General features: G+C 44.2%; 44 protein-coding genes (1 of these 44 running past the window's edge). 28 read left to right on the top strand and 16 right to left on the bottom strand.

Translation table 11 applies throughout. The features are described 5' to 3' along the window. Positions 1 to 812: the 5' portion of an NAD(+) kinase gene (gene nadK, locus Q4591_RS04950; RefSeq protein ID WP_102439520.1), read on the bottom strand. It extends 67 nt beyond the left edge of the window; 812 of the gene's 879 nt are visible here — the first part of the coding sequence; it begins with the start codon at positions 810 to 812; its stop codon lies beyond the left edge, outside the window. A 98-nt stretch (positions 813 to 910) separates the two neighbouring features. On the opposite strand from nadK, the gene grpE reads away from it, so the two are divergent. Continuing rightward, a complete protein-coding gene (grpE, locus tag Q4591_RS04945; protein ID WP_076540307.1) occupies positions 911 to 1,528 on the top strand; it encodes a nucleotide exchange factor GrpE in 618 nt (205 codons plus the stop codon). Positions 1,529 to 1,704: 176 nt separating this feature from the next. On the opposite strand, the gene dxs is transcribed toward grpE, so the two are convergent. Genes dxs through xseB form a run of 3 tightly spaced genes read right to left on the bottom strand, consistent with a single transcriptional unit; the run spans position 1,705 to position 4,722 of the window. Continuing rightward, entirely contained in the window at positions 1,705 to 3,582 is a 1,878-nt protein-coding gene (dxs, locus tag Q4591_RS04940) for a 1-deoxy-D-xylulose-5-phosphate synthase (RefSeq protein ID WP_102530943.1), read from the bottom strand. 19 nt (positions 3,583 to 3,601) lie between these two features. Beyond that, a complete protein-coding gene (ispA, locus tag Q4591_RS04935) occupies positions 3,602 to 4,483 on the bottom strand; it encodes a (2E,6E)-farnesyl diphosphate synthase (RefSeq protein ID WP_102439522.1) in 882 nt (293 codons plus the stop codon). A 2-nt stretch (positions 4,484 to 4,485) separates the two neighbouring features. Beyond that, positions 4,486 to 4,722 carry an exodeoxyribonuclease VII small subunit gene (gene xseB / locus Q4591_RS04930; RefSeq protein ID WP_076540313.1) on the bottom strand — a complete coding sequence of 79 codons (237 nt, stop codon included), beginning with the start codon at positions 4,720 to 4,722 and terminating at the stop codon, positions 4,486 to 4,488. Positions 4,723 to 5,120: 398 nt separating this feature from the next. On the opposite strand from xseB, the gene pomA reads away from it, so the two are divergent. From pomA to thiI, 3 genes are all read left to right on the top strand, one after another. Then, positions 5,121 to 5,888: a flagellar motor protein PomA gene (pomA, locus tag Q4591_RS04925; protein WP_102439523.1), complete on the top strand. Its 768-nt coding sequence runs from the start codon at positions 5,121 to 5,123 to the stop codon at positions 5,886 to 5,888. Between the two features lie 3 nt (positions 5,889 to 5,891). Then, positions 5,892 to 6,839, top strand: coding sequence for a flagellar motor protein MotB (locus Q4591_RS04920; RefSeq protein WP_303459695.1), 948 nt, complete (start codon positions 5,892 to 5,894; stop codon positions 6,837 to 6,839). Between the two features lie 365 nt (positions 6,840 to 7,204). Beyond that, positions 7,205 to 8,659 carry a tRNA uracil 4-sulfurtransferase ThiI gene (thiI, locus tag Q4591_RS04915; RefSeq protein ID WP_102519847.1) on the top strand — a complete coding sequence of 485 codons (1,455 nt, stop codon included), beginning with the start codon at positions 7,205 to 7,207 and terminating at the stop codon, positions 8,657 to 8,659. A gap of 161 nt (positions 8,660 to 8,820) precedes the next feature. Here thiI and Q4591_RS04910 read toward each other — a convergent pair whose 3' ends face one another. Next, positions 8,821 to 9,057 carry a hypothetical protein gene (locus Q4591_RS04910; protein ID WP_102519846.1) on the bottom strand — a complete coding sequence of 79 codons (237 nt, stop codon included), beginning with the start codon at positions 9,055 to 9,057 and terminating at the stop codon, positions 8,821 to 8,823. 178 nt (positions 9,058 to 9,235) lie between these two features. Here Q4591_RS04910 and Q4591_RS04905 point away from each other — a divergent pair, with 178 nt between their 5' ends. The 4 genes from Q4591_RS04905 (at position 9,236) to rlmM (ending at position 12,637) form a co-directional block, all read left to right on the top strand. After that, entirely contained in the window at positions 9,236 to 10,147 is a 912-nt protein-coding gene (locus Q4591_RS04905; protein WP_076540323.1) for a transcriptional regulator GcvA, read from the top strand. A gap of 76 nt (positions 10,148 to 10,223) precedes the next feature. Then, positions 10,224 to 10,955 carry an alpha/beta family hydrolase gene (locus Q4591_RS04900; protein ID WP_102475428.1) on the top strand — a complete coding sequence of 244 codons (732 nt, stop codon included), beginning with the start codon at positions 10,224 to 10,226 and terminating at the stop codon, positions 10,953 to 10,955. A gap of 22 nt (positions 10,956 to 10,977) precedes the next feature. Next, positions 10,978 to 11,358, top strand: a complete 381-nt coding sequence (locus tag Q4591_RS04895) for a DUF423 domain-containing protein (protein ID WP_102439527.1) — start codon at positions 10,978 to 10,980, stop codon at positions 11,356 to 11,358. A gap of 187 nt (positions 11,359 to 11,545) precedes the next feature. After that, complete coding sequence (gene rlmM, locus Q4591_RS04890) at positions 11,546 to 12,637, top strand: 23S rRNA (cytidine(2498)-2'-O)-methyltransferase RlmM (protein WP_303459690.1); 1,092 nt, start codon at positions 11,546 to 11,548, stop codon at positions 12,635 to 12,637. A 131-nt stretch (positions 12,638 to 12,768) separates the two neighbouring features. On the opposite strand, the gene Q4591_RS04885 is transcribed toward rlmM, so the two are convergent. Beyond that, positions 12,769 to 13,779, bottom strand: coding sequence for an isocitrate dehydrogenase (locus Q4591_RS04885; RefSeq protein ID WP_102439529.1), 1,011 nt, complete (start codon positions 13,777 to 13,779; stop codon positions 12,769 to 12,771). A gap of 524 nt (positions 13,780 to 14,303) precedes the next feature. On the opposite strand from Q4591_RS04885, the gene Q4591_RS04880 reads away from it, so the two are divergent. After that, the gene (locus tag Q4591_RS04880) at positions 14,304 to 17,066 is read left to right on the top strand and encodes a prolyl oligopeptidase family serine peptidase (RefSeq protein ID WP_102475387.1); all 2,763 of its coding nucleotides are present in this window, start codon (positions 14,304 to 14,306) and stop codon (positions 17,064 to 17,066) included. 84 nt (positions 17,067 to 17,150) lie between these two features. On the opposite strand, the gene Q4591_RS04875 is transcribed toward Q4591_RS04880, so the two are convergent. The 5 genes from Q4591_RS04875 to Q4591_RS04855 all read right to left on the bottom strand — a co-directional run bounded on the left by Q4591_RS04875 (position 17,151) and on the right by Q4591_RS04855 (position 23,867). Next, the gene (locus tag Q4591_RS04875; RefSeq protein WP_102439531.1) at positions 17,151 to 17,630 is read right to left on the bottom strand and encodes a DUF3192 domain-containing protein; all 480 of its coding nucleotides are present in this window, start codon (positions 17,628 to 17,630) and stop codon (positions 17,151 to 17,153) included. A gap of 26 nt (positions 17,631 to 17,656) precedes the next feature. After that, positions 17,657 to 18,415, bottom strand: a complete 759-nt coding sequence (gene xni / locus Q4591_RS04870) for a flap endonuclease Xni (protein ID WP_102439532.1) — start codon at positions 18,413 to 18,415, stop codon at positions 17,657 to 17,659. Positions 18,416 to 18,597: 182 nt separating this feature from the next. Beyond that, complete coding sequence (ppnN, locus tag Q4591_RS04865; protein WP_102439533.1) at positions 18,598 to 19,959, bottom strand: nucleotide 5'-monophosphate nucleosidase PpnN; 1,362 nt, start codon at positions 19,957 to 19,959, stop codon at positions 18,598 to 18,600. A gap of 31 nt (positions 19,960 to 19,990) precedes the next feature. Next, on the bottom strand, positions 19,991 to 21,547 hold the full coding sequence (locus Q4591_RS04860) for a GGDEF domain-containing protein (protein ID WP_102439534.1): 1,557 nt from the start codon (positions 21,545 to 21,547) through the stop codon (positions 19,991 to 19,993). A 163-nt stretch (positions 21,548 to 21,710) separates the two neighbouring features. Continuing rightward, entirely contained in the window at positions 21,711 to 23,867 is a 2,157-nt protein-coding gene (locus Q4591_RS04855) for a tetratricopeptide repeat protein (RefSeq protein ID WP_102439535.1), read from the bottom strand. A 153-nt stretch (positions 23,868 to 24,020) separates the two neighbouring features. Here Q4591_RS04855 and Q4591_RS04850 point away from each other — a divergent pair, with 153 nt between their 5' ends. Beyond that, the gene (locus Q4591_RS04850; protein ID WP_102530932.1) at positions 24,021 to 25,826 is read left to right on the top strand and encodes a M61 family metallopeptidase; all 1,806 of its coding nucleotides are present in this window, start codon (positions 24,021 to 24,023) and stop codon (positions 25,824 to 25,826) included. Between the two features lie 129 nt (positions 25,827 to 25,955). Here the strand turns inward: Q4591_RS04850 and rdgC are convergent, their stop codons facing one another. Next, positions 25,956 to 26,867, bottom strand: a complete 912-nt coding sequence (gene rdgC, locus Q4591_RS04845; RefSeq protein ID WP_303459685.1) for a recombination-associated protein RdgC — start codon at positions 26,865 to 26,867, stop codon at positions 25,956 to 25,958. A 344-nt stretch (positions 26,868 to 27,211) separates the two neighbouring features. Here rdgC and Q4591_RS04840 point away from each other — a divergent pair, with 344 nt between their 5' ends. The 3 genes from Q4591_RS04840 (at position 27,212) to phoR (ending at position 30,595) form a co-directional block, all read left to right on the top strand. After that, positions 27,212 to 28,171 carry a porin gene (locus Q4591_RS04840; RefSeq protein WP_102439537.1) on the top strand — a complete coding sequence of 320 codons (960 nt, stop codon included), beginning with the start codon at positions 27,212 to 27,214 and terminating at the stop codon, positions 28,169 to 28,171. Positions 28,172 to 28,388: 217 nt separating this feature from the next. Beyond that, a complete protein-coding gene (phoB, locus tag Q4591_RS04835) occupies positions 28,389 to 29,078 on the top strand; it encodes a phosphate regulon transcriptional regulator PhoB (protein WP_102439538.1) in 690 nt (229 codons plus the stop codon). Between the two features lie 221 nt (positions 29,079 to 29,299). After that, a complete protein-coding gene (gene phoR / locus Q4591_RS04830) occupies positions 29,300 to 30,595 on the top strand; it encodes a phosphate regulon sensor histidine kinase PhoR (RefSeq protein WP_102439539.1) in 1,296 nt (431 codons plus the stop codon). 168 nt (positions 30,596 to 30,763) lie between these two features. On the opposite strand, the gene Q4591_RS04825 is transcribed toward phoR, so the two are convergent. Continuing rightward, positions 30,764 to 31,555 carry an MBL fold metallo-hydrolase gene (locus tag Q4591_RS04825; RefSeq protein WP_102475385.1) on the bottom strand — a complete coding sequence of 264 codons (792 nt, stop codon included), beginning with the start codon at positions 31,553 to 31,555 and terminating at the stop codon, positions 30,764 to 30,766. Positions 31,556 to 31,669: 114 nt separating this feature from the next. Here Q4591_RS04825 and Q4591_RS04820 point away from each other — a divergent pair, with 114 nt between their 5' ends. From Q4591_RS04820 to Q4591_RS04795, 6 genes are all read left to right on the top strand, one after another. Then, positions 31,670 to 32,635, top strand: coding sequence for a GlxA family transcriptional regulator (locus tag Q4591_RS04820; RefSeq protein WP_102439541.1), 966 nt, complete (start codon positions 31,670 to 31,672; stop codon positions 32,633 to 32,635). Between the two features lie 848 nt (positions 32,636 to 33,483). After that, entirely contained in the window at positions 33,484 to 33,621 is a 138-nt protein-coding gene (locus Q4591_RS04815) for a hypothetical protein (protein ID WP_303459682.1), read from the top strand. 617 nt (positions 33,622 to 34,238) lie between these two features. Then, a complete protein-coding gene (locus Q4591_RS04810; protein ID WP_303459679.1) occupies positions 34,239 to 42,254 on the top strand; it encodes a hypothetical protein in 8,016 nt (2,671 codons plus the stop codon). Further along, the gene (locus tag Q4591_RS04805; protein ID WP_303459676.1) at positions 42,251 to 43,711 is read left to right on the top strand and encodes a MotA/TolQ/ExbB proton channel family protein; all 1,461 of its coding nucleotides are present in this window, start codon (positions 42,251 to 42,253) and stop codon (positions 43,709 to 43,711) included. The genes Q4591_RS04810 and Q4591_RS04805 overlap by 4 nt, the downstream gene beginning before the upstream one ends. Before the next feature lie 7 nt (positions 43,712 to 43,718). Then, positions 43,719 to 44,207, top strand: coding sequence for a hypothetical protein (locus Q4591_RS04800; RefSeq protein WP_303459673.1), 489 nt, complete (start codon positions 43,719 to 43,721; stop codon positions 44,205 to 44,207). Beyond that, positions 44,204 to 44,899 (top strand): hypothetical protein, encoded by a 696-nt coding sequence (locus Q4591_RS04795; protein ID WP_303459670.1) that lies wholly within the window; start codon positions 44,204 to 44,206, stop codon positions 44,897 to 44,899. The genes Q4591_RS04800 and Q4591_RS04795 overlap by 4 nt, the downstream gene beginning before the upstream one ends. 457 nt (positions 44,900 to 45,356) lie before the next feature. On the opposite strand, the gene Q4591_RS04790 is transcribed toward Q4591_RS04795, so the two are convergent. Further along, positions 45,357 to 45,914 (bottom strand): DUF1349 domain-containing protein, encoded by a 558-nt coding sequence (locus Q4591_RS04790; protein ID WP_198589518.1) that lies wholly within the window; start codon positions 45,912 to 45,914, stop codon positions 45,357 to 45,359. 17 nt (positions 45,915 to 45,931) lie between these two features. Then, a complete protein-coding gene (locus Q4591_RS04785; protein ID WP_055023927.1) occupies positions 45,932 to 46,960 on the bottom strand; it encodes a radical SAM protein in 1,029 nt (342 codons plus the stop codon). A 299-nt stretch (positions 46,961 to 47,259) separates the two neighbouring features. On the opposite strand from Q4591_RS04785, the gene Q4591_RS04780 reads away from it, so the two are divergent. The 3 genes from Q4591_RS04780 (at position 47,260) to Q4591_RS04770 (ending at position 49,213) form a co-directional block, all read left to right on the top strand. Continuing rightward, complete coding sequence (locus tag Q4591_RS04780) at positions 47,260 to 47,550, top strand: putative quinol monooxygenase (protein WP_102475384.1); 291 nt, start codon at positions 47,260 to 47,262, stop codon at positions 47,548 to 47,550. Positions 47,551 to 47,648: 98 nt separating this feature from the next. Beyond that, positions 47,649 to 48,389: a sulfite exporter TauE/SafE family protein gene (locus Q4591_RS04775; protein ID WP_055026565.1), complete on the top strand. Its 741-nt coding sequence runs from the start codon at positions 47,649 to 47,651 to the stop codon at positions 48,387 to 48,389. Between the two features lie 44 nt (positions 48,390 to 48,433). Then, on the top strand, positions 48,434 to 49,213 hold the full coding sequence (locus tag Q4591_RS04770) for a glycine betaine ABC transporter substrate-binding protein (RefSeq protein WP_303459667.1): 780 nt from the start codon (positions 48,434 to 48,436) through the stop codon (positions 49,211 to 49,213). Between the two features lie 60 nt (positions 49,214 to 49,273). Here Q4591_RS04770 and Q4591_RS04765 read toward each other — a convergent pair whose 3' ends face one another. Then, complete coding sequence (locus tag Q4591_RS04765) at positions 49,274 to 50,197, bottom strand: LysR family transcriptional regulator (RefSeq protein WP_102526534.1); 924 nt, start codon at positions 50,195 to 50,197, stop codon at positions 49,274 to 49,276. 216 nt (positions 50,198 to 50,413) lie between these two features. On the opposite strand from Q4591_RS04765, the gene Q4591_RS04760 reads away from it, so the two are divergent. The 6 genes from Q4591_RS04760 (at position 50,414) to Q4591_RS04735 (ending at position 57,071) form a co-directional block, all read left to right on the top strand. Then, a complete protein-coding gene (locus Q4591_RS04760; RefSeq protein WP_102322248.1) occupies positions 50,414 to 50,704 on the top strand; it encodes a putative quinol monooxygenase in 291 nt (96 codons plus the stop codon). 256 nt (positions 50,705 to 50,960) lie between these two features. After that, positions 50,961 to 51,251 carry a putative quinol monooxygenase gene (locus Q4591_RS04755; RefSeq protein ID WP_055026561.1) on the top strand — a complete coding sequence of 97 codons (291 nt, stop codon included), beginning with the start codon at positions 50,961 to 50,963 and terminating at the stop codon, positions 51,249 to 51,251. An 82-nt stretch (positions 51,252 to 51,333) separates the two neighbouring features. Further along, entirely contained in the window at positions 51,334 to 52,416 is a 1,083-nt protein-coding gene (locus tag Q4591_RS04750) for an L-dopachrome tautomerase-related protein (RefSeq protein ID WP_102475381.1), read from the top strand. A gap of 194 nt (positions 52,417 to 52,610) precedes the next feature. Then, a complete protein-coding gene (locus Q4591_RS04745) occupies positions 52,611 to 52,796 on the top strand; it encodes a hypothetical protein (protein WP_102530869.1) in 186 nt (61 codons plus the stop codon). 1,365 nt (positions 52,797 to 54,161) lie between these two features. Beyond that, positions 54,162 to 55,133 carry a PstS family phosphate ABC transporter substrate-binding protein gene (locus tag Q4591_RS04740; RefSeq protein WP_303459661.1) on the top strand — a complete coding sequence of 324 codons (972 nt, stop codon included), beginning with the start codon at positions 54,162 to 54,164 and terminating at the stop codon, positions 55,131 to 55,133. 153 nt (positions 55,134 to 55,286) lie between these two features. Further along, on the top strand, positions 55,287 to 57,071 hold the full coding sequence (locus Q4591_RS04735; protein ID WP_303459659.1) for a M1 family metallopeptidase: 1,785 nt from the start codon (positions 55,287 to 55,289) through the stop codon (positions 57,069 to 57,071). Positions 57,072 to 57,671: the final 600 nt, after the last annotated feature.

Raw genomic sequence — 57,671 nt, 5'->3', positions numbered from 1 at the left:
TGGATCATTCTTAAATGATTATTGCTACGGCGAATAAAAATTTCATCCCCAGGCAACACAGCTAAATCAACGTGACCATCACAGCTGACTTCTAAGTTCTCGCCGTTATCCGGTGATACCACTAATTTTATGGTGCTACATGCATCCACCACAATAGGGCGAGACGATAGTGTATGAGGGAACATAGGCACTAAAATTAATGCTTGCAGGTTAGGGGTTAAAATTGAGCCGCCAGCAGACAAGGCATAAGCTGTTGAGCCCGTTGGGGTTGATACAATCATGCCATCGGCGCGTTGGCTATACATGAATTGCTCATCAATATAGACCTCAAACTGGATCATGTGCGCCACTTTACCCGGATGCAATACCGCTTCGTTAACCGCAGAGTTACTGGCTTTTAAAATCCCATGACGATGCACTTCAGCCTCTAGCAAAAAGCGGTTCTCTGTATCGTATTCGCCTTCAAGTACCTTAGAAAGTGATTCTTCAAAGTTATCGGGTGGTAAATCCGTTAAAAAACCAAGGTTGCCACGGTTAACCCCAATAACCCCAATGTCAAAGCGAGACAATACCCGCGCGGCGCCGAGCATATTACCGTCACCACCGACGACAATAGCGAGATCGCAGCGCTCACCTAATTCAGTTAAATCAACAGATTCCACTTCAACTTTTAACTCAGAAGCCACTCGCTCTTCGGCTAATATGTCGAAGCCTTGCATGGAAAGCCAATGATGCAAACGCTTTAAAGTGCGATTGGTACCTTGATGATGTGGCTTGCCAATGAGGCCGATTGTTTGAAACTTTTTAGTCATATTAGTATTTGATTTGCACAAAGGCTTGAAACGAAGAAAATGATCCCCATAATATGCCCATAGTAATCAGAAACAAAGCATTTTTAGCTGGAGTGAAAATGAGCAACGAGTCAAACAAAGTAGATCAAGAGATCATTGATGCAGAAGTCGTCAATGAAACGGAAACTGAAGTCGCAGCAGAAGAGGCCACCGAAGTTGATGCGTTAACTCAAGCTAACCTTAAAATTGAAGCATTAGAGCAACAACTTGCTGAAACTCAAGCAGCCTTAGCTGAGCGTAAAGATGTTGAAATTCGCGCCGCTGCTGAAACGGCAAACATCCGCGCTCGTGCAGCAAAAGATGTTGAAAAAGCCCGTGCCTTCGCATTAGAAAAGTTCGTGAATGAGCTTTTGCCTGTATTAGATAATATGGAACGTGCACTTGCTGGTGTTGATGCTGAAGATGAAGCAACTAAAGCGATTGCTGAAGGTGTTGAATTGACCATGAAAGGGTTAATGGCAGCAGTTGAGAAAAATGGCGTAGTGCTTGTTAATCCATTAGGTGAAGCATTTAATCCAAATCATCATCAAGCTATCGGTATGCAGCCAAGTGCAGAATACCCTAAAGATACCGTGATGCTAGTTATGCAAAAAGGTTACATCTTAAAAGACCGTGTACTTCGCCCTGCGATGGTTATGGTGTCTCAAGGTGGCGCAAGTGTTGATACACAAGCGTAATGCATAACAATTGAAAACTGACTTCTTGGTTTGCCAATCAATAAGCAAAGGGTTGGCAAAGCAATAGTTAGTAATCAAGCGTTAGTAATAAAGAGTTAATAAAAAGGACTGCCAATGCAGTCCTTTTTTGTGATTTTTAGTAGCGCCAATCAAATTGGCTTAACTCCCTGAGGCGGTTAACTTAAATAGTCTTGGATTTGGGCTAAAACACCCGCACCATCTAATTTAAGCTCTTGGATGATTTCATCCGGTCCACCATGCTTGATAAATTCATCAGGTAAGCCAATTTGCAGCACAGGCTTTAAGATTTTCATTTGATGCAGCGCTTCAATGACGCCGCTACCCGCACCGCCCATAATGGCATTTTCTTCAACGGTGACAATCACGTCATGACTATGAGCAAGCTCAGCGAGCAGGGTTAAATCTAATGGCTTAACAAAGCGCATATCGGCAACGGTGGCATCGAGCGTCTCAGCGGCTTCAAGCGCTGCAGCAAGAGTAGTACCAAAGTTAACAATGGCTACACGTTGCGTCTGCTGTTGACTTTGACGTTTAACCAAGCCTTTACCAATCGCAATAGGAGTCATTTCTTCAGTTGGTTCAATACCTGTCGCACAACCACGAGGGTAGCGAACCGCCGTTGGGCCATCTTTATAGCGATAACCGGTATAGAGCATTTGGCGACATTCATCTTCATCAGATGGTGCCATAACGACCATATTGGGAACACAACGCAGGAAGCTTAAATCAAAAGCACCTTGGTGAGTTGGGCCATCAGCGCCAACAATACCACCGCGATCGATAGCAAATAACACAGGTAAGCGCTGTAGAGCTACATCGTGAATTAACTGATCGTAACCACGCTGCAAGAAAGTTGAATAGATAGCGACAACAGCTGAGTAGCCTTCACACGCAAAACCAGCACCTAAGGTGACCGCGTGTTGCTCAGCAATCGCGGCATCAAAATACTGGTTTGGAAAACGCTGTGAAAACTCAACCATGCCCGAGCCTTCACGCATGGCAGGTGTAATGGCGAGTAACTTGTCATCTTTTTCAGCAACATCACATAACCACTTACCGAAAATTTGCGAAAATGTCGGTGAACTTGGTTTTGTTTTCGGCTTTCTAAATTGAGTGTGGTCGAATTTAGGCACTGCATGCCAACCGATAGGATCTTTTTCAGCAGGCTCATATCCACGACCTTTTTTAGTCATGATATGCAGGATTTGCGGGCCCTTTAAATCGCGCATATTACGCAGGGTTTCAACTAATGAATCAACATCATGACCATCAATCGGGCCAATATAGTTAAAACCTAGTTCTTCAAATAAGGTTCCAGGTACGACCATACCTTTAAGGTGTTCTTCAGTACGCTTTGCCATTTCTTTAATGACAGGCATACCTTTGAGCACTTTTTTGCTGCTTTCACGAATGGTGGTGTAGAAGCGGCCTGACATTAGTTGGGCTAAATGGTTATTCAGTGCGCCGACATTTTCTGAGATAGACATTTCATTGTCATTTAACACCACTAACATGTCATTGTGCAGATCGCCTGCATGGTTCATGGCCTCAAACACCATACCGCCGGTCATCGCACCATCACCGATAACGGCCACGACTTTACGATTTTTCTGCTCTTTTTCTGCAGCCACAGCCATGGCTAATGCTGCACTAACAGAGGTACCAGAATGCCCGACACTAAAGGTGTCGTACTCACTTTCTTCACGCCATGGGAAAGGGTGTAAACCGTTCTTTTGACGAATGGTATGCATTCTGTCACGACGACCAGTGAGAATTTTATGGGGGTAAGCTTGGTGGCCTACATCCCATACTACGCGGTCAAAAGGCGTATTATAGACATAATGAAGTGCTACTGTTAATTCAACAGTACCAAGGCCTGAAGCAAAATGGCCACTTGAGTTACTGACTGATTTAAGCAAAAACTGCCTTAATTCATCGGATAACTGTGGCAGCATGCCTTGCGGCAGCTTTTTCAAATCGTCAGGGGTATTAGCTTGAGCTAATACCGGAAATTGAGAATTATCGAAACTCATATGGCGGTAAACTGTCTCTTTATATTCTTCGCGCAATGATATAGCGGGCGAAGTCTGCAATTAACTGGCTATTGTAGGTCAATTTTGCCAGCGCTGATAGTGCATCGTTAATTAGTTGCTCGGCGCATTCATTTGCACCCTTAAGCCCTAATAATTTAGGAAATGTGCTTTTATTGGACTCTTGATCACTGCCTTGGGGTTTACCTAATTCTTCAGTGCTGGCAATGATGTCTAAAATGTCATCTTGTACTTGAAAGGCTAAGCCAATATTGGCGGCAAAGTCTCTGATAATTTGTTGGTCTAGGCTTGATGCTGATGCCGCGATTAAGGCAAGTTCTGCAGCGCAGCTAATTAAGGCACCGGTTTTTTTATTATGTAACAGGGTTAGCTGCTCAAGGTCTATACGCTTATTGGTGGCGCCTAGATCAATAGCTTGTCCGCCGCACATACCACTATAACCCGATGCTTTAGCTAAAGCGGTTACCATAGCAAGTTGCTGAGAGGCGCTAATGCTCTCATTAGGCTCGCAAATAAGTTCAAAGGCTAAGGTTTGCAGGGCATCGCCTGCAAGGATAGCGCTGGCTTCATCAAAAGCAATATGCACCGTTGGCTGGCCGCGGCGCAGGGCATCATCGTCCATGGCAGGTAAATCATCATGGATTAATGAGTAGGCATGAATACATTCGATAGCGGCTGCGGCGTTATCAAGCTGCTTTAAATCAGCACCTAACATTTCACCAATGCTATAAACCATAAAAGGTCGAATGCGTTTGCCGCCCAATAAGGCGCCGTGGGTCATTGCGGCTTTTAATATAGGGGCAGCGTCATCAAGCTGGGCAAGTTTAGTTGCTAAAACTTGGTTCACGCGTTGTTGGTATTGTTCAATTGACTGGGCTAACACACTTATTCGCCTTCAACGGTAAATGGGCTGAGGTTGGTATCGTCTTCATTTAATAAGATGGAAACTTTTTGTTGAGCCTGTTCTAGCTTAGATTGGCTCTGGCGCACCAGCTTAATACCGCGCTCAAATTGTTTAAGGGCATTATCTAAAGTGACTTCACCTTGCTCAAGATCTGCAACAATGTTTTCAAGCTCCGATAAGGATTCTTCAAAACTTAGATTCTCAGGTTTTTTTGCCACAATTCTTATTCCTTCTATTATGCGGGGACAAGGTATATCAGGCCGCGCTAAGGGTCAAATTCAGTCGTTGTTTATTTGCTCAATAGCACGCTTTGTGACTGAATATTTATATAATTCATAAAATATTCCTAAACTTGGGCTAAGTTTGACCGATATAGATAATGAATACCAGTGTCAAGCGGTCGCTTTAAGCGAAGTTTGAAATCCATGGTAGTAATAATGGTAGTCGTAATAGCATTTTTTGATGCTTTTTTGATAAACCAGCCAATTAATCGATGAAAGTGTCACTGTATGAGTTTTTTTTGTTCGTTTGAACATTTGTCCCAATAGCTCAGAGTGTTACATTGGTATTCATAGAAGTAAGGCAGCATTATTAAGACTGCGCTCAAGGAGAAATTGTGGATTTAGCAACCCTAATAGGTTTAATAGGCGCCTTCGCTTTTATTATTGGTTCTATGGTGAACAGTGGTGGGATTTCGATTTTTATTGATGCGCCATCGGTGATGATTGTGCTTATTGGTTCTCTTTTCGTTGTGATGATGAAATATAATCTTAAGCAATTTTTAGGCGCGGTAAAAATTGGCGCTAAAGCTTTCATGTTTAAAATTGATAAGCCTGAGGAGTTAATTGACCAATCAGTGAATATGGCTGATGCAGCCCGTAAAGGGGGCTTTTTAGCATTAGAAGAAGCGCAGATCGGTAACAGTTTTATGCAAAAAGCGGTCGACATGTTAGTGGATGGCCATGATGGTGATGTGGTGCGTGAAGCCTTAGAAAAAGATATTGCCCTGACCGAGGAAAGGCATAAAACCGGCATTGGCATTTTTAAATCCTTAGGTGATGTGGCCCCAGCCATGGGCATGATTGGTACCTTGATTGGTTTAGTGGCCATGCTATCGAATATGGATGACCCTAAATCAATTGGCCCGGCAATGGCGGTGGCATTATTAACCACGCTTTATGGCGCGATTATCGCCAATATGGTGGCGCTCCCGATTGCTGATAAATTGCAATTACGTATGAGTGAAGAGTTACTTAACCGCAATTTGATTATGGATGCGGTCTTGGCGATTCAAGATGGTCAGAACCCACGTGTTATCGAAGGTTTCCTGAAAAATTATCTAGGTGAAAAACAACGTCAAATCGATACCACGGACGGAGAGTAGCTCATGGCTAAAAAAGCCAAGTGTGATTGTCCACCACCCGGCGCGCCGTTATGGCTAGCCACCTTTGCTGATCTTATGTCGTTATTGATGTGCTTTTTTGTTTTGCTGCTGGCGTTCTCTGAAATGGACGTGATGAAGTTTAAGCAAATTGCCGGTTCGATGAAGTATGCCTTCGGGGTGCAAAATAAAGTTGAAGTTAAAGATATTCCTAAAGGCACCTCGGTGATTGCGTTAGAGTTTCGGCCGGGAAAACCGGATCCTACCCCTATTGAAATTATTAATCAGCAAACCAATGAGATGACAGAGCAAACCATTGAGTATCAAGCAGGCGACGATGCTAGTGCGGGCGGCGTGCAAAAACAGCAAGGGGATAATCGCGGCGGTAATGCTCAAGCGACGGCCCAGCAACAAGCACAGGCTCAGCAAGCCCAAGCGAAGTCTGAGCAAGAAAATATTAACGACCAAGTGAAAAAAATGGCCGAAAAACTCAATGAGGAAATTGTTGATGGCGCCATCGAAATTGAATCATTAGGGCAACAGATTATTATCCGGATCCGCGAGAAAGGCTCTTTTGCATCGGGTTCAGGCTTTTTACAGCCAAGATTTAAACCTGTGGTTCGCTCAATTGGTGACTTATTAAAAGATGTTCCCGGCATTATTACAGTATCAGGTCATACCGATGGCATGCACATTAGCAATGAGCTTTACAGTTCTAATTGGGACTTATCCAGTAAACGCGCAGTCTCAGTAGCCCATGAACTGGCCAAAGTGACAGGCTTTGATGACAGCAGAATGCGGGTGGTGGGTATGGCATCTAATGCGCCATTAGTGGCTAACGACTCTGATAAAAACCGTAGCCGTAATCGCCGAGTTGAAATTGCTATTGAACAAGGCAAGGCGAAAGAGTCTGCTGAGATAGAAGTACTCGCGCCACAATCACAGCAGCCATAGAAACGCGCTCTTTATATAAGATGAGATTAGCCGCTTAGTCCTTAAGCGGCTTTTTATCGGCTTTAAATAGCGCTGTATAGCCAGTAATCGCAACGCCGTTTCACTGACGCTGTGTTGCAGTATTGCTTAGACTGCTAATTTTATTTAGATTTAATGACAGCCTTAGCACCTAAGCTCAAAGATTGTGTGTAATAAAATTTATTGTGTTTGGTATATAGACAGTTTTTGCTATAATCCCGCCTTTGTTGGCTGGTTAATTTCCAGCCATTATTATTTTTGACTTTTATGAGTTGATTTTGCGCTGAATATCAACGCAATCCGTAGTCGTAAAAGTGAACATCCAAATCAGTTGCCGCGGAAATCCAATGAAGTTTATTGTAAAGCTATACCCAGAAATCATGATGAAAAGTAAAACTGTTCGTATGCGTTTTACTAAAATTCTTGAGACCAACATTCGAAATGTACTTAAAAAAGTTGATGACGAAGTAAAAGTACAACGTCAATGGGATCGCATTATGATCCACGTCAACAGCGATGAACAAACGCGCATTAACGCCATTGCTGAGCGTTTAGAATGTATTCCTGGTATTGCTCATGTTGTTCAAGTTGATGAATACAGTTTTGAGTCAATGGATGATATCTACCAGCAAGTACTGCCAGTTTATAAAGAGCAATTGGCAGGTAAAACCTTCTGTGTTCGCGTTAAACGTACTGGTAAGCATGACTTTAATTCAATTGAAGTTGAGCGTTACGTTGGTGGCGGTTTAAACCAGCACACAGATGCTGTGGGTGTGAAATTAAAAAATCCAGATATGACGGTTAATTTAGAAATTGACCATGAAAAACTGTATATGGTTGTGCGCCGTATTCCCGGTTTAGGTGGTTTCCCAATGGCGACCCAAGAAGATGTATTATCGCTTATCTCAGGTGGATTTGATTCAGGTGTATCAAGCTATCAATTCATCAAAAAAGGTGCCCGCACTCACTATTGTTTCTTTAACTTAGGTGGCGCGCAGCATGAGATTGGTGTTAAGCAAGTGGCTTATCATTTGTGGCAGAAATATGGCGAGTCACACAAAGTGCGCTTTATGACTGTACCATTTGAGCCAGTGGTTGCTGAGATTCTAGAAAAAATTGATAACGGTCAAATGGGCGTTATTCTTAAGCGTATGATGATGCGCGCCGCCACTAAAATGGCTGAAAAGTACAACATCCAAGCTTTGGTTACAGGTGAGAGTTTAGGTCAAGTTTCAAGCCAAACTCTGACCAACTTAAACGTAATTGACCGCTGTACGGATTTATTGATTTTACGTCCATTAATCACCATGGATAAGCAAGACATTATCAATGAAAGTCGCCAAATTGGTACTGAAGATTTCGCTAAAGCGATTCCTGAATATTGTGGTGTGATTTCGCAAAAGCCAACCGTTAAGGCTGTACTGGCAAAAATTGAAGCAGAAGAGCTTAAATTCAGTGAAGACTTAATTGACCGTATTGTAGAAGATGCCGTGGTTATCGATATTAAGCAAATTGCTGAAAAAGTTGAAACCACAGTAAGTGAAACTGAAACCGTTGATGCAATTGAAGCTGGCAGTGTTGTGATTGATATCAGAGCACAAGATGAAGAAGAGCAAAACCCACTAAGCATTGATGGCACTGAACTCTTAAAAATTCCTTTCTTTAAATTAGCAACGCAATTTGCTGATTTAGATAAAAGTAAAACCTATTTACTCTACTGTGATCGCGGCGTAATGAGTAAATTACAAGCGTTATACCTGACTGAGCAAGGTCACAGCAACGTTAAAGTATACCGTCCTTAATGGCGTAAAAGGAGTATCGCTAGTCGATGCTCCTACTTAAGCTTTGCAGGCTGTGATGTGTATTTCATATTGAAACTGCGACAGTCATTTTAGCCCATAAAAAAACCGCATTACCATTTAAATGGTCAATGCGGTTTTTTTGTTACTGTTTTTACAGTAAATTAATCAGCAGTGCGCGTTTCAGCGGTAGTGATTGGCTGTTGAACTTCTTTGTCTGCAACTAAAGTGCTGTTAACATCAACCTGAACATTACTTTGCATTTCTGTCATGCTTTGTTGAAGCTCTGCGTTTATTGAAGCTTGAAGGTCGCTGATATCAATGCCTTCTTCATTTGCGCTAGCTGTAAAAGCAAAACAAGAAAGTAAAGCTACTGTAGCTAATGATTTTAAATTGAACATAAAGGTCGCCTCCGGGCTGACTTAACACTGGCGGACACACCCTTACACTGCGTAGAAGTTGTCCAACTCACCATAAATCTGATGGTCATAATTTAACCGAACACAGTGTTCTTTACAAACGACAAAATGTAACGCTATTCATTAGAAAAACTAATTAAAAAACGAGAGATGGATCACTATGTCGCGAAGATTGCCACCTTTGAACGCGGTAAAAGCATTTGAAGCAGCAGCAAGGCACTTGAGCTTTACCCGTGCCGCTGAAGAGTTGTTTGTTACTCAGGCTGCTGTTAGTCATCAAATTAAAGCATTAGAAGATTTTCTAGGCCTAAAGCTGTTTCGCCGCAAAAATCGTTCGCTTTTATTGACCGAAGAAGGTCAAAGTTATTTCCTCGATATTAAAGATATTTTTATCCAATTAGGTGAATCAACCGACCGATTATTAGCCCGAAGCGCCATTGGTTCGTTAACGGTAAGTATGTCACCAAGTTTTGCAATTCAATGGCTTGTGCCGCGTTTGGCTAAGTTTAGTGAGCAAAATCCCGATATTGATGTACGCATTAAAGCTGTTGACAGCGAAACGGGCTCATTGACTGATGATGTAGATGTGGCCATCTATTATGGCCAAGGTAATTGGCCTGGCTTAAGAGCGGATAAATTGCGTAATGAAGTGCTCATTCCGGTGTGTTCACCGCTGTTACTTAATGGACCTAAACCATTAGAGAAACCCAGCGACTTAAAAAATCATACCTTACTGCACGATTCTAGCCGTCATGATTGGCAGGCATGGTTTAGGCAATGTGGAATTAGTGAAATTAATGTTAATTCTGGCCCCATCTTTAGTCATTCATCGTTAGTACTGCAAGCTGCCGCTCATGGCCAAGGTATTGCGCTGGGTTACAGCGTACTCGCAAGGCCGGATATAAAAGCAGGCCGCTTGGTGTGTCCGTTCTCAGAGGTGCTAGTCAGCAAAGATGCTTATTACTTAGTGTGTCAGCAAAATCATTCTGAATTAGGTAAAGTCGCTGCCTTTAGAGAGTGGATGGTAGATATGTTTGCTGAAGAGTCTCGCAGTGAATTACTGTCAGGCTAGGGCTAACTTACCCAAGCTTAACCACATAGCGTAGTAATTAATGCTGTTGTCACTAACAATCGAAGAAACTAATGATATGACCCCCCTAGGCCCAGCTGTAACAAACGATAGTTTAGAAATTGAATCAATCTTACAGGGCGACCCCAGTAAAACATTAGTGGTATTGGCCCATGGCGCTGGGGCTAATATGCACCATGAGTTTATGGTCGATATCGCCAATGGCTTGGTTGCTAAAGGTTATCAAGTATTGCGCTTTAACTTCTTATATATGCAAGCCAATATGCAAGATGGCAAAAGAAGGCCGCCAGATAGAGCGCCTAAACTGTTAATGCATTTTACTAGGCTACTTAATTCCATTGAACAAACCATTGAAGACAATGATCTTGTGGTCGAAAACATTGTGTTAATGGGGAAATCAATGGGTGGCAGAATGGCGGCGACATTGTTAACCGATGACGAACTTATCATTAATGATGAGCAGGTTGAGATCTCTGCTTCAGTTAACGCCTTAATTAAAGGCTGCATTTGCTTAGGTTATCCCTTTGTTCCATTAAAAGGCGGAGAGCCGAGACTTGAGCCGTTAAATAATGGCTTAAAACCATTAATGGTGGTGCAAGGTGAGCGGGATAAATTTGGCGGTATAAGCGAAATACCCCAGTGGGATATAAATAAACAAGTCAAAGTCAGCTGGATAACCGATGGCGATCATAGTTTTAAGCCACGTAAGTCGTCAGGAACCACATTAGAGGCTAATCTGAAGCACTGCTTAACCATATGCGATCAGTTTATTACTGATATTGTGGATTAATTTTCTATAAAGCGAGATATCAATGAGACAAGGTTTATTACTGTTAGCGGCAATCAGTGGTTTTTTAGCGGTTGCTTTAGGGGCTTTTGGTGCCCATGGGTTAAAAAGTATTGCCCCGCCTGAGTTGGTTGCGATTTTTAAACTCGGTGTCGATTATCACTTTTATCACACCTTTGCCATTATTGCCGTAGCGTTAAGTGGTCACTGGATAAGTTCAAAACTGCTGGATTGGGCAGGTTATTTATTCTTTGTGGGTATTTTATTATTTTCAGGTTCATTGTATTTATATGCCTTTACTGGCGCCAAATGGATTGGGCCAATTACCCCTATGGGCGGCGGTTGTATGCTGATTGGCTGGACATTGTTTGCCATTGGGATAGCAAAACATACTAAGCAGAAATAACTTAGCGTCACCTTTGGCAAATATTTCAAAGCAGCAGCTTGTTTATCAAATCTGCTGCTTTGTTGCTTTTATCGGTTTGCCTTTTCTATTTAACACAGCGGCATAATTTTTGAGTATAATGCCCCCATTATTTTGTCCTTCGACCATACTGTGAAGCAGTTATGGTTATAGAAGCTTAAGGCTTATCATGAAAAACCTCTTTATATTTTGCCGCGCAGGCTATGAGAAAGATTGTGCTGCAGAAATTCAACAGCGTGCAGCTGAATTAAATATTGGTGGCTTTGTTAAAACCAATACCAATGATGCTTATGTGATTTACCAATGTTTTGAAGAAAACGGCGGTGAGCAACTGGTAAAGCAAATTGAGTTAAATTCATTAGTGTTTGCAAGACAAATGTTTGCTGCTGGTGAGTTGATAAAAGATTTGCCTGAAAAAGACAGAGTATCACCGATTGTGGCTGCTTTAAGTGAAGTGTCAAAAGCGGGAGAATTACGAGTTGAAACTCCAGATACCAATGAAGCTAAAGAACTGTCAGGTTTTTGCCGCAAATTTACTGTGCCTTTACGCCAAGGCCTGAAAAAGTCTGGCGCATTATTAGCTCAAGAAAATGACCGCAGACCTATCATTCATGTGTGCTTTGTAGCGCCGGGTACGGCTTATGTCGGCTATTCATTATCAAACAATAGCTCACCTTATTTTATGGGCATTCCCCGTCTTAAAATGGCTGCCGATGCTCCGAGTCGTTCAAGCTTGAAATTAGATGAGGCTTTTGGGCAATTCTTGACAAAGGAAGAGCAAGAAGACCGCTGCCGCTCAGGGCTTCATTCTGTGGATTTAGGCGCTTGTCCTGGTGGCTGGACTTATCAGCTAGTACGTCGTGGCATGTTTGTCGCCGCAGTTGATAATGGTCCTATGGATCAGAAGTTAATGGACACTGGACAGGTTAAACATTATCGCGCCGATGGTTTTCGTTTCGAACCACCAAGAAAAAATATTTATTGGTTAGTGTGTGACATGGTAGAAAAACCGTCACGTGTTGCTGAGCTCGTTGAAGCTTGGGCGATTAATGGCTGGTTTAAAGAAGCCATTTTTAACCTTAAATTACCAATGAAAAGTCGTTATAAAGAAGTCAGACAGATTTTAGATACTATGGCTGAAATTTTAAAAGAAAACGACATCACAGATTTTAAATTACAGTGTAAGCACCTTTATCATGATCGTGATGAAGTGACAGTTCACTTATGGGTTAAACCTAATACTGCTTGGGCGTTTAACTAAGCTATTTAGCTGGAAATTTAAACAAGCATTAAAAAGCCCTTAGTGAATATCACTAAGGGCTTTTTTATTATCCTTTAATTAAAACTAGAGTTATTAGCGCTGCAATAACTCAGCTAAAAGGGTAATAAAGCTTATCCTAAACGATCAACAACAGCTTGAGTGAAGTCAGTTGTACCATGAGTACCACCAAGATCGCGGGTTGTGCGGTCGCCTTCTTCAATCACAGCAGATACTGCAGAGCGGATCATTTCCGCTTTGTCAGCCATGCCTAAATACTCCAGCATTTGTATAGAGGCTAGAATCACGGATGTAGGATTTGCAAGATTTTTGCCTGCAATATCAGGTGCGCTACCATGAACCGCTTCGAAAATTGCCGCATCTTTACCGATGTTTGCGCCAGGCGCCATACCTAAGCCGCCAACAAGACCTGCACATAAGTCAGATAGAATGTCACCGAATAAGTTAGTTGTTACCAATACATCAAAGTTTTCTGGATTCATGACCAACTTCATACACGTTGCATCCACAATCATTTCTTCTGTTTCGATATCTGGGTAACGCTGGCTCACTTCACGCGCCACTTTCAAGAATAAACCTGAAGTTGACTTCATGATGTTGGCTTTATGAACGATAGTCACTTTTTTACGGTTTTCTTTACGTGCTAGCTCATAAGCAAAAGTGGTAATTTGCTCTGCACCTTGACGAGTAATGATACTGGTCGCTTCAGCAGTAGCGCCATCGTCAGATACTTTTTGGCCTAAGCCTGAATACATACCTTCAGTGTTTTCACGTACTGTGATGATATCAATGTTGTCATAACGTGCTTGAGTACCTTTAAAAGAAAGTACAGGGCGCACGTTAGCATATAAGCTGAATTTTTTACGTAGGCTTACATTGATAGAGGTAAAACCTTCACCGACAGGTGTGGTTAATGGCCCTTTAAGGGTAATACGGTTTTTTTCGATAAGGTCTAAGGTACGCTGAGGTACTAATTCACCTTGCTTTTCTAATGCGGCTAAACCGGCGTCTGCAAACTCATATTCAAAGTCGCAACCAGCCTTGTCGAGAATTTTTAAAGCCGAATCGATAATGCTTGGTCCAATCCCATCACCTGGGATTACGGTTATAGTACGTTTTGGCATGGATAGTCCTTCCACTTAGTGGTTACTGCATTTTCTTGTTATTGTTTACAACACCTTAACAAGACTACTTACTCACGGTTTTGTTGCGGCGCATTTTAACGAATTTAGATTTTTTTTTACAGTTTTTAGTGAGTTTAATCACATATTTTTTTAAATAATTAAGCTAATCCTCAGGTGATTGCTTTAAGATATTCACAACCATGTAATTGAAAGGCTTATTTCGCGTCATAAATCAGCTTTAGTTGTTAATAAAAGGTTGGTTGTAAAGTTATTTCGCGTGCATAGCATAAGCTGGTGACAGATTTTAAATAGACGACTTTGGTCTACTAACTACAGTCTACTAGCTTTGGGCCTACTAACAATCTAAGGGGCTGCAAAATAACTTGGCACAGTTTAGTCTGAAAGGTCATTAATTAAATTGCGGTGATATTTTCAACAATGCTTTATTAAATTTCAATTATGTTTTCAGTTAATGAATTTAGCTGAACTGTATTTCATTCCATAACAACAATAACGAGGAAGATTTGAAGTTACGTAACCTTATTCCATTGACTCTGTTAGCAGTGTCAATGTCAGCCATATCAGCTGACAACATTAAGCCGTTATTGCTCGATGATATTATGCGCTTTGAGACCTTACAGACTCCCGTTATCTCTGAAAATGGCACAGTGTTAGCGGTTGAGGCTATGCCAGATCGCGGTAATAGCCGCGCTTTAGTCAATCAAGTGGCTACACAAAAGCAGTATCAAATTGATGGTGGCTCTGATGTTAAAGTCAGCGCAAATGGTGATTATGTGATTGCCACTATTGCGCCGAGCTTATTAGAAAAAGAAACCCTCAAAAAGTCTGAGCTTAGTGCAGGGCTTAGCTTACTGAATACCAAAACAGGTAACCAGCAACAGTTTAAGCGGGTTAAACAAGCTGAGTTTAGTACCAAAGGTGATTATTTAGCGGTTTGGTTTGATATTGATGACACTAAAGAAGATGGCAAAGAGGACGCTGAAGAAACGAGCATTAATGGCGCAGATAAAGGCAGTGGTTTTAAGCTCATTCAACTCGCCACCAATACTTTTCAGGAGTTTGACCATGTTACTCAATTTAACTTTGACCGCTCAGGTAACCAATTTGTGGTTGCCATTAATGATATTGCTGCCAAGCAGCATGTGATTAAAAAGGTCGATTTAATCACTAATACTCTAACGCAAGTTTATAAGTCAGACGGTTATCAAGTGGCAGAGCTGAGTTTATCTGATGATGGCAACTGGCTTGGCTTTACCCAAGGGGATGCAAGTGTAGAGCGTGATGAGCGAGAGTATCAACTGAAGCTTTTGGCTCTAGAGTCTCTTAAGCTCAAACAGGTGCCAACAGATGATGACTGGACTTTGAATCAGCATTCAAAAATTTTCTTTTCTGAAGATAGCTTAAGGCTATTTATTGGCCGCGTACCGCAAGTAGATAAAGCCCTGACACTGGCATCAATAGAGTCTGAAGCCGATTTATTTGACCAACAAATTGTTACCGGACTTCGTGATTTAAAAGTGTGGCATGGTGACGACCCAAAAATAAAACCTCATGAAGTAAAACAATATGCCAAAGAGTTAAAGCGCACTTATCTTGCTGTGATGCACGTTAATGCTAACCGTATAGTGCAACTGGCGGATAAAGCCGTACCGGATGTGCACTATGGTGAACAAAAGCGTTATTTATTAGCTACCTCAGATGTGCCTTATCAAAAAATGATCACCTGGGCAGGTTTTTATCAAGATGTCTATCTAGTGGATTTAAATACTGGCCGTAAGCTGCAAATTTTAACTCAACATGCCTCAAGTGAAATGCCAAGCTTGTCTCCTAATGGGCGTTTTGTGGCGTATTATCAACAAGGCGGACTGTTTTTGTATGATATTGCTAATGCCAGAAAACACAGTTTAACCAAAGATATCGCTATTAGCTTTGCAAATGAAGACCATGATTATCCCAGTAATGCGCCAAGTTATGGCTTAGGGCCTTGGCTAGCCGATGATTCAGGCATTATTGGCTATGACAAATATGATGTGTGGCAATTTAGCAGCTCATCGTTTGACGGCTTTATGTTGTCTGCGGGTGAAGGACGTAAAAATCGTCAGCAGTTTAGATTGGCCGGGTTATATGCAACGTCAGATATGCCTGCTGTCATTGAGCAGCAGCAAGCGCTGCTATTGCACGGTTATAATGAACACACCAAAGCTGACAGTTTTTATCGCGCCACTGTTGGCGTCCCAGGAGTGACGTTGCAACTTGAAACCGAGGCAAAATTGACGGTACTTGCCCGCAGTAAAAATAGCGACACTATGGTGTTTTCTAAGCAGCGTTATGATCTTTACCCTGATTTATACACCTCAAGTGTGAATACGCCTAATGAAGCCAGCCAACAAACTGACTTAGATAGTCAGCGAGATGATTTTAATTGGGGCGCTGCAGAATTGGTGCGTTGGCGTGATGGTGATGGCCGCCCAGCTGATGGCGTACTGATTAAGCCCACGAATTATCAAGCCGGTAAACAGTATCCGGTTATGGTGTATTTCTATCGCTTTATGAGCGATCGTTTGCATTCATTCCCGCATATGGCAATTAATCATCGACCAAACTTTGCTTGGTATGCAGATAATGGCTATGCCATTTTCTTACCTGACATTCGTTTTGAAGTAGGTTACCCGGGGATCTCGTCAGTAAAGGCATTAACTGCTGGCGTTCAAAAAATCATTGATATGGGCGTTGCCGACCCAGATGCCATTGGTATTCAAGGCCATTCATGGGGCGGTTATCAAACCGCTTTCGCTGTGACCCAAACCAATATCTTTAAAGCAGCGGTTACCGGTGCGCCCGTGTCGAACATGACTAGTGCTTATAGCGGCATTCGTCATGGCTCTGGCCTTGCTCGTCAATTTCAGTATGAAACAGGTCAAAGCCGAATTGCTGAAAGTTTGTTTAAGTCGCCGCAAAAGTACATTGAAAACTCACCGGTGTTTTATGCTGAACGCATTCAAACTCCAATGATGATTATGTTTGGTGATAAAGATGATGCGGTGCCGTGGGAGCAAGGCGTGGAGCTATATCTTGCCATGCGCAGAACCGGTAAAGATGTGGTGTTTTTACAATATGAAGATGAACCACATCATTTGAAAAAGTACCCTAATAAACTAGATTACACCATTCGAATGAAGCAGTATTTTGACCATTATTTAAAAGGCGTTGCAGCGCCTAAGTGGTTAAAAGAAGGTGAGGCGTATCGAGAATATAACCAAGATTAACGATTACAATTCAATCTAATATTGAACTAAAAATGCCACTGATAGCGATATACAGTGGCATTTTTTATGGGTTCAGCTGAGCGGTTACTGTTCTGAAGTTATTGCTGTTTCTATGCCTTGCTCTGCGGGAATTGGACTGGTTTGTATCGCGTTAAGATCGGTTTCAGTTTGAGGTGCGATAGCGATAATCGGTATTTGCAGAAATTGCTCATAGGTTTCTTGCCCCCAAGCAATCAGCTCACCATCTTTAAATAACAGCGGCGTGCATTCATCTTTAGTGGTTTGACCGTCGGAGGTGACATGGTGAGTGCGGTAAAACATAATTTGAAAGCTGCCATCAGATGATGCTTTGGCCTCTGAAAAATCGGCTCGGCCCATTAGTTGCCTAATGCTATCAATAGTTTGGCCAATTATAATTTCGCTAAGCATTTTATGGTTAAACTCTTGGCGTTCTTGCCAGCTGCGATCTTCTGGCCGAGTCTCGTAGACAAATATAACGAAAATAACAAAAGTGACATATGCAATAAAGATGGTTGCGATTAAATATGACACTTTAGATTTCATCAGGCGATTCCTTGCTTCATTAATGGTTAGCTAACTACTCTAAACTGCTTGAGGTTAATGTTTAGCGGCATATGGCATTGCAGTTGCGCCAATTTATAACTGATTCTTGCCATCTCTTTGCCCTCTGATAATTTTAGCGCTTGTTTCGCACCAAGATTATCCAGTGACTGGTATAAGTTTGCCAAGCTTCTAAACTTGTTTAATAAATCCGCTGCTGATTTTGGCCCAATACCGGTAATACCAGGAACTTTATTCCCCGCGTCTCCCGCAAGCGCGATAAAGTCTAAAATTTGATTTTGCTGCACGGCGAGCTTTTTCTCTAAGGCTTTTATATCAAAATATTGCTGCTTGAAATGATCCCAAATAACAATATTGCTATGCATCAGTTGCCCAAACCCTTTGTCGGTTGACACTATGATGGCCTGACCGTTATTTTCAGCAATTTTAGTGGCCAAGGTGGCAATCACATCATCGGCCTCTGAAATGGCATCATGGGATTGAACATGTTCAATGGCCAGAGCGGTTTTGATATCTTCAAGGCCAGCCTTTAAAGCGACAGGCATAGGCTTACGGCCTTTTTTATAATCAGGGTAGAGCTGTTTACGCCACGATTCTTCATCACCGTCCCACACCATAATGGCATGAGTTGGTTGGTGATGTTTAAGTAATTTTTTACATGCTGACAGTGTGCGCTCTTTAACACTGACGATATCCGTTTCATCTGGCAATACCGCATGAATACGCCTAACAAGATTAAGGCCATCGATAATGAGTAATTTATTCATGGTTTTCTTTTCGTTTGCAGTAAGGTCGCTCACATTGAGCCACTGTATGATTTAATTATAAATTAACCGTCCTTGAGCTTAAACCTTACGGCTTGTTTTTAACAGTGGAATCAATGGCTATTTAAGCGCTACTTGATTAAAAAGCAAGATGTAGACGGCAAAGTAAAGCAATATAACATGTGCTATTTTTTATTATTGATGCGATAGCAAGGAGTATATTCGCTGCCTGGCAGTTTCATTCTTTGTTGCGTTACGAACGCAGCAAGCAGTTTATCCATCATGGTCATCAGCCGCTCATCACCACTTATCTCAAATGGACCTAAGTCTTCAATAAGTTTAATGGTCTCACTTTTGACATTACCGGCAACAATGCCTGAAAACGCCCGCCGTAAACTGGCCGCTAACTCAGCTTTGTTCGGATGAAAAAACAGGTGCAGGTTTTTCATGACCTCGTGATTTGGCTCAAAAGGCAGTTGAAATTCAGGTTCTATTTTCAGCGCCCACTGGTATTGGTAAGCATCACCAAGTTGTTTACGCATGGCTTTTACATCGCTCATGCCTTGTTTCATCAGCTGCGCTACCTTTACAGGATCATCAATAATGATTTGGTATTTATCTCGGGCCTGCTGACCAAGGGTAGCGCCGATAAAGTCATCTATTTCAGTGAAGTAGTCCGCACTTTGTTTAGGGCCGGTTAAAATCAGTGGAAAGGGCAGCTGGGCATTGGCGGGATTAAGCAAAATACCCAAAATATAAAGCAGCTCTTCAGCGGTGCCAGCGCCGCCGGGAAAGATAACAATACCATGGCCTAAACGGACAAAGGCCTCTAAGCGTTTTTCGATATCTGGCATTATCACCAGCTCATTGACTATTTGATTCGGGGGCTCTGCAGCAATAATACTGGGCTCGGTTAAGCCAATATAGCGGGCATCTTTAATGCGCTGTTTGGCATGACCAATGGCGGCGCCTTTCATTGGGCCTTCCATTGCGCCTGGACCACAACCGGTGCAAATATCTAACGCTCTTAACCCCAACTCATAGCCTACTTCACGGGTGTATTGATACTCTATGGGGTTAATGCTGTGTCCGCCCCAACACACTATGACATTAGGATCGATCATCGGTGAAATGACTCTGGCATTACGCAAGATATCAAATACCACATTGGTAATGTGGCTGGCATTGGTGAGATTGATGTGCTTTAGATTGTCATATTTATTGTCGATATAGACGATATCGCGAAGCACAGCAAAAAGATGTTCTTGGATCCCTGCAATGATTTCACCATCAACGAAGGCTTGTGTTGGCGGGTTGATGAGCTCTAGTAATAAGCCGCGTTCACGTTGCAGCACATTGATATGAAAATTGGCGTAGCGCTTGAATAAAGCGTCAGAATTATCACTTTTTAAACCGGAGGCAAGCACTGCCAGTGAGCAGTTTCGCAGTAGTTGGTATAACTCATTTTTAGCACTTTGCTTGAGGCGATCAACCTCCATTTGCGAAAGTTGATCTAAGCTGCCTCTAGGGCTGATCTTTATTATCATATGCAACTCCTTGGTAGAGTTGCAGTAGATACTAGATATCGATTACAACTCTATCTCGACCATTATTTTTGGCTTTATAAAGTGCAGCATCAGCACGTTCAAAGGTTTCTTCGATACGTTCGTTTTCCATGACCTGAGCTGCACCTATGGATAATGTCACAGTAATTCTCTGATTTTTAAACTTAAATGGAATATTCTTAATTTTATCTTTGACCCGATTTAACAATAGACCAATATGCTCTTCATTGACATCTGGTAGCAATAAAACAAATTCTTCGCCGCCATAACGGGCAACAAACTCACTTTCTCTAAGGGAGTTTTTTAGCGCCATGGAAATGACTTGCAGGGTTTTATCACCGGTACTATGACCAAAACTGTCATTGACTGTCTTAAAGTAATCAATATCAGTTACCGCCACCCATAATGGACTATTAAAGCGTTTATGGTTTCTATACTCTTGCTCCATTCTATCTTCTAATGCAGCACGATTTGGCAGTTGGGTTAATGGGTCTAATAGGTTGAGTTTTTGATGCTCAAACAGTTTTTCTTTGTAGCTGTTGGCTTCTTTAGTAATAGAGCTTAGCTCTTTTTTCATCGACTCAACGGATTTACGTAGCAGTGATTGCTCACGAGTTTCAAGGGCTTCTTTACGGTTTAATGCATCTCGTAATGAAGCAAGTTGGACGGTCAGCTCAGTTTTTAGCGCGATGATATCATCGACGTCATCGACAATACCGTCAGCATTATCAACCCGCAGGTTAATTTCTTTATTAAGCTGAGTTTTAATTTGTTGTGAACGCTCGTTATTGTTTGCAGTATTATTGACCACATCACGAACTATGCTAATCGCATCATTTAAGGTATACAGAAAATCCTGAGAGGCGGTTTTTTCTCGGGCAATGTTATTCAGTAAAAAGCTCAGTATTGTTTGATATGACTCAAGTAAAGTATTGAGCTTAATATCACCCATAAGCACTTCTTTCATGACCAGAATTTGATCACGTTGCTCTTTTCTGAATTCTATCTCAGATATTTTTTGGGCTAACTCTTTTGCTAAAATTAAGTGTTGAGGCAAAATGACATGGTCATCAGCATTGGCAAACTTTTGCTGAAGAATTTGCTCGTAAAAGCCGATAACTTGTTCCACCTTAGGAATATATTCCCAAATGGTATGGATCGGCTTATTAAGATCTTTTTTAAAGTAATTAATTTCTTTTTTGATTTCATCAGGGGCAGAATCAACCCGCTGAATCTGGCTGATCACCCGGGACAGGCTGTTGCGACTCTCTTCAAGGCTAGTCATTGTTTGGCTATATTGTGCCTTTAATAACCGCTCAATACCCACCAATTCAGGCAAGGCTTCATCTATTTGCTCAAAACCCTGTAAATGATGTCTCAGTTTGGCAAGGCGATTATCTAATTCAAGATTTTGGCCCTTGCACGCTAAGCTTAAGTGTCCTAAAAATTGAATTAAGGTGCGTAATTTTTCACTACGATCATCATGAATTTCTTCGATAGCTAATTTAGCGGCGTTGAGCTTTTGTTTTAATAATGAAACTTGTGACACCGCTGCTGAAGAGTCTTGCATGCTGTAAGCCTTCTTTGAGAAAAATAAATTTGTTATTAGTCCAATTAACTATATTGGATAACAATACCACTAATTACTTGTTTACACACAATTTTTGTTTGCTTTTTTGATATATATCATTGACTTGTGTGTTATTTGAGCGTAAATCACGTGAGTTGTTAACTCAACCGGTTGGCCACTTAATATCGGCAGCTTGACGATTTGTTTCAGCCCTAATTATGCCTCTTTGCAGTGCATGGGTTAAATTTAAATACAAGGGTTTAAAAAATATCGCCGCAGGGGCAAAATTTAAGCTGCGAATACTGACATAGGTTTGATCCTCATTGAGGCTTTTTGCCGCCGCGAGGGCATATTGCACCGTTTCATATTGTAATTGTGCCGTTAATCTTACATCCGGATTGGCTAGTAATGGCAAGTTAACGTGGCCCATAATGGCGTGTAATGGCTGCTCACTAATATCTGAAAAATTAGGTATATTGCTTTTATTGGCAATGGTGATTGCAGCTAGCTGTGCTTGTAAGTTGGTTAATGTTTGCTGGGCTGATAACTCGTCTGAGAAACATAAGCCAAATTCACCCGGCTTGATGATGAACACTTCACAATGTAAATCCAGTTCTAATTGTTTACTAAGGGATACTGTAATCGCCTTATATTCAGATAAACCCAGATCAATATCAATATCAGCCAGGGCGCGTATATTCACTAAAGCCAGCGTTTTGGGTGAACGGGCACTTGAAAGTAAATTAATTAAGGCCTGGTAACCATTCAGTTGTGTCAGTGGTTCTTGTACGGATAACTGTCGTAAGGTTTGGCAGGTTTGTTTGGCACGATTTAATTTTTTTAGGCTGACAAACCATAAAAAGGCAAAGATAAATATCACCGCAAACAGGATTATAATAGCCTTTTGCTGGTCCTTGTTATCACCCATGTAGTGAGTGAGTTTTTGCTGTAAATTTCTAATTTCTAATTTGAATTTTTCTTCGTTTAAGCTTGAATGAACCATGTCATTGACTGGTGACTCTTGTTCACTTTGGCTAATGGCAACCATTTTATCCATTACCTCAAGGGTAGAGGAAATGTCATCCACTTTACGATAAGCAACGGAAAGGTATTCTAAGGCTTCTTTTTGGGCATCAATCAGTTGTTTTGATTCTGCTATCTCTAGCGCTGCCTCAGCATGTGTAATGGTTTGCTGCCATTGCTGCTGTTTTGAGCTTACCTGAGCAAACAATAACTCGTTATACACTAAGTAGTGTAATACCTTTCTGGCTTTAAAAATTTCATTGGCCATGGTCAAGTAATTGAGGGATGACTGATAATCATCTAAATAAAAGTAGGCTTCGCCGATATTATGAAAGTTAAGGGCTTGACCAATGAGATGACCATTTTGTTGATCAATTTGTTGGGCATTAAGGTAGTAATCAATAGCTTTATTCCATTGTTTTTGCATGCCATAAACCATGGCTATGACTGTCAGGGCCTTTGATTGGAAGGCTTGTTGTCCTAGCTGCTGAAAACTAATGGCGGCATTGTTGGCATTTTTTAGGGCTTCATCCCATTGGCCTAGATCTCGATATAATCGTGATAACTGAAATTGAGTGTGTGCATGTAGCACTGGGGTGTCTAATCGACTGGTAATACGAAATGCTTCGTTATAGTGCTGTAATGCCTTCGCCAGTTGCTGCTTATTAACATAGAACTTACCTAAAGCGGTTTCAGCTTGGGCAATGAAATAATCCACCCGCATTTGGTAGGCAAGGTCACGATACTGTTTGTAGTGATACATGGCTTGGGTATCTTGTTTTAGCAAGCTATTCATGATGCTTAAATAACCTTGTAACACAAATTTAAAGGTCATGGCTTCGCTGTCGTTGAGTGAGGCTATTTTGTTTAATGCCTCTTTGAACAGAATGATACTTTGCTGATATTGCTGATCCTCTCTTCCTCTTATTCTTCCTTCTAAGAGTAAAATTTTTGCTTCATCTAGCGGGCTAATAGCGATTGATTCAAGTTGCCTGGTTAATAAGCGGGCATGACTGACTTCATTAGGGGCTGTGATGGTTGATTGTAAATATAATCTTGCTAGGGTCGCTAAATCTCTTTGTAATTGCTTAGGTTGGTATTTTAACTCTTCAGCCAGTTGTTCAAATTGCTGGCGGTTGTTAAATGATAATGGGAAGTTGGTTTTTTTCTGCAGTTGCTCAAACAACTGAACTGGGCGTTCATTAAACTCAATTTCAGCTTCGATAAAGGTATCCGCAACAACAGGAAAGGCCGACAGTAATATTAAGCTGAGTAAACCACTGATGAGTTTTCGCATGAAGAATGAGCAACCTTATTATAATTTTTGTAAGCTTTTATTGTTACTAGGTGAGTGAACTCACTGTACTTGTTATACTGCGCGCCTTAAGGGAAGAAATTTAATTACAAGTCCTTAAAAACATAACAAGAATAATAACAGAAGGAATCGAGAGTGAAAGCCAAAAAATTGACTATTTTATCTGCCAGCTTACTTTTTAGCGCCAGCAGCCTTGCCCAAGTTAGTTACCAAATCGATTTGACTCAGCCACAGCACCATTTAGCCCAAGTGAATGTTAGTTTCCCTACATCTTCAGCTGAGAATTTAACGGTCAATTTACCCGTTTGGCGTACGGGAAAATATGCAGTGCTGCCGTTAGCTGATGGGGTTCGCTCATTTACAGCAACAGATGAACAGGGCCAAGTGTTACCATGGCAGCGTACTGAGACGGGGGAATGGCAAGTGAATTTGTCAAAACCGACTGCAGTTAATGTCAGCTATCAGTTGTATGCCAATGATTTAGGTACTCGAGTGCGTCATATTGATAGCTCACATGCTTATATCGATGCCAGTGGGGTGTTTATGTATAGCCCAGAGTTTCGTGATGACAATGTGTTGGTTTCAATGAATGTGCCCCAAGGCTGGAACAGTTATTCAGGTATGGCACAGGGCAGCAAAGCCCATTCATTTATTGCTGATAACTATGATGTGTTAATTGACTCGCCAATTGAAACCGGTGAAAACGCCCATTATCGCTTTACAGCTGACGGTCGTGAATATGAACTGGTTTTTTGGGGTGAAGGTAATTACGATGCTCAGCAAATCGTTACAGATTTAACCAAAATCAGCAGCCAAGCTGAGGTGATTTGGGATGACTACCCGTTTGAGCGTTATGTGTATATGGTGCATGCCACCAGTGGCGCACGAGGCGCCACTGAGCATTTAAATTCAACCATTATTCAATTGCCACGCTTTAACTTTAGAGAACGTAAAGATTACCTGCGCTTTATCAGCACAGCATCTCACGAGTTTATCCATACTTGGAATGTCAAAGCTTATCGCCCACAGGGCCTAGTGCCTTATGATTACCAAAATGCCAGCATGACAGAGTTATTATGGATGGCTGAAGGCTCAACCAGTTATTTTCAAAATCAGTTATTATTGCGAGCCGATGTCATTACCCCGAAAGAGTTTTTTGCCGATTTAGCCAAACGGATAAATAACAACCTGCATAAACCGGGTCGTGAAATACAATCGGTTGCGCAAGCCAGTTTAAATGAGTGGACCAATACTGGCGGTGATTATGCCATTAACCATGGGGTCAATATCTATTCTGAAGGCTACTTGGCGTCGTTGTCACTGGATTTTAATTTATTGAAAGACACCCAGTTAGCGCATTCGTATCGTGATGTTCATCGTCAATTATACCGTGACCATAAACTGCCTAAAGGCTATAGCGTTGATGATGTAAAAGGTATTTTAAAGACGCTGGCAGGTAAAGATTATCAGCCTTGGTGGCAGCAGCATATTACCCAGCCATTCAGCTTAGATTTTGATACCTTACTGGCACAAGCGGGTTTAGCGATATCCTATGGCAAAGAGCCAAAGTCGACTGTTTACAGCGGTATGACGTTATCGGGTCAGCATGATGATTTAACACTATCCCATGTCAGCCGTAACAGCCCTGCATGGTTGGCGGGTATTGTTGCTGGCGATGAAGTGGTAGCCATTAACGGTTTAAAAGTCACTGCCGCGGGCTTTAAAAAGCGCTTAGAAGATTTCAGCCCGCAAGACACCATTAACGTAAGCCTGTTTAATAACGACACCTTAAAGCAGCTTGAGTTAACCTTAGATGAGCAACCTAAAGGTGAGCTAGCCATAATCGGTGTTGATTCACCAACGGCTGCACAAAAGGCCTTTCTTAAAGCTTGGTTAGGCATTGACTGGCCATTTGATGAGCAAGGTGAGTTTGCTAAATAAGCTAGTAAATTAATAGTTTTAATCAATTTTTTGATTAAAAGCATAGAAAGTTGCTACAAAAAAGCCCAATAGAAATAAATTCTGTTGGGCTTTTAAATTTGATTAAACCACTAAAGTGAAGTTACAAATTTAGATATTTTCTTCAATAGGCCCTAATGCCTGTTTCATCGCATTAATAAATGCGACTAGCTCGCCGCCCATTAATGCAAAATCGGCATCCAGTTTCGCCAAGGGATCTTCTGTGCCCACATCATCGGTAGCAGCTCTAAATTCTTCAGAGAACTTAAGGCGCTTAACGCTGGCATCAGACTGTAATAAAAACGCAATCGACTTAGCAAAATGCAATGACAGTTTATGTACTTGTTTGCCGGTCGCTAAATGGGCTAATACTTCATCTTCTTGCAGTACTTGCTGCTTAAAGCGCACAATGCCGCCTTCATCTGAATCAGACTTAAGCTCAGCTTCATCTTGCATTTCAAAAGGTTGTGGTGATGCGCCGTTTCTTAACCATTCGGTTAACGTGGTTTCAACTGGCGTAGTAAAGTGCAGCGGCACAACCGGTAGGCTGCCCAATGCTTTACGTAGTAAGGCTAATAATTCTTCAGCTTTAGTGGCGCTTGAGCTATCCACTAAAATCATCTCTAACTCAGGCATGATTAACGCATGGGTTTGGCTACGACGAGAAAAAGCACGAGGCAACAGCGTCATGGTTATTTCTTCTTTCATCGTATCTTTTTCTTTCTTAGTCACTTTACGGCTTTCTTGATCTTCAATTAACGCCACTTTTTCATCAAGCGCTTCTTTGATCACTTGGCCAGGCAGGATCTTCTCTTCTTTGGTGACACAAATTAAATGACGATTTTCAGCGCTGTGAACTAATGCTTGGCCTTTTTTACCCAATGCATTAGAAAAACCAAACTTACTGATGTCTTGGCTTGAGCATGGTGAAAAGGTGAAGTCAGCTAATGCTGTTTCAAGTGCCTCTGTATCGGTACTGAAAGGCTTATTAAAACGATATAGGGTGAGATTTTTAAACCACATGAAAGACACTCTTCGAAAATTAAAAATGCAGTTTACGGTATCGTGGCGCTGGGGTAAACCACCATCCCCAATCTGTTTGATTGTCGTGATAGCAGAATTCATCAAATTGTCACAAAAGGCCAATCACTAATATTACCTTTATATTTCAGTGTGTTGAGCGTTTTGTTTTGTTATTGAATTAGTTTGTTCTAAATAAAAGTCCTGTTTTGAAATATTTCTGCAACAAAAGGTGTGCAATATTCGCCTCGTTCCCAAGCTATTAGGTAGCAGGTTTCTGCTCGTTCCAACTGATTAGCTGCACAGAAAAAGGTGTAAAACACCAACTATTAAGTCTAAAGGATGAAATGATGAACACTTTTTATAAAACGCTAGTTGCTTCTGCTATTGCTGCTGCCACGCTTTCAACCGCTCAAGCGGCAGAGCCACTTGAAATTTACGGTAAGCTCAATGTTTCAATTCAATCAAATGATGACGGTTCAGGTTCAGAAACACGAGTGCAAAGCAATGCATCACGATTTGGTGTGAAAGGCGCTTTCGAATTAAACAGTTCTTTAGAAGCGTTTTATACTATCGAATATGAAGTGGCAACTGACTCAGACAGCTCAAACAACTTCAAAGCCCGTAATCAGTTTGTTGGCCTAAAAGGCGACTTTGGTTCATTCGCGGTGGGCCGTAACGACACTATGCTGAAAAAGTCGCAGGGCAAAGTCGACCAGTTTGGTGATTACTCAGGCGATTTGAAAAACTTATTTGCTGGTGAAAACCGTATAGCAGAAACCGCAACTTACTTAACGCCTAAGTTTGGTGACTTCCAAGCGGGCGTGACTTACGCTGCATCAGGTGACAGTAAGCAAGCAGATGAGGATGGTTTCAGTATCGCTGCAATGTACGGTGACTCAGGGCTGAAGAAAACCCCAATTTATGCATCGGTTGCCTATGATGCTGAAGTTGCAGGTTATGATATTGTTCGTGGTACAGTACAAGGTAAAGTCGCAGGTTTTGTACTTGGCGGTATGTACCAACAAGAAGAAAAAGTCGATAGCGGTGATAGCAAAGATGGCTACTTACTCAGCGCTGCTTATAAAATTGACAGCGTGACCCTAAAAGCCCAATACCAAGACATGGAAGATAAAGGCGATTCATGGTCAATTGGCGCAGATTACTCACTAGGTAAGCCAACGAAGTTATTTGCTTTCTACACTGACCGTACTTCAATGGGTACAGTGGAAGATGCAGATGGTAATGATATGGATATCTCAATCGACGAAAGTTACTTTGCTGTAGGTATCGAACACAAGTTCTAAGTATCGCTTTATTAAAAGCGGTTTAACCGAAAATGTGTGATACATAACAAAGGAGGCATATCGCCTCCTTTGTGTTTTTCAATACATTAATTATGGCGTAGCGTGATAGATTTATGACAAAAATATGATTTTAATTCCATTTAGGGCCTTGAGATCATATTTCTGTAATAAAACTGACCAATAATACTAACGCGGCAAACTACTCACAGATAATATTATGACAGCTAAGATTTTAATTGTAGAAGATGAGTCAGCCATTCGAGAAATGCTGACATTTGTTATGGAACAACACGGCTTTACTACAACGGCTGCTGAAGATTTTGATTCAGCAATAGACCTACTGCAAGAACCTTATCCAGATCTGATTTTATTAGACTGGATGTTCCCAGGTGGAAGTGGAATACAATTAGCTAAGCGTTTAAAGCAAGATGAGTTTACTCGTCAAATTCCTATCATCATGTTAACCGCTCGCGGTGAAGAAGAAGATAAGGTTAAGGGATTAGAAGTCGGTGCAGATGATTACATTACTAAACCGTTTTCACCAAAAGAGTTAGTGGCACGTATTAAGGCTGTGTTACGCCGTAGTGCGCCAACACGACTTGAAGAGCTTATCGATGTGCAAGGGTTACAATTAGATCCGGTAAGCCATCGTGTCTCTGTTGGTGAGTCAGTGCTAGAAATGGGCCCAACCGAGTTTAGGTTACTGCACTTTTTCATGACTCACCCTGAACGTGTCTATAGCCGTGAACAGCTATTAGACAATGTGTGGGGCACCAACGTCTATGTTGAAGATCGCACTGTCGATGTCCATATACGCCGCTTACGCAAAGCCGTTGAAGACTCAGGCCATGATAAACTGATTCAAACCGTTCGCGGTGCGGGATATCGTTTTTCAACCAGAATGTAATTACTCACTATCAGCCAAAGCCTAATATACTGTTGTATTTCACTTTTGTTGTTTAGGTAAATGTAAATATTGTTATTTATTTACAGTAATTTAAGTGTAATTCAACGGCTTGGCTATAGTCAGTAACATGGTTTTAAGTTATCTTGTGAACCATTATTTTTCGACCGACAATACGGTAAAAAATCTGCTTAAGATTTTTTACCATCATAATTAGGCCGCTTATGTTTCGAGCTTACTCAGGGTCCAGACTTCTCCTTCGCCTTGTGGGGATCTTGTTGATTTTTGCCATCATAGGCATGATCATCAATCAAGTTTATATGAGTATTATTGTCGGTTGTATTGCCCTTTTAGGCTGGCATTACCGCCAAATTACCCGCTTAAATTACTGGCTTTGGAAAGACCGCAAACTCACTCCACCTCAAGGCACTGGCAGTTGGGAAGGTATTTTCAATGGCATATACCGCCTGCAAGGTAAAAATCGTCGCCGAGTTGGCCAGTTAGCGTCAATTTTAGGCCGCTTTAGGCAAGGTGCTGAAGCCTTACCAGATGCTGCGGTCGTACTTGATTCTGAACTCAATATTTTATGGTGTAACAAACTGGCGCAACTGCTGCTGGGTTTTGTTTGGCCCCAAGATAGCGGTCAACGCATTGATAACCTCATCCGTCATCCTGATTTTTCGGCCTACCTTAAGTCTGGTAAATTTAACGAGCCATTAGAGCTACCCTCACCACTATCGGATCAACGCTTATTAGAAATACGCTTAATGAGCTATGGCGACAGACAGATGCTACTGATTGCCCGTGATATTACCCGCATTAATCAGTTAGAGGGTATGCGCAAAGAGTTTGTTGCTAATGTATCCCATGAGCTAAAAACCCCGCTTACCGTACTGCAAGGTTATCTTGAGATCATGCAAAGCATGGAAGAGCCTGACAGCATGAACCATAAGCCACTTAAATTGATGCAGCAGCAAACTAGGCGAATGCAATCAATGGTGGAGCAGTTATTAGTGTTATCGCGTATTGAAGATGGGGCTGATATTGATTTAGAAAAAACCATCAATATGCAGGTCATGTTGGATATTTTAAAAGATGAAGCCTCGGCATTGGCAATGGATCAATACCAGCTTGAGTTCATTTGTGAGGATAATTTAAATTGTCACGGTAACGAAGTGCAATTGCGAAGCGCCTGTACTAACTTGATTTCAAATGCGATTCGTTACACAGAGCCAGGCGGCAAAATTACCATTCGCTGGGAGTTAGTCCCAAGCGGCGCTAAATTTAGCGTAACCGATACCGGCCTTGGGATAGCGCCACATCATATAAGCCGCTTAACCGAACGTTTTTATCGGGTTGATAATGCCCGCTCCAGTAAAACTGGTGGTAGTGGTTTAGGGCTAGCGATTGTAAAGCATGCGCTTAATCATCATTACAGTGAGTTGCACATTACCAGTGAGTTAGAAAAGGGCAGTTGTTTTAGCTTTATTATTCCAGCACATTTGGTGATTAAGGGGTAATGACTTTCCCCTAAATTTTTAGCATTAAAAAAGCAGACATCAATGTCTGCTTTTTTGTTTGTGTGACTTGTTGTGATAGCTGGTAAATTGCTGGTTCTGACAAGCTTTTGGACAAAAATCATTTAGATTATTTACTTAAATCGAGAGTCATCGGATTAGTTCAGGTATCTAAAACTCCAAGGTCTCACCATCAGCAGGAATAAGGACTTTATCTGACAAACCGTTTTTATCAATTGCTTCTTTAAGAATTGGTCGAGTCACTGCACAGTGATTGAGTGCCTCCATATGGTTCGCAACCACCTTATTAGGGGAAAGGCGAATAAACTCCATGACCTCATCAATAGACATCAATAACGGTTGACCAACGTCCATACGAGCACGACCTGCCGCGACTACTGTGATATCAGGTTTCAACTCAGTCAACGCTCGTTTTACATCATCGGTTAGAACTGTATCACCGCTAATGTAAATAGAAGGCTCATTGGGGAGCTCCAAGAAAAATCCAACACCATTAGCCATTACCTTGTGAATCCATCCATGGCCGTGCAAAGCCGGTACCGCGGTGAGCTTTCCGTCTAGAAAGTCGATAGTTTGCCAGTCTTCAATTCCCCAATTTACCGTTAAGTCGTATTTTTCTAGGTAAGCCTTATCTTTGGCTGGTGTCGCAACTGGGATATTACGACTTGTTAAAAACGTCTCACCTGCCGGATCTAGGTGATCTCCATGTTGTAATGCCTTGATACCAAGTGTTTGACTGTGAGTAATTAAGGTATGAGTAACCTTGTTTAGTAGCTCATCGGCATTACTTGGCATCTCAACGGTTGGATTTTTCGCGGCCTTAGCCTTAATGACTGAAAACGGAGGCATAGAGCCTTTTTTCCCCAACATAGGATCAATAAGGATAAATGTTTCGCCAGATTCAATGATAAAAGTTGCGCTACGTAGGTGGTGGATCTTCATAATGCCTCTCTAAACTCACTAAGAAGTCATGTTCTCTATACGATTTAGTATGCTACTTTCCGACTTCTTATGATACTGTCTTGAAAGTCAACGTTCGCGCAAATCGAGATACTCATGAACAAATCAAGCGAGTTAATTAAAATTACTATGATAGCCTTCGAAGGCATCAGTGCTTTTCATCTCTCTGTGCCCTGTCTGGTGTTTCAAGATATCTTTTTCGGTCAGCCGGTTCGGTTTAACTTGAGGACCTGTAGCGAAAACAGCTTGCGGTTTGAAACAAGCTCTGGATTTGGTGTGGTGGTCGATAGCGATCTAAGTGCTACCCAAGAAGCCGATATTATAATTATTCCAAGCTGGCCAAATGACCTGCCAGAGCCAAGTGAGCGACTTCTAGAGGCGTTAATAGATCATCATGATAAAGGGAAGTTGCTGGTAGGGCTCTGCCTTGGTTCTTATGTTCTCGCGTGTGCTGGCGTTCTCGATGGCAAACGAGCCACAAGCCACTGGGCATTTACCGAACAATTTCAGCAGCAATTTCCTAAGGTGAATTTTGACCCAAACCCTCTATTTGTTGAACATGAGACTATCATCACCTCTGCTGGAGTAGCAGCTTCACTCGATTGCTGTCTGCACATAGTGCGCCGTTTGTGTGGTAGTGAGCTTGCGAATGATCTCGCTCGTAAGATGGTGACTGCACCATCTCGTAATGGTGGGCAGCAACAATACATACCAGCACCAGTCAACATAAAACCCCTCACAGAGACAAGTATTAACCTTGTGATTGAGCAGGTTGAGCAGAGTCTCAATCAGTCTCATTCACTAGATGAACTCGCTGAGCGCTGTGCGATGAGTAAACGTACCTTTACACGCCAGTTTAAATCCACCTATGGTTGTACATTTGGTGAATGGCTGCAAAATCGACGTTTGGTGTTTAGCCAACGTCTATTAGAAACCACGAAACTATCGATACCTCAAGTTGCAGAGCAAGCGGGTTTTGGCTCTGACAGTGTATTTAGAAAGCACTTTAAATCTGCTTTTCATGTATCTCCGGTTCAGTGGCGCACGACTTTTAAGCAATAGTATTTATTTTATTGAGGGCATTTCGCGTTACATGCACACGCGTTACATGCCCCCCTGTCATTACATGCCCCCCGTCAGCACGCTTTTGGACAAAGGTGAGTTAGGTCACTAACGCAGAATGGTTCATTTAAAGTAAAAAATGATCAAACTATATTGTAAACGATCAAACTTTAATGTCCGCCGACAATTATGTGCGTCGGTAAAGAGAGATGCTGGTAACGACAGAGCCGGACGGTTTGATTGCAGACTTGCCAAGCAAACGAGGTCGCCTTGAGCTCTTCTATGGGGCGAGTAGAGACGTAATACCGCTGCCTCCCATATTCAGCGCAGAAGACCCTGCATGATATTATCGAGATTTAATAATTGATAGTTGTACAAGCTGCGGAAAGTCCCGCAACGAACACCACGGTAACTCTCTCGTAAATATAGCTCTAAATGGCTAATTCTCGATTTGAAAATCTGCAATTCGCTTCTAAGCTTGTGCCCTGACAATAGACATCCAAAGCTCCTTGAAGAGGGGCTTTCGTATCTCTGGCCAAAGTAAATCACCATCGATGGCAGTGACGCAGTATGCCACTAACTATGCTGAATTTAGTTGAGATAGTGAAGGTTTAGAACCGCGTTTGAGTAATACAAAATCCTACAGCTACTCTTCAGAGCAGTTCTTCCGCGACTTTGGCTCTATCTTGCTCCCGTCCGCTCTTACGATAGTCACACACATCTCGTCTGAGAATTTCTGATCTTCACTGTTAAAGTGATCATCGATGACTTCAGCAACCGCGTTTTTTGCGACCTGCGTGCCGTAGATGCAAGCGCCACCAGCCGCTACCTGCAGCTGAGGATTCATAATGAAGCTTGCTAATATCCCACAACCAGTCGCCCCCGCTATATCGGTTGCGGTATCGTCTGCCGCTGACGAAGCGCTATGGAGAGTTAACGTGAAAAATAGTGCTGTTGCTGCAGTGTACTTACTTAGCATGTACTGATTCCTTTTTTTACTTACATTGAAAACTAAAAGGTGCCTAATCGAAGATACTCATATTAACGCTGCAGATTCTTCACACCGCAAACTATCACTTGTAACAATTGATCAAATATGGTGAGAGTGCAACATCTAAAGCTTAAAGTGTATGCGTTGATACGCATTAAAATAGAATACCGCGCCTCAATATTGCGGTTATAGCTACAACAATCTAGTTGTTTGTTTTAAGGCAAGCAACGTAAAGGTGTTTGATTGTGTTTAAGGAAGTTCGGTAGGAAAACTTTGGTCACATACTATCGCAGCTGTAATATTCAGTGGCGCCAGTCCAGAAACTGTTTTTGCGGAAGAAATAAACTCACAAACCGGAACAGAAATGATTGCGCTACACAAAGCGCTTTCAGACTACGTCAAATTCTGGTCCCGCGAGAATCCCTACAAGTCGTTCAGTGAGGCCGCGGCCAGCGAGCCCATAGCAAGTAGCCAGACTGAATCTGTCGCGCGAGCGCTCGCAGAATTTGCATCTCGCTAACAATGACATAACTGATAATCTTGACTATATTCAATTTTCGTTATGACGATTTGCTTGTTTGTTATGAGGTAAGCAACTTAAAGGAGTTGGATATGGTTCCAAGAAGAGCCGCAGGAAAACTTAGGTCACTTGCTATCTTTGCAGCTGTAATATTCAGCGGCGCCAGTCCAGAAACTGTTTTTGCGGAAGAAATAAACTCACAAACCGGAACAGAAATGATTGCGCTACACAAAGCGCTTTCAGACTACGTCAAATTCTGGTCCCGCGAGAATCCCTACAAGTCGTTCAGTGAGCCCGCGGCCAGCGAGCCCATAGCAAGTAGCCAGACTGAATCTGTCGCTCGAGCGTTCGCGGAGCTGGCGTCTCGCTATCATTACGGAATTGAACATCTTGACTATGACTCAGCTCCAGGCTGGTTCTGCGGCAATGGAGAAAATGTCCTGGAAGTCGAGTGTTTCGATCTTGACAACAGCCTAATGGAGCTATGGGACTATTGGACAGAGGAAGTAGTGATAGGCGCCAGAGGCCGAATCGACGAGGAAAACAGTGAATCTGAGTTCTGGCGCCTGCGCCGCGACCTTGAGACCGCAAGGTTGGAGCAGGTCGTCAAGGTTATTTCGCCCTGGATATTGGGCATTGACGAATATAGAAGCGCATTCGTATCCGGTCTTGCTGGTGTTGATCCAGACTCGGGGTTTGACTCCGATGTCGCGCTAGTGGATGCCTGCCAAGCAACACATCAGCCCAGTTGCGATCGATCGGACTTCGAAGGCGTTGAAGCTCAGTGTACTATCCGTACGAAGAACAATAAAGACACATGCGCCTGGGTTGATGCGTACTACGGAGCACATCTTTCGCACCGTAAAAATGCTTATGCTGACTTCTTTTCTGCTGAGTTTTCGGCGGCATACCAACGAAGCCTGCTGGTGTCAGATTCAGATTACGCCCGCTACATTCAGTTGTACGGAATCTTGGAGACTGCAGGCTCAAATGTTACCAATTGGCTAAACCTCGACCTGTCTGGTGTTGAGGCGACGCGACGCGACGCAGTCCCGGTCCAGCGCGGCGCTGTTGATCTGCTTGAATCTCTTTCGTCAAACGCGATCGACAGTCGTGTGGACTGCCTTGACCCGAACGAAGATGAGCACGCTTTCGATGAGGCCTACTTCGAAGCCTGCTTAGATCCTCTGCAAACAGAACTTGCTGACATAAAAAAGAGCACCGACGTTATGACTGCCTACTCGACCTCCAAGGTAGAGTTTCTGCTCGCGTTTCGCGACGCTATGGTGCGTGGCGTCACGCAGTTCGAATCCCGGTTTCCAGGGGTTGCTTCGTTAAACGACCCTAGCGACCACGTATTGCACAGCTACGTCGCTGCGTTAACACGCCTGTCCTCGATCGGACTGCATGTATCGCGCATTAGCAACATCACGCAAAACAGAACGCTTTGCAACACGGGTGGGAGCGCCCAGCTTGACGAGAAGTCACCCGTCGACTGCATATTCTCCCCGCCTGGTGAAGACGTTAGCAGTCTTAGCTTGCGCACAGAGCCGCTTCGCTACCTGAAGGTGAAATACAGCGATCCGGCGATCCAGGATCCTACACTAAGTATTCAGCGAGGCTCCAACGGTGGCTACTTACTCGCGAACAAGGTGGGGATCAGTACGAGCTTTCTTAGGGAATCCGAAAATGTCGGCTCGTTGAATCAATACCGTATATACGACTTTGGCGCCTATGCCCATGGTTTGAGTTCGACCTACGAATTTTCGCTGGATTGCGGCGTCTGGAGCGAAAACGCATTCAAGCTCTGCAGGGAGCCTGCACCTGTCACACTCTCTTGGAACAACAGCAGTCGGTGGTTGCCTCTCGATAAGATCGACGCCGTCAATAGCTTCATCTGGGATCTCGGTGTTTCTCGTCTATTCGACGCCTACGTCCCGGAAATAAATTCGCCCAAAGGCAGATTTGATCCGCGGTTGTTGTTCAGCCTGAAGCCGAGCGCGATGCGGCTGAATATTGGGTTAGAGGTTGAGTTGGCACTTTTGTCAGGTGATCAGCAGTCATGGCTGAGGAGTCTCGACGATGTGTCCCGGCAGGTGCTGTCGCGCGTTGTACACCAGGTCAATTTGCTGATTGGCGGAGGCCGGCTAAATCCAAAATGGATCAATACGCCCAACGGATTGGTTGTTGCGGCGTTCGGCATTGAGTCGGTCGCCCCTCTGAAGCTCATGCTGCTCGCATACCCGGCCGGAAAATTCCAATTGCTGACGTCGTATGTCGGCGCCATCGAGTATGAAACCGGTAAGAACAGGGCCAGGATAGCCTGGAAAGAGGGCCAGCCGGTTTTCCCACCAGAGCTGAGCTACGCAATTTCCCTGGTAGGGGACCAAATTCCGCCTTCAGCTCTTTCAAACGCCGTTTCGGAACTGCTATTTGGTGCCAATCCGGTGGTCGAGAGTGACGCCGATATTCTGCTTCTGTCCGGCCTGATTGATGATTTGATCGCGGAGCTCTACACAAGTGAAGGCGATGCCCTGCCGCAAACGAGATTGATGATCGCGCAAAGGGTGTACGTTGATGAGCATCTCGAACAGTTGGAAAAAACACTGATCGATGAATTTACAGCAAGGGTCAATGCTTTCCCACCCGCGAACGCTCAGAGTCTGGCCGCCGATCTACGGACACGACTGGAATATTTGGTTCGGAGTAGTGCGCTTTTCTCGGGGCAGTTTCCAGTTGGCTCGAGCCCAATTCAGAGGATTATCGGCAACGGCCAGCAGATTCAGGCAAAGCTGATAGACGCGCTCGTCGCCAGTCTTTCTAAAGCGATTGGCGAATATGCCGCAAAGACCTGGGCGTACGATTGCATCGCTTCATCATGGCCTGCGACGTCTGTATGTGGGATGCCCAGTCACATGAGTGCGTCCATTAAGGCCTTGGTCAGACGAACGACCAGCTTCGACATCGACGATGACGAGTTTGATAAGATACTCGGCGATTTCCCTCGAGCGGATTTCTTCAAAGAGCTCGAAGATCTTCGGATCGCCTACGAATCGGCCCTTGTCTCGCGGGCCGATAGCCTTTGGATAAGACTTGTTGATGACCGGAGCGCATTCATCAGGCGGTCGGGCCAGGATATTCTTGGAAACCTGCTGCCCGATGCGGTACCGCAATGCCAGCTCCCGGCTAATCAAGGCGCGTGTAATACGATGGCAGAAAGGCTGGGCGCGTTGGCCTGGTCCATGGTCAACCGCGACGCCGATGCTGATTACGCTGCGCTCATCGCTTCGCAGCGCGGACCATTTCGGCAGCTTCTGCAAAACATACTGGTTTCTTATGCACTTGACCCTATTAATCCAAGGGATCTTGAAAAGGAGATCCCGGAGCTTGCTTCCCGGGTCAGCACGGCCCTGGGTGATCTGCTCGGTGATACGTCGCGGCTACCGACATTTGACCTGGAGTTTGGCGACGCGTCGGTTGAGCGATTAGTACGATCGCAACTGGACGTGTTCGAGTCAGAGACCGGCGAGCTGGTCGTCGCTGCGAACCAGCTGATGCTCCGTGCAGGCGACATTCTGCTTGGGTTAGACTGCAAGGAGACGCGGCCTGTCAAATGTCGCTTCTTATCGCCTAAACATGATGATCTTCAGTTCATCCTTGAGAACTCGACGAGCGAGATCGTGCTCATCAAGCGTGAGGGCCGAGAGACGACAGTCGCCCTCGGTTACGACTATAAGTTTTTCTATTCGATTGCCCCGGCGATTGACGATGTAGTAAACACGCCGGCGCAACTGTTCACCCGTATTGCAGCGGAGTCTGATGAGCTGCAGGCGCAGCATCAGTACGTGGAGTCAGCGTCGCAGGAATTGCGAGAGTTGACCAGGATGGTTGAAGATCGCGCTTTGAACTATGCGCTCGAATCGCTGTCCTACACACAATCAATGGTGAAGTCGCTCTGCACCAGCAGTGTGCCCGGCTTCGCCCAGTACTGCGATAACCTAGGTGGTCTGCACAAAGCTCTCTTTCCTTCCAACGCTCACATACGCCTGAAAAGGATCGCACAAGCCTACATCGATGCGGAAATCACTAACGACAACCTGATAGAATTCTGTGTGCAGTCTTTGCCGGACAGCGGAATAGTATTGTTCCAGGCTGCAAATGCAGATAGTTGCGATGTATTCGCGGCGGAAGTGAAGGCACTGCTACGGCAGAAAAATCCACAGGGTGTCACGACGAAAGAAATCTACAAGATCGTTTCGAGAGTTTTCGATGCCTTTGGCAGCAGCCTTGCCGGGAATGCGAATGACGAGCGGTGGATAACCGTTGCAAGAGCGTTGTTCGTTATCGACCAGAGCGTCCTCAACTCGGTGAAACCAATTGCCAATTTCATCCAGGCGGGAGTCTGTCTCGACCTGAAATCTGGCACAATCTCACTGCCCATGACTGGCGCTGCTGCGGGAGAACGGTGCGCGGACAGTTTGACCTATTTCGACTCCATCGAGACCGCGAAAGCAGAAATTCTCGAGCGCGGAGCCCAGGTTGCAAGGCCATTTTTTGAAAACTACGAGCAGCAGCTAAGGGAGCTCGACTCGGTCTGCCTCGACCTCACGACTCCGGGCTTCGGCTCACAACCAGACCAGGCGCAGATCTGTGGTTCCCTGCAGGAGATTGTGGAAGCGCCGAAAGACTTTGTAGAAGCGCTCTCCGAGACCGCTGAAACGCTAGCTGTGATGAGAGCAGAGTCATTCGCACTGGGCTACCTGGAATCGTTCGGTGTTACGGAAGAAGTCGGCAACTGGTGCATCGAGCTGGACGGAATAGGTAAAAGTTGTTCGGAGGATCCGGAGGAACTAGTTGAGCAAATAGCGGAACTGACGGAACAACAGGTCACGGCCGAGATTCGCAAGCGAGCAGGGCAGACACTCGAAGAGATTGCGACCCCCGTTCGGAGGGCGATTGAGCAGGAAGCTGCGCGGTTTTGCGAAGAACTCAATGCGTTTGTCGCGGACGACATCAGCTTACTCGGTGGAAAGCTCACATTTGATCCACGCTACGACTGCCCGTCCTCAGACTTCTCTCTAAGAGGCACGTTGGTTGTGGATTCCTTTTCAGAAAAGAACCGCGAAATTCGCATTGAGAACGGGCTGTCTATCGACGTAAAGAGGTTCCGCGCTGCGTTAACTGCGGGCCAAGTGCCGTCGGTGGACACCATTTCCATCAATTGGTCGCAACTAAAGTTCACTCCCTCTCTGGAGGCTGTTATTCAGGACGAGCTTCGGATCAACAATCGCTACGTAGAGCTTACGGATGTGTTGTCGTCACAAGATGGGCTCGACATCCGGTTTTTACTTAAACCGCCCAGTTTTGATTTACAGCTTCCGGCTTCGATACGAGTGAAACGAAACACGTTCAACCTTGATCCGTCGAGCGCCGGAGATGTTGTAATTGCCAGGCTGTGCGGCGAGATTGATCGGTATGTGACGAGGAGTAGGTTGAGTCCAATTGATGGATTCGTAATTACGGGGTCATCCGAGAGCTATTGCGTACAGAGGAAATTTCGCGGATTCGAGTTCAAAGCGAACGTCGACTTCGCCGACCCAATCGGCACTCAAGAGGTTGGCATCATCGTCGACCTCGATGGCGATGTTAGAATCGAACCGCCCGACTTAGAAGTACTAGCGGCCGCCGGAGTCCTGGCCAAGCTGGATCTCGATTATATCAGGCCTGTTCCACCCATCTATAACTATGACGATGGTTTGACGCTGTTCCTCGAGGGGACGATTGAAACGCCGGTCGGATTGAGCCTTACAGCTGGTTTCGCTGTCAGCCCCGGCAGGTTCCGTTTTAACGGTCCAGTCGGGTTGAAGATTCCAGGATGGTATGACACCGGCGTGCTGTCATTCGGCAACCTGGGGCTCTACTTCGATCCGACCGATTCAGTTGTCAGATTCGACGGTTCCCTGTCGGTCGTACCTGGGGCCAGTATGAGCAACCTCGTGGTCATGAAGGGGTCTGCTTCGGCTCAGCCGAGAGAGCAGGAAATCCGTATGGAGAGCACGTTGGTCCTTCTTAGGGTGATTCCGATGGGCTCGTCGGTAACCAGGCTGTCGTTCAAGGAACGACTGTTTGAACATACGATTGAGTCGGGGCCGGCACTCTCCGACGTTGTCGCCATTAACGGTTTGCTAAGGATTCAGGACAGGGCGCCATTTCCGTTCTTCGTCGCCAACGGCGACGGCGATCTGTTCGGCGCCGATATCGCAGAGATGCAGGTCAGGCTCGGTCGAGACTTCAGCGGCCTGTTTGGAGCTAAATTGAGAGTGCCGGCACTGGACGACTCAATCGATTTCTCCGTGACGATGGAGGAGAAATTCAGTAACCCGGAAGCGCAAGGCAAGGTTGAGATAAACTCCATAGATCCGTTCAAGTTCGAAATAGAAATGTGGGCGGATACCGAGAGCGTAACGCTTGGCTTGCAGGCCAAACCGCCACCAACTAGCGTCTCAATCACGCTACCGACCTTTAAGCTGCTCACAGAGGACTTTCTGATAGGCCTCATTACCGATATCAAGCTCCGCTTTGAAGTCCCGACCAACATCGACTTCTCGAACAGTGGTGGGGAGAAGGGTGGCGGGGGCGGTGGCAACGGCACCGCGGACGATGCCAAGCTCGGTGGGGAAGCGGGGGATCCAACGCAGCCAGAGACGGAAAATGGCAAGTACTCCTACAGGCCCGTGTGGAAAATGCATCGTGAGCGGTACAAGAAAACCAAGTGGTTTGGCATCAAGATTGGCTATGAGTGGGCCTATCGGTGGGTAGAGCGGTTTCGTGATTCTCGGTCAGCGCAGCTCAGCCGCTTGATTGGCGTGAGTGCGGCGCAGGCGAAGAGCCTCAATCTGTACTACGCCAACATGACCGCTTCTGAAGGACAAGCGAAGTACGAGCTTTTGGCTGAGAACAAGTCAGCTGGGAGAATCTGGATTTTCGACACAGAAACCAGTAGTCGAGTTTGGAGCGGTCAGTTTTCCGGTCCGTTGCAGGACTTCAACGGCCGGGTCGTGACGCACAAACTGGCGGACAAGGACTCGTTCGTCGTTATGCGATACGGCTCGGAAGACCTGAGCATCGCGTTAACAAAATCTGCCATCGATGGCCGGAGATATTTGATACCTGAGACAAGAGAACAAAAGGACGACAGTGCATTTGCACGCTACATCATTCGCGAGAGCGCGAGCGAGATTCGCTGGAAGGGCAACAAGGCGACACCGATACCGATCGGCAACAAAGAGCGCAGTTATCTCGTCGCTATCGGGGACGCGGCAAATGAGGAGGAGTATCGATACGTCAATTTTAATCCGGAACGCAAGGTAAACATCGTGTCTTACGCGATTGGAAGTGCGCGGAAGATGGCGGGCGAGCGTGAATTTATACGCAGGGCGCTGACAACGCAGGAAGAAGGGTTGCATCAGGTGATGTTCACGGCATGTAAGTCCAGGGTGTCGTCGTCTTTCCGCAACCCTTGCGGTCAATTCGCGGTCGCCAGCACGCAGAGCCTGTTTGCGCTTGAACCACAGGATATGACGGCAAGAGTGGCAGGCTACTCGGTGAGAGCGCGAGCCTTTGCTGTCGGGCCAGGTGTAAGCACGCTTACCGAGCAGGTCTTTACGCGGGACGGTATGCCTACGGCCGCGATGCTTGACCGCCGCGGTGAGGAGCTGAATTTGCTGCTCGAAAACTACCTTGCCGGTTTGAGCGCTGGTACAGAGATAACGAAGCTGTCGATCGACCTCGACGGCCAGATGCGGATTGCCTCGTTTGCCAACACACAGGGAGGAAAGAAAGTGTGGTCAGTTACCGGAGACCTGGAAATCGAGGGGGAGCGATACAAGTTACGCAGTGCGAGTGGCGACTGCACCAAAGTATTCTGGAAACCTGAATCGCAGAACGGCGCGTTCCTGGCTCCGAGCGCGGAGTCTTTGAAGGCAAACAAAACAAACATGGATACCGCGTTGCTGTTGGGCCTCGGCTTTGCAGGTGCGTATCAGGACATAGGTTTCAGAGCCGACCCGCTTGGGGTTACGTTCAATCAGTGTGGAGAGGGATTATGATCCTCGTTTCGTTATTAACCCTGGCGTCTATAATTGTCGCCGGTTTCTTACTCGTCCTTTTGGTTCAGAACTTCACGCAAATGCGGTTCATCGAGACAGATGAAGGCCTCGTATGGTGGACCCGGTTGAAGCTGGCGAAGCTTTATCTATGCGGACTGGCAGCCGCCTTTATATTTGTCGGCCTGTTTTTCTGGGTCGTGGTGTGGAAAGCAAACTCGGCCTACGATACGGCATCGACGATTGATCATGTCTTCTCAAGGATGGACTACGAACGTCGACCGTCGGATAGCGAAGAGCTCAAAAGCTTCTACGACATGTTCGCCACCTATTTCCAAGCGGAAGAGTTTGAAGAGGATTCCGCTTACGAACCGTCTGTCGCGAACGCCAACATCAATGCGGTTATCATCCGAGAGCGGTTTCTCAATAGCTACATCGTGGACCCTAGTCCGGAAATAATGGTTCAGAACCCCCATCGCATGATGGAGGATGTTGTCTCTGAGAAGATTTTTCCTGTAGAAGCCTGCCAAAGCACCCGCGGTATCCTGCTGGTGCTTTGGGCGAAGGGCTACGGCGGTGCTGCTTTTGACGAGTGGAACCCTCCAAGTGACGGCAGCAATCAGAGTTGCGCAAGCCTGCTGTCCTTCGAGAATGTGCCAGCGCTGTCGGAGTGCGGGGTGGGTGAGCACCTGGGGAACGTTGCGAGCCATGTCAGGGAACGCATCATTCCGAGCCTGGGGGATGCCATGTCCGCTTTGCTGTCTGGCACCTTCCAGGTTCCGTCCGTGGAAGCTATCGTGACAAGCGCGCCCGAGGAGTCGAACTGTGGCAACCTGTTTTCTTCGAGTAGCGGTCAGCAGAAAAGAGAAATCATCGATGCACAGATAAACGTTCTACGCGAGTCCGTGGGGGTTCCGATGCGGATGGGTGCAGTAGTATTTGGGCCAATTCAGGTACTGCTCCTGACGATCTTCTTTTCGGCCTGCATTGGACTGGGTGAACGACGAAGGCTAGTAAAGTCGAATTCTGAGAAGAACTTGGAGTTGCTTATTAAGGAACGGTGGGACCTGGTCAACGTGCCAGGCGAGAGCGTCGACAAGGTGGCGTTTGAAATCGTCTTCCAGAAGGAGCTGGAGGATGAAGCCGGGTTCCCGATTACGTTTGCGCAGTATGTTCTTGGCATGATCGGTTTTATCGGAACGGTGATAGGCATCGCGGCGTCTTTGAGCGACGCCGGATCAGTGGTACGGGCATCAAGCTTAGGCGTGGCCGCCCAGGAAGAAGCGATATCCAATGTCACCGGATTACTGGGCGTCGCATTTGACACCACGTTGCTTGCGCTTGGGACAAGTGCAGTCGTTTTCTATATCCACGGCTATTTGAGAACGACAGAGAACTCGCTGCTGAGACGAGTGGTCGGCGGTCTGACGCCAAGTCTTGCGCCAGCAAAGGACGAGTAGTTTCGCAATGCAGGCCGACGGCAATTCGACTTCGTTTCTTGACGTAATGGCGTGTGCGCTGGGCGGCATGGCGATGCTGTTCCTTATCCTGTCGGTGCTGCCGCACTCCGGCGAACCGCTAAAGGTGGAGTCACGCCAGGGCGCCAAATCCGTCATTCCCCTGAGCGCGCCGACAAGCGACGGCAAAGCCGGCATCGAGACACCCGTGCTGGTGCGGGTCACTCATCCTTATTGCGAGGTTATAGCTGGCATCGACTATGACAATGTTGATTATGTTTCAGGCATCAGCTGGTCGGCGCTGGAAGATCCGGAGCTTGGACTTCGAGTCGGCTTGCTCAGAATCGCGCCCGCAAGCAGCGGCAAGATTGAATTTCGCAATTGCCGACAGCCGGTCGAGATATCAGTCGAGTATATTTTTCATCCGACGCTTGTCGGGACGATCGAGCGGTTTAAAGATATCGAAGTGCACTATAGCGATGGAAGGTTAAGGCGATGATAAGATTCTTCCGGTTTGTTCGTGATCTTCCATCTCAAGGGGAGAGGGTAAGGAGGTTGTACAGCGACGGTTATGTAAGCATCGCGGCCAAGACGATACCGATTCGACGCGAGGCGAGCGCGGTGCTGGGGATGTCGACGCTCGACATTATTGCCTGTGGCCTTGGCGCGGTTGCATTCATTGCTATCCTCAACATGTTGATCAAGGTACCGATCCCGCCGCCACTGTCCGAGGACTTTATTCTCGCAGAGGTGAGAAGTGATCAATCGGGCATTTTTGGCTTTGCTATCCGGCACGACAACGGCGACTGGGTATACGTAAACGAACAAAAAACTCGGCGCACATATGGCGAGGAGAACGCGGCGGCGGAGCTGGGATTGAACGCTGCGGATTATGTGTATTCCGTGGGCGTGGGCAATTGTAAGAAACCCTACGAGTTGGAGGGCTGTGAGCACACTGTCGCGCATCTCCTACTGTATAAGCCGGCTATAGGGCGATGGCAAATCGAGCCGTTTTTCAGAGCGTTTCGTCAAGAAGGAGGAATTAGCAAGGGCAAGAATTTGGATAGCGTCAGATGCTTCTACTGGACGAGAGACGCGGAGTATCCAGATTCGGGCAACAACTGTACTAACGACTTTCTGAGTGCGCCCGCAAAACGACCCGGTGTCTTCGCTACTGAGATAACTCACTGAGTAACTCGGTTAAGTCGGTGTTCAGTAATCTCGGCTTAGAATGGACTTATAATCTTAATGCGAAACGGGAGAAACCTGTGTGAGTGGCTGTCTATTTGATCTCCCTGATCGCATTTATCAGCAGCGAAACAGCCTTTCATAGTAGATAGTGAGCATCTTATAATCACTTGGCTCTAGGCGGGTTTTTCGGTCAGTTCCACGCTGCATAATAGCAGCATCAACTGGAGAGACATCTTGATAATCTATGGTTGTATATCTCTCATTCAGGAACTTAAAGTATCAAGTATTTGTCTGGTTGGTTTACATCTAGGGTGTAACTCGAAAATGGACAATTCCGTTTTAGCGAAATTGCTAATTCAGCAACACATGGATCATTAAAAGTATGGCAACGTCACTTAACTAACCCACTCAATCTTTATTAATGGAGCTGGCCAGTTCATCTTATGCGGGATGCACATTAGTTCAAATCAGTTAGCTCAAACTCACTAAATTCAGCAAAGTTGGGCACAGTGATTCTGCCGCTAAAGGTGTAAAGCATAACGCCTTGCTCGTGCCCTGATAGTGCGGCAGTGCTTATAATTGACTGCCATGTGTCGTTATCTTGCGTTCGATAATAAGCGCGAACTTTAGTGTCGCTTCTTTCAAGCTTTACCGATACTGTCGACTCACCGAATAATAAGCGATGTTTAATATCAGGCTGACCATTTTGTTCTACAACAAACACCAGCGATCGCGCACCCATAAACATCTCTTTACTGATTTTTATATAGTTATCATTGTCCCAGTAAATCCCTAGTCCAGCCTGCTCGAAACTGAGGTTCGGATCTAGATTAATCGTCACCTCCGCGCTGTATTCTGGCTTGTCTACCGGATAAATAAAGATGTTTTTTACATCATTAGCGCCAGCACCAAAGATATTGCCCTCTTGAACTTGCATTGTAAGCACTTCATTTTTAAACGACCAGTGCTCTGGGTTTTCATTTTGAATCGTCCAATTATCTAGATTGTTTATCATTGCGCTGTTCCTTACTATTAGATCATACGTTGGCGGAGTTGATAGAAAATATCGTCAAGATTGCCAAGATTTTGCAGCTTAATTCGGTCTAGTTCTTTTTGTACGCTGTCATACATAAGCTGATTTCGCATATCACTCAGTGTGGCGTAATAGTGCATGCGGCGACCTAAAACAAAGTTATTCTGGTCGTTTTCACTCATCATCATAAAGTGCTCAATGGTGCGCAAAAATGTCTCTTTATCTTGTGGTAATTGTCCATTAAGTTCCGTCAATACATTGATGCCATGGAAGTTGCCATAATTACCCGTTATGCCGTCTAGCTTGCTGATAAGCTGATATTGTTCTTCAAGCATCTCTCGCTCTGTTAGTGGTGTAAATTGGCCGTTTTGTACTAACTCATCCAATTCAGTTCCCGATTTAACCGCCAGCGAGAGTATGCGAATTTCGTCTGGGTTGATTTGATTCAGTAGCTCGGCCGTTGCTGCGATATGTTGCTCTGACAGTTCTTTTCCACCTAAGCCAAGGATAATGAAGGTCATCATTTTCATACCCGCTTGCTTGGCATATTCGGCTGACTTCAAGATTGATTTCGGGGTGATCCCCTTTTTCATCAGTTTTAGAACCTCGATAGATCCCGACTCCATACCGCAGTAAAGCATGTTTAGCCCAGCATCGCAGATTGCTTTCATCTCCGCTGGCGATTTTTTAGTCATGGTCTGCGCCCGGCCATAAGAGCTGATCTGTTTAAGCTCCGGAAAAGCCTCTTTCAGTGTATTGAGCACGTCAAGTAAGTCTTGGGTTTCCATGGCGAATGAGTCGCCATCTTGCAAAAAACAGCTATCAAAGGTTCTGTTTTTATAAAACGCCCTCGCCGCCCAGATATCACGCTTAATATCTTCAACCGGACGAATAGAGAACTCCATGCCTTCAAAAAGGGTGCAGAACTTACATTTATTCCACGGGCACCCTTGTGTGGTTCTGATAAGCAAACTGTCTGCTTCTGATGGTGGGCGTATTGGGCCCTGTTGAAAATGTATCTGTGACATGGCTATTTATCCAATGAATTGAAATTGATTTGGCCATCCTACGGCAAATTTTACACGGTAAAAACGCGGTATTATTTGAATTATTATCAAAAATAAATAGATAAACACCGTACACATCACCACACAACGCGATCTAATTCCCTCTTTATGGTCAGACTTAAAAATCAATTCTCAAACTAAATTTGATAATAAATCAATTTTTAGACTGTTTTTACTTTGCAATAATCACCGTAATATACACCCAAACCAACAACGCAGCACACCATCAGCTGCTTCAACTCCATACAAAGGAACACACTATGACTAAGCTAACTATCGTTGCAAACATCGTGGCCAATGAAGACAAAATCGAACTGGTAAAAGCAGAGCTGTTGAAATTAATCGACGTCACTCGTGCCGAAGACGGTTGCATCAACTATGACCTCCACCAAGACAACGAAAACCCAGCACACTTCACTTTCTACGAAAACTGGGTATCACGTGAACTTTGGCAAGCACATATGGGTAATCAACACCTTGCCGATTATATGGCAGCAACTGAAGGCTGTGTGGCTAGCTTCGTTGTAAACGAAATGACCCAAATCGCTTAAGCCAACTTTGTATTCCCCCTTATTTGAGTCAATGGCTTTAAAAGTTTTTTGCTCAAATACACTTGTTTTCATCTACGTATTTTCTTGGTTTACATATCATGATCACAGACCTTTGGTTTTATGTTGCAGCGATACCTGCCGTTTTTTTCTATGGCATGGGCAAGGGAGGGGTCGGCGGTATTTTGGGGATGCTATCGGTACCTTTGATGGCGATGAGCGTATCGCCAGTTCAAGCCGCTGCGATTTTATTACCATTATTGTGTGGTATGGATTTAATGGCGCTGTTTTACCACCGCAAGAACTGCAATTACGTCGAGCTAAAAAGTATGATGCCCTTCGCTATTTTGGGGGTGATGAGTGCTGCTTATTTTATGGGTAGTCTGTCAACATCTGTCGTTGAACTTATCATTGGGGGGCTGGCTTTGGTCTTTTTAACACAAAAGTTTCTGCTAAAGCAGGTTCAATTTAGCCACCCGATAAAGGGCTATGCCTTAAGTATGTTGTCTGGGTTTTCCAGTACAATTGCCCATGCCGGTGGCCCGCCTGCAAGCATGCATCTACTGCCAAAAAATCTGCCGAAAGAACAATTAATCGGCACCAGCGTAGTATTTTTCACGGTGCTTAATTTTATTAAGTTGATCCCATACAGCTATATGGGGCTGCTCGATATGCAAAACTTGATGACCTCGTTAGTTTTGGTGCCGATTGCGTTTTTAGGGGTTAGAGCCGGTGTGTGGATGGTGAATATCATCTCTCAAGAGTTGATTTACAAGATAAGTTATAGCGTTCTGTTTCTTACGGGAACCAAGATGCTCTATTCCGGCCTCACGGCACTTTAAATGCGATTTTAAAACCTCTTTTTCTTTTATCATAAGGACACGTTATGTCTAACATTATCAATCTCGGGGTTACCGATTTATCTTTTCATCGCGTTACTGCATCGATAGTTAGCCATGTCTTAACTGACATGGGTTTTCAGGTGGAACGTGTCTACGCACCACATCAAGAAAATTTCCAAAATCTAAAAGCGGGCCGTATCGACATGCTCTCTTCGGCCTGGTTACCTTCAAGCCACGGTATCTATAAATCCGATGTTGAAACGGTAGAGCCTTTGTTAGAGTTAGGTTTGCACTATAAACCGTACGCTCTATGGGGGGTGCCCGATTATGTACCTGAGGAGGTTGTTTCACAAATCAGTGACCTATTAAAACCAGAAGTCGTTAAGCGCACCAACAAACACATTCAAGGTATTAACCCAGGTGCTGGCATTACCCGATTCTCTATTGAAATGATGGACCAATATGGATTAAGCGATGTGGGTTATCATTTTCACTCTGGTTCAGAAGAGGATTGCTTTGGTGCCTACGAACGTGCGGTTGAAAATAATGAGTGGGTTATTGTGCCATTGTGGAAACCACAGTTCTTGCACCACCTATTTACTATCCGTGAATTAAAAGAGCCCAAAGGATTATTGGGTAGCGTTGATCGCGCCGTATTATTACTTCGACAAGACAGATCAATCGTATTTACCCCAGCACAGTTGGCACAGCTAGATCAATTGCGCTTTTCAAATGAAATCATCGCAGAATTGGATTACAAGGTTTGCCGTGCGGGATTAGCGGTTGATGATGTGACTCGTGAGTGGTTGGACAACCATCAGTAGTTAAGACCATCACCGCTTTACTGAGGGCTGGCAATTTCCACGCCCTCACAACCTCAACAGTTAACCCAATAGAATCCCTTTGTCCTTCATTTGGATTAGAATCTGTTCGGTCTTTTCTCTAAGCATATCCCTTAATAGGCGGACGGTTGGGGTAATAGATTGTCGGCTTGGGCATATTAACCAAAGCTCAGTGGAAGTCGGTTTATAGTCTGCCATTACATTGACCACTTTCCCTGTTAGCAAGTCATCGGCCATATCGAGGCAAGACTTGATTGCTACCCCTTTCCCCGCCACACACCAGCGCCGAACAAGATCGCCATCATTAGATGCTCTGTTACCTTTCAGTTTTACCTTAATGTCCTCTTTTCCATCATTAAACAACCACTCATTTTGCAAAATATCATGTAACTGGTAAAACAGGGCATTATGTTCAAGCAGATCATCTGGCTCGGATGGAGTACCGTATTTTGCTAAATACTCCGGGCTGGCGCACAACAGCCTTGGCACATCACAAATTTTAAAACCGTACATACTCGCATCGGTTGGTGAGCCATAGCGCAGCGCCATATCAACAGAATCTCGATAAAAATCGATGTTGCTGTCACTGATACTGGAGCGAAGTGAAACGTCTGGGTAGTCCAACAAAAATTCATCAAGCCAAGGTGTGACCACATTTCGGCCCAAATCAGACGAAAGGGCGATGCGGATCTCTCCATCAATAATCCCTAGCTCTTCACGCATGTTCATTTTGGCTTTTTCAAGCATCTGCAACGCCTCTTCACACTGAGGCAAATAACGCTCGCCGGCAGAAGATAAGCGTATATGACGAGTCGTTCGTACAAATAATTCAGCCCCTAATGATGCCTCAACACGTTTCACCGCCGCACTTGCCGTTGCCGTGCGCATATCCAGATTTGTCGCAGCAGCAGTGATGCTGCGAAACTCTGCGACTTTTAAAATGACCTGAAAATCCTCTAAGAGCATAACCGTTACCTTTTAATCAGTGTGTTAACAAAATCTGAAAATGACTATCCCTTTATATCGCACCACATGAAATATTAAAAGATTATTATCAAATTTTAATTGGTAATTATTCAATTGATGGGCTGTTTTTCATTGGTAATGTTCGCACTATTATACCTCCATACCAACAACGCAGTGCGCTAAGCACGGCACTAACTCAGAACGAAGGAAACTCCTATGACTACATTAACGATTGTTGCAAACATCAAAGCCAATGACGACAAAATTGAACTTGTGAAAGCTGAGCTACTAAAACTTATCGAGATAACTCGTGCTGAAGAAGGTTGCATCAACTATGACCTTCATCAAGACAACGACAACCCAGCGCATTTTACTTTTTATGAAAACTGGGTATCACGTGAACTTTGGCAAGCTCATATGGGCAACCAGCACCTTGCTGACTACATGACAGCAACCGAAGGCTCTGTCGCAAGTTTCACTGTCAACGAAATGACCAAGATCGCTTAGTTAAAAATTAACGTATTTAAACATTCAATTATCAAAATAGATTTGAAAGTATTTACAATATAAGTCAGTAATTGAGTGTAGTACCTGTACTTGAGTGTAGTACCTGTACTTGAGTGTAGTACCTGTACTTGAGTGTAGTACCTGTACTACATTTAGTGAGTAACTCAATATGACATGACGAGTTGCCCTATCACTAAAACATTAAAGACATCAAAATTACCGACGATTTCGGTATCAAATTTAAAAGGAACATCCCATGACTACATTAACGATTGTTGCAAACATCAAAGCTAATGACGACAAAATTGAACTGGTGAAAGCCGAGCTACTAAAGCTTATCGACATTACTCGCGCTGAAGAAGGTTGCATCAACTATGACCTTCATCAAGACAACGAAAACCCAGCGCATTTTACTTTTTATGAAAACTGGGTATCACGTGAACTTTGGCAGGCTCATATGGGCAACCAGCACCTTGCGGACTACATGACAGCAACGGAAGGCTCTGTCGCAAGCTTCACAGTCAACGAAATGACTAAGATCGCGTAACGACAACATAAAACAAGCTTGTTATAGCACTATGCCCTGACTAAAACGGTTAGGGCATCAAAGAACACCAATGAGGCTCGACATGAAAAATATCAAAATCTTACTAACACTTGCGACTGCGATGATAGTTAACACAGCGCAAGCGGCTGATATCGAAGTGGTTGCCAAGCTTGATGGCACACGACCAGGGAACATTACAGTAACGAAGCAGGGGCGTACTTTCCTTTCTATGCAACCCCTTGATGCACCTGAACTTCGTGTTGTTGAATTGATGAAGGATGGCTCAACCAAAGCATTTCCAACCCAAGACTGGGCAGATGGTCCAGATAAAGGTGAGGTTGGTTTGGCTTCAGTAATCGGTATTGATAGTACCGATGATGGTGTTGTGTGGGTGTTAGATATGGGCAGTGAAACTTCGCCTTCGCAAATTGTTGCATGGGATACCGTCAACGATAAGCTATTTAAACGCATTGAAATTGGAAAAGACGTACAGGTCGGTAACTCTTTTTTACAGGATTTTGCATTAGATACACTGCGTAACCAGATGTACATTGCCGATACGAGTTTAGGTAATCTGTATGGCGAAGCTGCGCCTGCCTTTGTTGTTGTAGATTTAAATACAGGTAAATCTCGCCGCGTTTTGCAATCAAATAAAGCACTGCTTTCACCTGAGCATGAAGTTGTGATTGATAGTTCTCGTATGGCGACAAAGCGTGAAGATGGTAGCGTTGATGCGCTTTATCTTGGTGTGAATCCAATCACTATTGATGCAAATAATGAATGGCTATATTTTGGTACAGTCAATGGTAGTGCTATCTACCGTATTCCTGCCGCTGCTCTTGCTAACACAGCGCTTAGTGAAGATGCATTGGCCGAGCAGATTGAATTTTTCAGTGAAAAACGTCCAAGTGATGGCATGATTATCGCAGATAACGGTGATATCTATGTCGGTGATATTGAGAAAAATGCTGTTGGTGTGGTGAATAAAGACGGCTACAAAATCTTTGCACAAGATGACAAGTTATTGTCATGGGCAGATGGTTTCTCTATCCAGGGTGATTACTTGTACGTCACTCAAAACTCTCTTCACTTCCACCCTGCTTTCAACGAAGGCGAAGAAGGTTCAACCAAGCCATACCATGTGCTTCGAATCAAACTTAACTAATTGATGGTCTTTATGGCGGGAGTCATTCTCTCCTGCCCTTATTTTTCAATTCAATAGCGAGCCCATCATGAAAAATTCACGATAAAACCGAGTCGAGACCTTATCCAGATGTCTGAATTTGCCTCATCTGCTGTTGGCGGAGGTGATGTGATTGCTGACGGTAGCAAGGTTACACATCTTCAGGTTGGAACCGCGTGGTTGGTCTGTTTTTTCCGACTTGGGACACTGTCGCGATCAATCAAGGTAGCAACGATGTGGCCAGAGGCGGAGGCAGTACTGATGGTATGTTAGCTCAGGAAGTGGTTGGTCATGAAGATCGCTTTATAACTTTTCCAGATCACCTTTCTTACGAAGAAGCATCAACTGTAGTGGATCAGTAAATTTGGCCACATAGTCAGAACTCTAGACATAAGGAAAAGTAAGTCTAATCGCGTGTCTTGAAATTAGCCTCAATCCTGCTCTAGCTTGTTTTGGGGCATAAACGAGTTACCAGCACCAGCTTTAAACTTCATTTATATTAGATCAGTAACAGCAGGCCATCACTTCAATCTAACCAATTGCCTGCCGCAGGTGCTGTATAGGACATACGAATGTCGCGATAACATGGATGTGAAAGAGCGACCTTATGTGCAAGCACGACTGTGACACGCTGCATTCTTTATTTAAATCAAAAGGTCCCTGAAAGCTCGGCCATGACAAATAACATCCATGTTAAACGGCCAGTTCGGCATCCATGCCTCTCGCTCAGAGCGTTTCACACAGTGAAACTTCGCCATGTCATGGACGGTCACAGCCGCGCTTACACCGGAATTTTCATCTCTTCGATTTAGCTTTTTATATTGCAACAAGTAAAAGCCAAATATCAAAAGCTAGACAATCTATAAATCTAAGAAAGTAAAAGACTAAAACTCAATTTGAATTGAGGACGTTGAAGAAAATAGCGTGATGCTCACATGGATGTGAGCATAGCTTTCGAGGTGCAGGATCACTCCTTAGCATCCATGCCACCGTGACATTTGTAAATCCATTTACTTCAGACTCACCATCGGAAGCGTTAGCATTTTCACTCTTTATAATAAACAGGGGCCGAAGTTAGCAACAAACGAAGTTAAAAGCTGGATAAATCCCCATCGAAAATCATGCGCTTTTCAGCATTTTTCGTTAGGGGCGGCGGGGCCTAATTCATTAATAAAGAGTATGGAGGGTAATGCTGTTGATACCCTTTTGGTTGGGTGTGGGTGGAAAACCCACGACGTTAATCCAAACGGAGTTTGGAAATACAAAAAAGGCATCAACAGTCTAATTTGGGTGCGGACTAGGTATCACGACTTTGAATTGTTCATAATAACCGATTCTTTAAGCCACAATAATGCTTCTTTAAAATGGTCAGTATCAAATAACTTACATGAAGCGGGTTTTATAAGGTCTTGCGGATGCGTCTGTAAACTATTTGCTGGTCTTTATTGCAACAAAGCCTAACTTGTTAGGTAAAAACTGCAGGCTTAATAAATAACTCATAGTCAAAATTAGCTGTATTAAGCAATTTAAATAAACTGATTTTCAGCTAATATCATGATTTTTAACTGCTTAAGGTTGCCATTAATTAGCTTTGGAACGTGTTTGGTGTGATTGTTAAAAGTGTTAATTGTCATACTGCTGTCACATTAGCGTCATAGACTTGTCATCATCGTCATTGATACTGAGCCTGTCTTAAATAACAACGCTTATAATACCGGAGCACAAAAATGAAACTTAAACAGCTAGTTGGCGCTATCGCCTTTTCTGCAGCTGGTGTATTTTCAGCTACATCTATGGCAGCCATTGATAAAACATTACCTGTGTACGAAAAAACCAGTGGTGTTTCAGGTAACTTGTCATCAGTGGGTTCAGATACATTAGCCAACATGATGACCTTATGGGCTGAAGATTTTAAACACATTTACCCTAACGTAAATATCCAAATTCAAGCTGCCGGTTCTTCTACTGCGCCACCAGCATTAACTGAAGGTACTTCTCAGTTCGGCCCAATGAGCCGTCAAATGAAGCCAAACGAAATTGAAGCATTTGAAAAGCATTACGGTTATGCGCCGACAGCTATTCGTGTAGCCATTGATGCATTAGCGGTATTTGTGCATAAAGATAACCCAATTGAAGGGCTAAGCATCGAGCAAATCGACTCAATTTTCTCATCGACTAAAAAGTGTGGCGGTGATGATGTAACGCGTTGGGGCGATGTGGGTCTTGAAGGTAACTGGGCTAAGAAAGACGTGCAATTATATGGCCGTAACTCAGTTTCAGGTACTTACGGTTACTTCAAAAAGAAAGCCTTATGTAAAGGTGACTTTAGAGCAAACGTAAACGAGCAACCAGGTTCAGCATCAGTGGTTCAATCAGTATCTCAAGGTCTTAACGCTATCGGATATTCTGGTATCGGTTATAAAACTGCTGGCGTAAAAGCAGTCGCTATTTCTAAGAAAGGCACTAAATTTATTGATGCAACGGCGGCAAATGCTGCTAATGGTACTTACCCATTATCACGCTACTTATATGTTTACATCAACAAGCACCCTAACAAAGATTTATCACCAATGGATCGTGAGTTCATCCGTTACGTGTTATCTCTTCAAGGTCAGCAAGTTGTTGAGAAAGATGGCTATGTACCACTACCACGTAGTGTTGTAGCAAAAGATTTACAAAAAGCAGGTATTAAGCTGTAAGCTAAACTGCTTCTTTATAAAAAGCCTCTTTTTAAGAGGCTTTTTTATTTCAAATAGTGAGCGTTAAGTTTACTAGATACACAGTGATACTCGATGAAAAGCGGCCATTGGTATACAGTACTCATTAGAACTTTTGGAGTAATGGATATCAAAATGCGCAAGCTTTGGGACAATAATCGTGATTATCATTCAGTGGCAAATACTGATCAGATAAAAGTGCATCATTTACAGTTAAACTTAGATGTTGATTTTGATAAGCAGCAATTAGTCGCTCAAGCGACACTGCAATTTAATCGCTGTGAAGACTGTAATGAATTAGTGCTAGATGGCCGGGATTTGATTATCGATACCATTACCGATAATAGTGGTCGCTTGCTTGAATTTAGTATTGAGCATATCAATGAGCGACAAGGCGAAAAGATTGTTATTGCAGTGGGTGATGACATCAACCAAGTGATTATTAGTTATCGCACCTCACCAAAAGCGCAAGGGCTGCAATGGCTGACACCTGAGCAAACCTTAGGTAAACAAGTCCCTTATCTTTTTAGCCAATCTCAACCGGTTAATGCCCGCAGTTGGATCCCTTTGCAAGATACTCCCAAAGCGCGTATTACTTTTTCAGCTGCCGTTAAGGTCAATAACGGTTTACGGGCAGTGATGAGCGCGGCAAATAGTGACATTATGCCCGCTGATGGCGTGTTCCAGTTTGAGATGGAAAAGCCCATTCCGACCCATTTACTAGCACTGGCAGTAGGAGATTTAGCTTACGGGGCCATTAGTGACCGCTGCGGTATTTATACCGAACCTGCGATGCTAGCCAAAGCGTTGGCTGAGTTTGAAGATACCGAGGAGATGATATTAGCGGCTGAGTCCTTGCTTGGCCCATATCCATGGGATCGCTATGACATGATAGTGTTACCGCCGAGCTTTCCCTTTGGTGGCATGGAAAATCCACGACTGGCTTTTATTACTCCTACCTTGATAGCGGGCGATAAAAGCTTAGTGTCTACCGTAGCCCATGAGTTAGCTCACTCATGGACGGGCAACTTAGTCAGCAATGCCACATGGCGAGATTTATGGCTCAATGAAGGCTTTACCACTTACTTTACTAATCGTTTAGTGGAAAAAATCTATGGCAAAGAGCAAGCGGAGCTTGAGTGGGTTATTGAGTTTGGCCGCCTTAAAGAAGAAATGATCTCCATGCCATTAGCTGCGCAAACATTGCCGGCTAATGTGCAGCAAGAAGATGCCAATGACGCTTTTAATCGCTTTACCTATGACAAGGCATCAATGTTTGTCCATGAACTTGAAGCGCGCTTAGGCCGTAACGATTTTGATCAATTCTTATTTGATTATGTGCAGCATTTTAAGTTTCAAGCTATTACCACTGAAACCTTTATTGAATATGCCAAGCAAACCTTGCTTGTGCAGTATCCCGAGGCCATCAGTGAATCAGAGTTGATGACTTGGGTATACGGTGAAGGATTACCCCAATGGTTTGTTGGGCCGACATCCACAAGCTTAGATAAAGTGGATTTGGCATTGCAGCAATTAAAGCTGGGCGACAGTGCGGCTAAATTGAATGTGGCTGGTTGGCGAGTGCATCATTGGCAGTATTTTATCAAACAGCTACCGCTGCAACTCACGCAGCTACAACTTACCGATCTTGATAGCGTGTTTGGCTTCTCGGGTTCACAAAATGCTGAGCTTGCCTGCGACTGGTACAGTGTAGCCATCCGCAATAACTATGAGATAGTGCTGCCAAAGGTTGCAGCCTTTTTAGGTCATATTGGCCGAGCAAAGTTTGTTAAGCCGCTTTATAACGAGTTATTAATTGCCGGGTATGAGCAACAGGCTTTAGCGATATTTCAGCAGGCAAGGGCAGGTTATCATCCTTCACTGCAAGTACAACTTGATGCACTGATGCAGCAGCTTTGAAGCTCGGCGCTATTGATTAACAATGGCTAAAAAAATGGCAACCCAATGGGTTGCCAGAAGTATTACTTTGCGGGTTTTGCTAATAATGCGCTAGCGTATTAACAATGCCCTAAATGGGGGATGATGATGAACAATGAAACCGGGTAAAACATAATTCGGTTAGCGATAATGTCATTCGATATTCAGTCACTGTGATGAAGAGTTCGTGAACATCGCCTTAAAAGCACATTACCTCGTTGCTACAGTTACTCAGAGTGCCTCATTTCAAAAAAGTTCATTACCGCGGTAAATTATTTTAAAGTTTTTTTGGCTAGCTGGTTTGATTGGATTTTATTACTGCAATTTAGCGGTTTAATCAGTCAGCTTGTTCCAGCTTTTGCTCATAGCTCTAATCAAAGAAAATAAACTTGGCGCAAAAAAAATGGCAACCCAGTGGGCTGCCAGAAGTATTACTTTGCGGGTTTTGCTAATAATGCGCTAGCGTATTAACAATGCCCTAAATGGAGGATGATGATGAACAATGAAACCGGGTAAAACATAATTCGGTTAGCGATAATGTCATTCGATATTCAGTCACTGTGATGAAGAGTTTGTGAACAT

It is taken from the genome of Shewanella sp. 3_MG-2023 (genome assembly GCF_030548765.1).
Taxonomy (GTDB): Bacteria; Pseudomonadota; Gammaproteobacteria; order Enterobacterales; family Shewanellaceae; genus Shewanella.
This window is presented reverse-complemented; position numbering and strand designations above follow the sequence as displayed.

Excerpts from the sequence above, each read along its gene's own strand:
- grpE (WP_076540307.1), top strand. The coding sequence starts at position 911 with ATGAGCAACGAGTCAAACAAAGTAGATCAAGAGATCATTGATGCAGAA.
- dxs (WP_102530943.1), bottom strand. The coding sequence starts at position 3,582 with ATGAGTTTCGATAATTCTCAATTTCCGGTATTAGCTCAAGCTAATACC.
- Q4591_RS04920 (WP_303459695.1), top strand. The coding sequence starts at position 5,892 with ATGGCTAAAAAAGCCAAGTGTGATTGTCCACCACCCGGCGCGCCGTTA.
- thiI (WP_102519847.1), top strand. The coding sequence starts at position 7,205 with ATGAAGTTTATTGTAAAGCTATACCCAGAAATCATGATGAAAAGTAAA.
- Q4591_RS04910 (WP_102519846.1), bottom strand. The coding sequence starts at position 9,057 with ATGTTCAATTTAAAATCATTAGCTACAGTAGCTTTACTTTCTTGTTTT.
- Q4591_RS04905 (WP_076540323.1), top strand. The coding sequence starts at position 9,236 with ATGTCGCGAAGATTGCCACCTTTGAACGCGGTAAAAGCATTTGAAGCA.
- Q4591_RS04900 (WP_102475428.1), top strand. The coding sequence starts at position 10,224 with ATGACCCCCCTAGGCCCAGCTGTAACAAACGATAGTTTAGAAATTGAA.
- Q4591_RS04895 (WP_102439527.1), top strand. The coding sequence starts at position 10,978 with ATGAGACAAGGTTTATTACTGTTAGCGGCAATCAGTGGTTTTTTAGCG.
- rlmM (WP_303459690.1), top strand. The coding sequence starts at position 11,546 with ATGAAAAACCTCTTTATATTTTGCCGCGCAGGCTATGAGAAAGATTGT.
- Q4591_RS04885 (WP_102439529.1), bottom strand. The coding sequence starts at position 13,779 with ATGCCAAAACGTACTATAACCGTAATCCCAGGTGATGGGATTGGACCA.
- Q4591_RS04875 (WP_102439531.1), bottom strand. The coding sequence starts at position 17,630 with ATGAAATCTAAAGTGTCATATTTAATCGCAACCATCTTTATTGCATAT.
- xni (WP_102439532.1), bottom strand. The coding sequence starts at position 18,415 with ATGAATAAATTACTCATTATCGATGGCCTTAATCTTGTTAGGCGTATT.
- ppnN (WP_102439533.1), bottom strand. The coding sequence starts at position 19,959 with ATGATAATAAAGATCAGCCCTAGAGGCAGCTTAGATCAACTTTCGCAA.
- Q4591_RS04860 (WP_102439534.1), bottom strand. The coding sequence starts at position 21,547 with ATGCAAGACTCTTCAGCAGCGGTGTCACAAGTTTCATTATTAAAACAA.
- Q4591_RS04855 (WP_102439535.1), bottom strand. The coding sequence starts at position 23,867 with ATGCGAAAACTCATCAGTGGTTTACTCAGCTTAATATTACTGTCGGCC.
- rdgC (WP_303459685.1), bottom strand. The coding sequence starts at position 26,867 with ATGTGGTTTAAAAATCTCACCCTATATCGTTTTAATAAGCCTTTCAGT.
- Q4591_RS04840 (WP_102439537.1), top strand. The coding sequence starts at position 27,212 with ATGATGAACACTTTTTATAAAACGCTAGTTGCTTCTGCTATTGCTGCT.
- phoB (WP_102439538.1), top strand. The coding sequence starts at position 28,389 with ATGACAGCTAAGATTTTAATTGTAGAAGATGAGTCAGCCATTCGAGAA.
- phoR (WP_102439539.1), top strand. The coding sequence starts at position 29,300 with ATGTTTCGAGCTTACTCAGGGTCCAGACTTCTCCTTCGCCTTGTGGGG.
- Q4591_RS04825 (WP_102475385.1), bottom strand. The coding sequence starts at position 31,555 with ATGAAGATCCACCACCTACGTAGCGCAACTTTTATCATTGAATCTGGC.
- Q4591_RS04820 (WP_102439541.1), top strand. The coding sequence starts at position 31,670 with ATGAACAAATCAAGCGAGTTAATTAAAATTACTATGATAGCCTTCGAA.
- Q4591_RS04815 (WP_303459682.1), top strand. The coding sequence starts at position 33,484 with ATGAAGCTTGCTAATATCCCACAACCAGTCGCCCCCGCTATATCGGTT.
- Q4591_RS04810 (WP_303459679.1), top strand. The coding sequence starts at position 34,239 with ATGGTTCCAAGAAGAGCCGCAGGAAAACTTAGGTCACTTGCTATCTTT.
- Q4591_RS04805 (WP_303459676.1), top strand. The coding sequence starts at position 42,251 with ATGATCCTCGTTTCGTTATTAACCCTGGCGTCTATAATTGTCGCCGGT.
- Q4591_RS04800 (WP_303459673.1), top strand. The coding sequence starts at position 43,719 with ATGCAGGCCGACGGCAATTCGACTTCGTTTCTTGACGTAATGGCGTGT.
- Q4591_RS04795 (WP_303459670.1), top strand. The coding sequence starts at position 44,204 with ATGATAAGATTCTTCCGGTTTGTTCGTGATCTTCCATCTCAAGGGGAG.
- Q4591_RS04790 (WP_198589518.1), bottom strand. The coding sequence starts at position 45,914 with ATGATAAACAATCTAGATAATTGGACGATTCAAAATGAAAACCCAGAG.
- Q4591_RS04785 (WP_055023927.1), bottom strand. The coding sequence starts at position 46,960 with ATGTCACAGATACATTTTCAACAGGGCCCAATACGCCCACCATCAGAA.
- Q4591_RS04780 (WP_102475384.1), top strand. The coding sequence starts at position 47,260 with ATGACTAAGCTAACTATCGTTGCAAACATCGTGGCCAATGAAGACAAA.
- Q4591_RS04775 (WP_055026565.1), top strand. The coding sequence starts at position 47,649 with ATGATCACAGACCTTTGGTTTTATGTTGCAGCGATACCTGCCGTTTTT.
- Q4591_RS04770 (WP_303459667.1), top strand. The coding sequence starts at position 48,434 with ATGTCTAACATTATCAATCTCGGGGTTACCGATTTATCTTTTCATCGC.
- Q4591_RS04765 (WP_102526534.1), bottom strand. The coding sequence starts at position 50,197 with ATGCTCTTAGAGGATTTTCAGGTCATTTTAAAAGTCGCAGAGTTTCGC.
- Q4591_RS04760 (WP_102322248.1), top strand. The coding sequence starts at position 50,414 with ATGACTACATTAACGATTGTTGCAAACATCAAAGCCAATGACGACAAA.
- Q4591_RS04755 (WP_055026561.1), top strand. The coding sequence starts at position 50,961 with ATGACTACATTAACGATTGTTGCAAACATCAAAGCTAATGACGACAAA.
- Q4591_RS04750 (WP_102475381.1), top strand. The coding sequence starts at position 51,334 with ATGAAAAATATCAAAATCTTACTAACACTTGCGACTGCGATGATAGTT.
- Q4591_RS04740 (WP_303459661.1), top strand. The coding sequence starts at position 54,162 with ATGAAACTTAAACAGCTAGTTGGCGCTATCGCCTTTTCTGCAGCTGGT.
- Q4591_RS04735 (WP_303459659.1), top strand. The coding sequence starts at position 55,287 with ATGCGCAAGCTTTGGGACAATAATCGTGATTATCATTCAGTGGCAAAT.